Source organism: Ruegeria sp. BHSB056, assembly GCF_059613305.1.
The window spans coordinates 54,045-107,968 of record NZ_JBXWSG010000002.1; the positions used below are offsets into that span (position 1 = coordinate 54,045).

General features: G+C 60.3%; 53 protein-coding genes (1 of these 53 only partly in view). 25 read left to right on the forward strand and 28 right to left on the reverse strand.

Annotated elements, in window-relative coordinates; translation table 11 throughout:
- Positions 1–648: the 3' portion of a saccharopine dehydrogenase family protein gene (locus AC2FND_RS01060; protein ID WP_496767407.1), read on the forward strand. Its footprint begins 495 nt before the window's first position; only the last 648 of its 1,143 coding nucleotides appear in the window; its start codon lies off the left edge, out of view; its stop codon occupies positions 646–648.
- A 94-nt stretch (positions 649–742) separates the two neighbouring features.
- On the opposite strand, the gene AC2FND_RS01065 is transcribed toward AC2FND_RS01060, so the two are convergent.
- From AC2FND_RS01065 to AC2FND_RS01080, 4 genes are all read right to left on the reverse strand, one after another.
- A complete protein-coding gene (locus tag AC2FND_RS01065; RefSeq protein WP_209505063.1) occupies positions 743–946 on the reverse strand; it encodes a DUF1127 domain-containing protein in 204 nt (67 codons plus the stop codon).
- Between the two features lie 37 nt (positions 947–983).
- Entirely contained in the window at positions 984–1,211 is a 228-nt protein-coding gene (locus AC2FND_RS01070; protein ID WP_496767409.1) for a DUF1127 domain-containing protein, read from the reverse strand.
- 246 nt (positions 1,212–1,457) lie between these two features.
- Positions 1,458–1,775, reverse strand: a complete 318-nt coding sequence (locus AC2FND_RS01075) for a DUF3775 domain-containing protein (protein WP_496767411.1) — start codon at positions 1,773–1,775, stop codon at positions 1,458–1,460.
- Between the two features lie 86 nt (positions 1,776–1,861).
- On the reverse strand, positions 1,862–2,635 hold the full coding sequence (locus tag AC2FND_RS01080) for a DUF1365 domain-containing protein (RefSeq protein ID WP_496767413.1): 774 nt from the start codon (positions 2,633–2,635) through the stop codon (positions 1,862–1,864).
- 146 nt (positions 2,636–2,781) lie between these two features.
- On the opposite strand from AC2FND_RS01080, the gene AC2FND_RS01085 reads away from it, so the two are divergent.
- Positions 2,782–3,438: a sigma-70 family RNA polymerase sigma factor gene (locus AC2FND_RS01085; RefSeq protein WP_209598534.1), complete on the forward strand. Its 657-nt coding sequence runs from the start codon at positions 2,782–2,784 to the stop codon at positions 3,436–3,438.
- A 10-nt stretch (positions 3,439–3,448) separates the two neighbouring features.
- Complete coding sequence (locus tag AC2FND_RS01090; RefSeq protein WP_496767415.1) at positions 3,449–4,099, forward strand: ChrR family anti-sigma-E factor; 651 nt, start codon at positions 3,449–3,451, stop codon at positions 4,097–4,099.
- A gap of 63 nt (positions 4,100–4,162) precedes the next feature.
- Here the strand turns inward: AC2FND_RS01090 and AC2FND_RS01095 are convergent, their stop codons facing one another.
- The 6 genes from AC2FND_RS01095 to AC2FND_RS01120 all read right to left on the reverse strand — a co-directional run bounded on the left by AC2FND_RS01095 (position 4,163) and on the right by AC2FND_RS01120 (position 11,464).
- Positions 4,163–5,392, reverse strand: coding sequence for a DNA recombination protein RmuC (locus tag AC2FND_RS01095; protein WP_496767416.1), 1,230 nt, complete (start codon positions 5,390–5,392; stop codon positions 4,163–4,165).
- A 52-nt stretch (positions 5,393–5,444) separates the two neighbouring features.
- Entirely contained in the window at positions 5,445–7,307 is a 1,863-nt protein-coding gene (mutL, locus tag AC2FND_RS01100; RefSeq protein WP_496767418.1) for a DNA mismatch repair endonuclease MutL, read from the reverse strand.
- Positions 7,308–7,568: 261 nt separating this feature from the next.
- Positions 7,569–8,498: a metal ABC transporter permease gene (locus AC2FND_RS01105; RefSeq protein WP_480915131.1), complete on the reverse strand. Its 930-nt coding sequence runs from the start codon at positions 8,496–8,498 to the stop codon at positions 7,569–7,571.
- A complete protein-coding gene (locus tag AC2FND_RS01110; protein WP_496767421.1) occupies positions 8,495–9,700 on the reverse strand; it encodes a metal ABC transporter permease in 1,206 nt (401 codons plus the stop codon). Before AC2FND_RS01110 ends, AC2FND_RS01105 begins: the two co-directional genes overlap by 4 nt.
- Positions 9,701–9,703: 3 nt before the next feature.
- Entirely contained in the window at positions 9,704–10,507 is an 804-nt protein-coding gene (locus AC2FND_RS01115; RefSeq protein ID WP_480560493.1) for a metal ABC transporter ATP-binding protein, read from the reverse strand.
- Positions 10,508–10,510: 3 nt separating this feature from the next.
- The gene (locus AC2FND_RS01120) at positions 10,511–11,464 is read right to left on the reverse strand and encodes a metal ABC transporter solute-binding protein, Zn/Mn family (protein WP_496767423.1); all 954 of its coding nucleotides are present in this window, start codon (positions 11,462–11,464) and stop codon (positions 10,511–10,513) included.
- A 198-nt stretch (positions 11,465–11,662) separates the two neighbouring features.
- Between AC2FND_RS01120 and deoC the strand changes: the two genes are divergently transcribed.
- The 3 genes from deoC to AC2FND_RS01135 are packed head-to-tail and all read left to right on the forward strand — an operon-like array spanning position 11,663 to position 15,887.
- The gene (gene deoC / locus AC2FND_RS01125; RefSeq protein ID WP_496767425.1) at positions 11,663–12,661 is read left to right on the forward strand and encodes a deoxyribose-phosphate aldolase; all 999 of its coding nucleotides are present in this window, start codon (positions 11,663–11,665) and stop codon (positions 12,659–12,661) included.
- Between the two features lie 47 nt (positions 12,662–12,708).
- Positions 12,709–15,042, forward strand: a complete 2,334-nt coding sequence (locus tag AC2FND_RS01130) for an aldehyde dehydrogenase family protein (protein ID WP_496767427.1) — start codon at positions 12,709–12,711, stop codon at positions 15,040–15,042.
- Positions 15,043–15,065: 23 nt separating this feature from the next.
- Positions 15,066–15,887: an SDR family oxidoreductase gene (locus AC2FND_RS01135; RefSeq protein WP_496767429.1), complete on the forward strand. Its 822-nt coding sequence runs from the start codon at positions 15,066–15,068 to the stop codon at positions 15,885–15,887.
- 22 nt (positions 15,888–15,909) lie between these two features.
- Here the strand turns inward: AC2FND_RS01135 and AC2FND_RS01140 are convergent, their stop codons facing one another.
- The 7 genes from AC2FND_RS01140 to AC2FND_RS01170 all read right to left on the reverse strand — a co-directional run bounded on the left by AC2FND_RS01140 (position 15,910) and on the right by AC2FND_RS01170 (position 24,381).
- A complete protein-coding gene (locus tag AC2FND_RS01140) occupies positions 15,910–17,220 on the reverse strand; it encodes a M16 family metallopeptidase (RefSeq protein ID WP_496767431.1) in 1,311 nt (436 codons plus the stop codon).
- Complete coding sequence (locus tag AC2FND_RS01145; protein ID WP_496767432.1) at positions 17,217–18,557, reverse strand: M16 family metallopeptidase; 1,341 nt, start codon at positions 18,555–18,557, stop codon at positions 17,217–17,219. Before AC2FND_RS01145 ends, AC2FND_RS01140 begins: the two co-directional genes overlap by 4 nt.
- A gap of 81 nt (positions 18,558–18,638) precedes the next feature.
- Entirely contained in the window at positions 18,639–19,154 is a 516-nt protein-coding gene (locus tag AC2FND_RS01150) for a DUF3035 domain-containing protein (protein WP_480506498.1), read from the reverse strand.
- Positions 19,155–19,204: 50 nt separating this feature from the next.
- Positions 19,205–19,681 carry a signal peptidase II gene (lspA, locus tag AC2FND_RS01155; protein ID WP_496767435.1) on the reverse strand — a complete coding sequence of 159 codons (477 nt, stop codon included), beginning with the start codon at positions 19,679–19,681 and terminating at the stop codon, positions 19,205–19,207.
- Positions 19,681–21,270: a bifunctional phosphoribosylaminoimidazolecarboxamide formyltransferase/IMP cyclohydrolase gene (purH, locus tag AC2FND_RS01160; RefSeq protein ID WP_496767437.1), complete on the reverse strand. Its 1,590-nt coding sequence runs from the start codon at positions 21,268–21,270 to the stop codon at positions 19,681–19,683. The genes lspA and purH overlap by 1 nt, the downstream gene beginning before the upstream one ends.
- 22 nt (positions 21,271–21,292) lie before the next feature.
- Complete coding sequence (locus AC2FND_RS01165) at positions 21,293–23,032, reverse strand: heparinase II/III family protein (protein ID WP_496767439.1); 1,740 nt, start codon at positions 23,030–23,032, stop codon at positions 21,293–21,295.
- 89 nt (positions 23,033–23,121) lie between these two features.
- Positions 23,122–24,381: an RsmB/NOP family class I SAM-dependent RNA methyltransferase gene (locus AC2FND_RS01170; protein ID WP_496767440.1), complete on the reverse strand. Its 1,260-nt coding sequence runs from the start codon at positions 24,379–24,381 to the stop codon at positions 23,122–23,124.
- An 88-nt stretch (positions 24,382–24,469) separates the two neighbouring features.
- Between AC2FND_RS01170 and AC2FND_RS01175 the strand changes: the two genes are divergently transcribed.
- Entirely contained in the window at positions 24,470–24,652 is a 183-nt protein-coding gene (locus tag AC2FND_RS01175) for a DUF1674 domain-containing protein (protein WP_496767442.1), read from the forward strand.
- Positions 24,653–24,656: 4 nt separating this feature from the next.
- On the opposite strand, the gene AC2FND_RS01180 is transcribed toward AC2FND_RS01175, so the two are convergent.
- A complete protein-coding gene (locus tag AC2FND_RS01180) occupies positions 24,657–25,511 on the reverse strand; it encodes a LysR family transcriptional regulator (RefSeq protein WP_496767443.1) in 855 nt (284 codons plus the stop codon).
- A gap of 99 nt (positions 25,512–25,610) precedes the next feature.
- On the opposite strand from AC2FND_RS01180, the gene tmpA reads away from it, so the two are divergent.
- From tmpA to AC2FND_RS01195, 3 genes are read left to right on the forward strand one after another with little or no spacing between them, the layout of a single operon-like run.
- A complete protein-coding gene (gene tmpA, locus AC2FND_RS01185) occupies positions 25,611–26,747 on the forward strand; it encodes a 2-trimethylaminoethylphosphonate dioxygenase (protein ID WP_496767445.1) in 1,137 nt (378 codons plus the stop codon).
- The gene (tmpB, locus tag AC2FND_RS01190) at positions 26,744–27,334 is read left to right on the forward strand and encodes a (R)-1-hydroxy-2-trimethylaminoethylphosphonate oxygenase (RefSeq protein ID WP_209505087.1); all 591 of its coding nucleotides are present in this window, start codon (positions 26,744–26,746) and stop codon (positions 27,332–27,334) included. Before tmpA ends, tmpB begins: the two co-directional genes overlap by 4 nt.
- Positions 27,331–27,999: an ureidoglycolate lyase gene (locus AC2FND_RS01195; RefSeq protein WP_496767447.1), complete on the forward strand. Its 669-nt coding sequence runs from the start codon at positions 27,331–27,333 to the stop codon at positions 27,997–27,999. Before tmpB ends, AC2FND_RS01195 begins: the two co-directional genes overlap by 4 nt.
- A gap of 86 nt (positions 28,000–28,085) precedes the next feature.
- Here AC2FND_RS01195 and dapB read toward each other — a convergent pair whose 3' ends face one another.
- Positions 28,086–28,895, reverse strand: coding sequence for a 4-hydroxy-tetrahydrodipicolinate reductase (gene dapB, locus AC2FND_RS01200; RefSeq protein ID WP_209505089.1), 810 nt, complete (start codon positions 28,893–28,895; stop codon positions 28,086–28,088).
- Between the two features lie 92 nt (positions 28,896–28,987).
- On the opposite strand from dapB, the gene rbfA reads away from it, so the two are divergent.
- The 7 genes from rbfA (at position 28,988) to AC2FND_RS01235 (ending at position 34,526) form a co-directional block, all read left to right on the forward strand.
- Positions 28,988–29,383 carry a 30S ribosome-binding factor RbfA gene (gene rbfA / locus AC2FND_RS01205; RefSeq protein WP_209505090.1) on the forward strand — a complete coding sequence of 132 codons (396 nt, stop codon included), beginning with the start codon at positions 28,988–28,990 and terminating at the stop codon, positions 29,381–29,383.
- Positions 29,380–30,123 (forward strand): phosphodiester glycosidase family protein, encoded by a 744-nt coding sequence (locus AC2FND_RS01210; protein WP_480547387.1) that lies wholly within the window; start codon positions 29,380–29,382, stop codon positions 30,121–30,123. Before rbfA ends, AC2FND_RS01210 begins: the two co-directional genes overlap by 4 nt.
- Positions 30,124–30,177: 54 nt before the next feature.
- The gene (gene truB / locus AC2FND_RS01215; RefSeq protein ID WP_480487926.1) at positions 30,178–31,083 is read left to right on the forward strand and encodes a tRNA pseudouridine(55) synthase TruB; all 906 of its coding nucleotides are present in this window, start codon (positions 30,178–30,180) and stop codon (positions 31,081–31,083) included.
- A 21-nt stretch (positions 31,084–31,104) separates the two neighbouring features.
- Positions 31,105–31,608: a DUF1643 domain-containing protein gene (locus AC2FND_RS01220; RefSeq protein WP_209598417.1), complete on the forward strand. Its 504-nt coding sequence runs from the start codon at positions 31,105–31,107 to the stop codon at positions 31,606–31,608.
- Between the two features lie 95 nt (positions 31,609–31,703).
- Positions 31,704–32,738, forward strand: a complete 1,035-nt coding sequence (locus AC2FND_RS01225; RefSeq protein WP_496767450.1) for a calcium-binding protein — start codon at positions 31,704–31,706, stop codon at positions 32,736–32,738.
- A gap of 144 nt (positions 32,739–32,882) precedes the next feature.
- On the forward strand, positions 32,883–33,152 hold the full coding sequence (gene rpsO, locus AC2FND_RS01230) for a 30S ribosomal protein S15 (protein ID WP_170329634.1): 270 nt from the start codon (positions 32,883–32,885) through the stop codon (positions 33,150–33,152).
- Positions 33,153–33,350: 198 nt separating this feature from the next.
- Positions 33,351–34,526 carry a S41 family peptidase gene (locus AC2FND_RS01235; protein ID WP_496767452.1) on the forward strand — a complete coding sequence of 392 codons (1,176 nt, stop codon included), beginning with the start codon at positions 33,351–33,353 and terminating at the stop codon, positions 34,524–34,526.
- A 70-nt stretch (positions 34,527–34,596) separates the two neighbouring features.
- Here AC2FND_RS01235 and AC2FND_RS01240 read toward each other — a convergent pair whose 3' ends face one another.
- The gene (locus tag AC2FND_RS01240; RefSeq protein ID WP_496767454.1) at positions 34,597–35,496 is read right to left on the reverse strand and encodes a hypothetical protein; all 900 of its coding nucleotides are present in this window, start codon (positions 35,494–35,496) and stop codon (positions 34,597–34,599) included.
- Positions 35,497–35,657: 161 nt separating this feature from the next.
- A complete protein-coding gene (locus AC2FND_RS01245) occupies positions 35,658–37,370 on the reverse strand; it encodes an adenylate/guanylate cyclase domain-containing protein (RefSeq protein ID WP_496767455.1) in 1,713 nt (570 codons plus the stop codon).
- 331 nt (positions 37,371–37,701) lie between these two features.
- Between AC2FND_RS01245 and pnp the strand changes: the two genes are divergently transcribed.
- Complete coding sequence (gene pnp, locus AC2FND_RS01250; protein WP_209505097.1) at positions 37,702–39,852, forward strand: polyribonucleotide nucleotidyltransferase; 2,151 nt, start codon at positions 37,702–37,704, stop codon at positions 39,850–39,852.
- A gap of 176 nt (positions 39,853–40,028) precedes the next feature.
- A complete protein-coding gene (locus AC2FND_RS01255) occupies positions 40,029–41,033 on the forward strand; it encodes a Hint domain-containing protein (protein ID WP_496767457.1) in 1,005 nt (334 codons plus the stop codon).
- Between the two features lie 12 nt (positions 41,034–41,045).
- Here AC2FND_RS01255 and AC2FND_RS01260 read toward each other — a convergent pair whose 3' ends face one another.
- Positions 41,046–41,681 (reverse strand): DUF1326 domain-containing protein, encoded by a 636-nt coding sequence (locus tag AC2FND_RS01260; RefSeq protein WP_496767458.1) that lies wholly within the window; start codon positions 41,679–41,681, stop codon positions 41,046–41,048.
- 267 nt (positions 41,682–41,948) lie between these two features.
- On the opposite strand from AC2FND_RS01260, the gene AC2FND_RS01265 reads away from it, so the two are divergent.
- Positions 41,949–42,638 (forward strand): outer membrane protein, encoded by a 690-nt coding sequence (locus AC2FND_RS01265; RefSeq protein WP_209505100.1) that lies wholly within the window; start codon positions 41,949–41,951, stop codon positions 42,636–42,638.
- Between the two features lie 130 nt (positions 42,639–42,768).
- On the opposite strand, the gene AC2FND_RS01270 is transcribed toward AC2FND_RS01265, so the two are convergent.
- Positions 42,769–43,419 (reverse strand): peroxiredoxin, encoded by a 651-nt coding sequence (locus AC2FND_RS01270; protein ID WP_209505101.1) that lies wholly within the window; start codon positions 43,417–43,419, stop codon positions 42,769–42,771.
- Between the two features lie 214 nt (positions 43,420–43,633).
- On the opposite strand from AC2FND_RS01270, the gene AC2FND_RS01275 reads away from it, so the two are divergent.
- Complete coding sequence (locus AC2FND_RS01275; RefSeq protein ID WP_496767460.1) at positions 43,634–45,073, forward strand: aldehyde dehydrogenase family protein; 1,440 nt, start codon at positions 43,634–43,636, stop codon at positions 45,071–45,073.
- Positions 45,074–45,134: 61 nt separating this feature from the next.
- Here the strand turns inward: AC2FND_RS01275 and AC2FND_RS01280 are convergent, their stop codons facing one another.
- Positions 45,135–45,569 (reverse strand): glyoxalase superfamily protein, encoded by a 435-nt coding sequence (locus AC2FND_RS01280; protein ID WP_209598427.1) that lies wholly within the window; start codon positions 45,567–45,569, stop codon positions 45,135–45,137.
- A gap of 178 nt (positions 45,570–45,747) precedes the next feature.
- Positions 45,748–46,599 carry a bifunctional helix-turn-helix domain-containing protein/methylated-DNA--[protein]-cysteine S-methyltransferase gene (locus AC2FND_RS01285; RefSeq protein WP_496767463.1) on the reverse strand — a complete coding sequence of 284 codons (852 nt, stop codon included), beginning with the start codon at positions 46,597–46,599 and terminating at the stop codon, positions 45,748–45,750.
- 117 nt (positions 46,600–46,716) lie between these two features.
- Here AC2FND_RS01285 and nth point away from each other — a divergent pair, with 117 nt between their 5' ends.
- Together nth and AC2FND_RS01295 are read left to right on the forward strand one after the other, a co-directional pair.
- Positions 46,717–47,361, forward strand: coding sequence for an endonuclease III (gene nth / locus AC2FND_RS01290; protein WP_209505105.1), 645 nt, complete (start codon positions 46,717–46,719; stop codon positions 47,359–47,361).
- Positions 47,358–48,347: an adenosine kinase gene (locus AC2FND_RS01295; RefSeq protein ID WP_209505106.1), complete on the forward strand. Its 990-nt coding sequence runs from the start codon at positions 47,358–47,360 to the stop codon at positions 48,345–48,347. The genes nth and AC2FND_RS01295 overlap by 4 nt, the downstream gene beginning before the upstream one ends.
- 535 nt (positions 48,348–48,882) lie before the next feature.
- Here the strand turns inward: AC2FND_RS01295 and AC2FND_RS01300 are convergent.
- Positions 48,883–49,374 (reverse strand): RNA pyrophosphohydrolase, encoded by a 492-nt coding sequence (locus tag AC2FND_RS01300; protein ID WP_209505107.1) that lies wholly within the window; start codon positions 49,372–49,374, stop codon positions 48,883–48,885.
- Between the two features lie 137 nt (positions 49,375–49,511).
- On the opposite strand from AC2FND_RS01300, the gene AC2FND_RS01305 reads away from it, so the two are divergent.
- Positions 49,512–51,539: an FAD-dependent oxidoreductase gene (locus AC2FND_RS01305; RefSeq protein ID WP_496767464.1), complete on the forward strand. Its 2,028-nt coding sequence runs from the start codon at positions 49,512–49,514 to the stop codon at positions 51,537–51,539.
- A gap of 20 nt (positions 51,540–51,559) precedes the next feature.
- Here the strand turns inward: AC2FND_RS01305 and AC2FND_RS01310 are convergent, their stop codons facing one another.
- A complete protein-coding gene (locus AC2FND_RS01310) occupies positions 51,560–52,168 on the reverse strand; it encodes a LysE family translocator (RefSeq protein ID WP_496767466.1) in 609 nt (202 codons plus the stop codon).
- A 423-nt stretch (positions 52,169–52,591) separates the two neighbouring features.
- Here AC2FND_RS01310 and AC2FND_RS01315 point away from each other — a divergent pair, with 423 nt between their 5' ends.
- Positions 52,592–53,497 (forward strand): LysR family transcriptional regulator, encoded by a 906-nt coding sequence (locus AC2FND_RS01315; RefSeq protein WP_209505110.1) that lies wholly within the window; start codon positions 52,592–52,594, stop codon positions 53,495–53,497.
- Positions 53,498–53,549: 52 nt separating this feature from the next.
- On the opposite strand, the gene AC2FND_RS01320 is transcribed toward AC2FND_RS01315, so the two are convergent.
- On the reverse strand, positions 53,550–53,924 hold a 375-nt coding region (locus AC2FND_RS01320), incomplete at its 5' end, for a LysR substrate-binding domain-containing protein (protein WP_496767468.1).

Genomic DNA, 53,924 nt, shown 5'->3' on the forward strand with positions numbered 1-53,924 from the left:
TTCAGCTGGTCACCATTGGGTGTGCTCAAGGCGCTTCGGTCACCATCGAAGTCGATCCGCGACTATGCCCCGCTGGACGTTGCCCGCCCGTGGGATGCGATCAGCAGCTATATCGCGCCGCTGCCAACGCCGGAAAGTTTCGAGGTCTATCCCAACCGCGACTCGATCCCGTTCAAGGCGCAGTACCAGTTCGAGGATCACTGGCCCGTCAGGGAATTCGTCCGTGGCACCCTGCGCCTGAACGGTTGGGCGGATGCGTGGTCGGACGTGTTCCGTGAAATCGAAACCCTGTCGGGCCCGGAAGGGGATGCGCGTCTGAAAGAGATGTCCGACCAGTTCTGGGACGAAAACGCCTATGACGAGGGTGAGCCCGACCGCGTGGTGCTGTGTGTTGGACTGAAGGCCGAGAAAGACGGCGTCGAAGTCTGGCACAAGACCTATGTCATGGACGCCTGGGGCGACGAGCGCGGCACAGCAATGGCGCGTCTGGTATCGATCCCGGTTTCACTTGCCGTCGAGGCCGTTATGAACCGCGCCATCCCGGCAGGCGTTCACGCAGCCCCAAGCGACCCAAAACTGGTACAAGGCTGGATGGCCGAGATCGACCGGCTGGCCCAGCACTTGCAGATCGTGGATCATACGGCCTGATCGCACCAAAAAAGCCACTCCAGAGTTTCTGGAATGGCTTTTATTGTTCTTCTTCAGGCATGATAAACTCGTCTGGAATTCCCTGAAGAGAACTTCAGATATAACGTTCGATGGTGTCTTCGACATCGCTGCGGTTGATGCCAAGCTCGGCCAGTTGATGGTCTGTCAGACCGTTCAGATGCTGGGCGGCGCGCACGATATCCGGGCTGATGGCACGAAGGCGCATGGCGCGGTCAAACAGCAACAAGGCGCTGGCGGCCGGGGCCGGTTGATTGGTCGATGGGATAAAGTCAAACATACTGATTACCTCACGCTAGGGTTTCGAAACTTTCGGGTCACTGCTGATACGGTGCGTTGTGATACACGCTGTGATAAGCGCGCCGACGGATCTGGTCGCGGGGAATGCCGATATCCCTCAGCTGAATATCGCTGAGCTTCTCCAGCTGCCGTACAGTTTTTGAGAAGATCTGACGTCGGAAATGTTCAACTTTTGCCTCGGCATATTTGGCAAACAGGCCGTCCAAGAGGCCCTTATGAGTGTCAATTGTTTGTACATCAGTCATTGCTGGTTCCTCCGAAATTTGAATTGCTTGGGTGTGATAGCTTCAAATAAGGGAGGCCACCGTTAAGGTCGCCAGTCGGAAACATTAAGGTTTCTTGAGGTTGCGCGCGCAGGTGTTCACGGCCGGTCTGCCCCGCCTGTTCCCCATTTTTTGGGGTGTCCCCATAGTGGAAAGCGCATTGGCCTCGGTATCCGACGCTGGCGACCAACGCACAGGTCTGTTTTTGGGGTGAGGCCGTCGAGCGGCCTACATCAGATCGTTTTCCACGTCTTCCGCAGATATTCCCAATGCGTCCAAACCATTCTCAAGGTGGTCAGACATGTGCGGTGTTCCGATCAGGTAGTCTGCACATGGGGTCGATGCCTCGGACTTGGCGGTGTCGATGGCCTCGGCCAGATCTTCCGCAAAAAAGCTCTCGCGCCCGATCCACATGATGGCAACCAGCTCGGCCTGCTCGTCTTCGCTCATGCGGTCGATGAACGCCCGCAATTCGCCCTCGGCCCGGTTCAGCTCGCGGCCCATCATGGCGACCTGGGCGACTTTTCTTGCCGAGATTTCCAACATCTCTTCGACTCCTCGTGTTCGCGGTTGTTACGCCATCACAACCACTGGCAGGCGCCTGCGTCTTTGATCTTGAACAAACAGGCTGGTCACTGCCCCACACGCGATACTGGGTGATCAGGCACAGGTTCCTTGCGAAACGGACGGAAGGCAGCTTTTTTCAGCCACAACCTGAAGGCCTGCCATAAGATCAGCGCAAAAGTGCGCCGCGAACCGAATGGGCGACGCAGAAAAGACCAAAGGATCACCCGGCTGGTCAATGGCTGGCGCGGTCCGGTCAGTGTCGCGATCAACCCGCCACCCGCGCGCGTGTAGTCGATCCACACACCAACCCGATCCGGGCTGTAGTCGAAGCGGAACGTATAGCTGCCTTCAATCTTCTGGAAGGGCGAGACATGCATCACCTTTTCGGCCGCCAATCGGTCGGTTGGTTCGATGGTTGAAAAATCCGGCTTATGGCACAGATAACTGTGGCGCGTTCCAAAGGTGTTCGTCACCTCGGCCACCACGGCGTAAAGCTGATCATCGCGGTCAAAGCAAAACCAAAAACTGACGGGATTAAAAACGTGGCCCAGCACCCTTGGCTGGGTCAGCAGCATGACCTGCGCGGGTTGCGGAATGTCCATCTCGGCAAATTGCGCGCGCAGCCAAGCGGCACCATGGCCTTGACCCGGCTCTCCTCCGTGATCGCGAGTTCGCCAGTTGGTGACATTTGTCCGGTCCATTGAAAACAGAAAAGGCGTGGTCAACCGGGCTTCGGGATCAAACAGGATGTAATCGACAGAATACCGGAAGGCGTTTTCGATTGCCCCCTTGCGGCCGTGATAGGTGTGGCCTGCAACATGATCTATCGTTTTTGCCATCCGATGCCTTCTGGTCCTTGCATAACCGCCAGAGCAGTCGCGATTTCTTTTTTGCCGCTGGTGTTCATATTACGAGACTTGGCCGGGAGCGGATCAAAATGTTCCGATAAAGTGATCCGGCTTGGGACATGCGCCGTAATATGGTTATGTTTACCGAGACCAATACAGCGACCTTGGACGGACCAGCGGTTGAAACACCCGCCCCTCAACCTTGGCGCGTCCACAAACGCATCAAGGGTAGGCGGGTGAACGAAATCAACAGCAAGCGCGAGACCAGGGCCGAATGGGTGGACCACGTCAGACGCATCCGGGATGCGCAGGATCAGGCGGCATTTGCCGAGCTGTTCCAGCACTTCGCGCCACGTATCAAGGCGTTCCTGATGAAGTCAGGGGCTGATGCCACCATGGCAGAAGAATGCGCGCAAGAAGTGATGGCGACCTTGTGGCACAAGGCCCACCTGTTCGACCCGACGCGTGCCACCGTGGCCACATGGGTGTTCACCATCGCTCGGAACAAGCGCATTGACGTGCTGCGCAAGCAACGCCGCCCTGAACCCGAAGATCTGGGTTGGGGGCCCGAGGCTGAGCCTGATCAGGATGACGTCATCGCGCTGCAACAGGAAACTGCGCAACTGCGCACCGCCTTGAAAGCGTTGCCGGATGCACAGCGGGACCTGATTGAGAAGGCATATTTCGGCGACCTGAGTCACCGGGAAATTGCGTCACAAACCGGGTTGCCGCTGGGAACGATCAAATCACGCATACGGCTGGCGCTGGACCGCTTGCGCCACGCGATGAACTGAGATGAGTAAGATGAGCAAGTTGATCAAACATCACCTGACAGATGACCTGCTGATGGCCTATGCCGCAGGCGGTCTGCCCGAAGCCTTCGATCTGATGGTCGCCACGCATCTGTCCCTGTGCGACCACTGCCGCGCGCGCGCAGAAAGCTATGACGCCGTTGGCGGACATTTTCTGGACGAGCAGAGTGAGGGTGTCAGCATGAGTGAAACTTCACTGGCGGCCACGATGGCTTTGATCTCCCAAGGTGCTCCGGCGCCCAAGCCCGTTCGCCCGGGATGTGCAGTTCTGCCGGCCCCGTTGCAGGATTACGTGGGCGGAACAGTCAAGGACATCCGCTGGAGGTCGATAGGTATGGGCGTCAAACAGGCGATCCTGCCGACCACCAAAGACGCCACCGCCCGCTTGCTTTTCATTCCGGCCGGTGCTGCCGTGCCGGATCATGGCCACAACGGCATGGAGCTGACAATGGTTCTGCAAGGGGCTTTCTCGGACGAGGTTGACCATTTTGCCCGTGGCGATGTTGAAATCGCTGACGAGGATCTGGAACACACACCTGTCGCGGATATCTCGGAAGACTGCATATGCCTGGCGGTTACGGATGCGCCGCTGAAGTTCAACAAGCTGATGCCGCGCCTGTTTCAACCCTTCCTGCGTATCTAAACGCTTGCTGGCGCAGGCCCATCAGAACCGGCCCGGCGCCGGTTCACTTTTTCAACAGGATGTTCAGCCTTCGTGACGTGCCAGTGGCACAACCTCTGTTTCAGTATCGGGCGCGATTTCTTCGAAGTCGAAATTATCCAGCCGCTGCGCCCGGCGGCCGGCCTTTTCGGCACTGATCTTGATTTCCGAGATATCCTTGGCCGCCTGCCCGAAGTGACGGTCGAGGTTTGAAACGCGGTCGCCCAGACGGTCCACGTCCTTGTGCAGCAATCCTAGTTCTTTGCGGATCGCACCGGCCTGTTCACGCATGCGCGCATCTTTCAGGATCGCCCGCATCGTGTTCAGCGTGGCCATACAGGTGGTGGGCGAGACGATCCAGACCCTTGCGGCAAACCCTTCGCGCACCACTTCGGGCAGGCGGGCGTGCAGCTCGGCATAGATCGCTTCGGACGGGACGAACATCAGGGCACCGTCAGCGGTTTCCCCGTCGAGGATGTATTTCTCGGAAATCGCCTTGATATGCACTTTCACGGCAGCGCCAAAAGCCCGCAGGCATCTTTCAACATCCGCCTTGGTCTGCGCGGCGGCAAGTGCCTCGAAATCCTCAAGCGGGAATTTCGCGTCAATCACGATCGGGCCGGGCGGGTTCGGCAGATGCACCAGGCAATCCGCGCGCCTGCCGTTCGACAAGGTGGCTTGCAGTGAATAGCTGTCCGCGGGCAGCGCCTTGGACACGATATCGTTCAGCTGAATCTCACCAAACATCCCGCGCCGCTGCTTGTTCGACAGGATATCCTGAAGGCTGAGAACATCGCCCGACAGTTTCGTGATATTGTCCTGCGCCTTGTCGATGGCGGCCAGACGTTCCTGCAACTGCGTCAGTGATGTCGCCGTCTGTTTTGACGAACCGTGCAGGGTTTCCTTCATCCGTTCCTGCATCTCGGCCAGCGCGCGGGCCGATTTCATCGCGTTATCCGCCAGCCGGTCATTCATCTGCTGCTGAACCGAGGACAAGCGTGCCTCGACCGTCTGGATCACCTGCACCTGCGCGTTGGCCTGCGTGTCCGAGACATGCTGCAAGCCGCCGCGCAACTGTTCCTGCCCCTGCCCCAGCTGCTGCACATGCTGACCCAGAAGCGCCATCTGCCGCGCCAGCGGTTCCGCCATCCGGGCCGAGCGATTGGCGGCGCGCAACGACAGGAACAGCAGCAGCAGGATCAGCGCAACTGTTCCGCCCACGATAAGAACAACCGGGTCATCCAATGCATATTCTGTTCCTGCAATCTTGATCATGTCGCCTCGGATGTTCTTGTTTTATTCTTACTAACCTGCAGTGGCCAATGGATCAACTGCGCCCGAACAGGCGTTCGATGTCGCTTAGCTTCAGTTCCACATATGTGGGTCGCCCGTGATTGCACTGGCCGGAATGCAGCGTCGCCTCCATCTCGCGCAGCAGGGCGTTCATTTCCTCGGCCCGCATCCGACGACCGGACCGGACCGAGCCGTGGCAGGCAACCCGACTGAGGATCGCCTCGATCCTTGCCTGCACCATCTGGCTTTCGCCCTGATCGGCCAGTTCGTCGAGGATATCAAGGATCATCGCGCGCGCATCGACCTCGCCCAGAATGGCCGGGGTTTCGCGCACGGCAATGGCGCCTCCGCCAAAGGGTTCGATGGTCAGCCCCAAACGGGACAGATCATCACAGACAGCCATCAGGCGGGCGCAGTCACCTTCGGACAACTCAACAATCTCGGGGATCAAAAGCGCCTGTGCCGCGACTCCCGTCTCGGCCATTTGTGTTTTCAGCTTCTCATAGACCAGCCGTTCATGCGCGGCGTGCTGATCAACGATCACCATTCCATCGGCAGTCTGGGCGATGATGTAGTTTTCATGCACCTGCCCGCGCGCAGCACCCAGCGGAAGATTCTGCGCATCGGGCTCCTGACCCTGCGAAGCAGGTGCAACCGGGATCGGATCGACAATGCTGCCGCTGTAATCACGCGCAAGTTCCGCAAAACCCGGAGCCTGCGCGCGGTACGCGGCCTGGCGCGCTGCGGGCGACGGGCGATCCATCTGATAGACCCGCGCTGGTGCGGACTGCGCGGGTTCCGGTCGCATGGCACCCAGGGTCGCATTGGCCACGGTCGTGGACGCGCGATGCCCGGCCTCGGCCAATGCGTGGCGCAGGCTGGACACGATAAGCCCGCGCGCAACGCCGGGATCGCGGAACCGGACCTCGGACTTGGCAGGGTGAACGTTCACGTCAACCAATGTCGGGTCGCAGTCGATGAACAATGCCGCCGCTGGGTGACGGTCCCGGCTGAGGAAATCGAAATAAGCCGCCCGCAAAGCACCGGTCAGCATCTTGTCCCGCACGGGACGCCCGTTGACAAAAAGGTACTGCGCCACCGCAGCGCCACGGGAATAGGTCGGCAGGGCCGCATAGCCAAAAAGCCTAAGACCGTCGCGCGTGGCATCGATCCGCAGCGCATTCTCGGCAAACTCGCGCCCGAGCACACGGGCAAGACGGGCGTGCAGGGCGTCAAACAGGTCGCCATTCTCGCGATCCGCGCGGAAGATCACGCGGCCTTCGCCACCGCCCGAGACATCGCGCAGGGTAAATGTGACGGATGGTTCGGCCATCGCCAGCCGTTTCACCATGTCCGTGATCGCCTGTGCCTCGGCCCGGTCGGTGCGCATGAATTTCAGCCGGGCGGGGGTGGCGAAGAACAGATCGCGCAGCTCGACCACCGTGCCCGCGCGCAGGGCGGCAGGCTTGACCGACCCCGTCTTGCCACCTGCAACATGGATCTGCGCCGCATCCAGACCCGGCGCTCGGCTGGTTATGGTCAAGCGACCGACAGCCCCCAACGAGGGCAGGGCTTCGCCTCGAAATCCGAAGGTGTGGATATTCAGCAGATCCGATCCATCAATCTTTGACGTGGCGTGGCGCGACAGGGCAAGCGGCAAATCTTCGGCCGGGATGCCGCACCCATCGTCGGTCACGCGGATCAGTGTCTTTCCCCCGTCGGCGATTTCGACGGCTATACGCGTAGCCCCGGCATCCAGTGCATTCTCGACCAGTTCCTTGACCGCCGAGGCCGGGCGTTCCACAACTTCACCCGCCGCAATACGGTTGATCGCAGCATCGTCAAGCTGTCTGATCACGGGGCGATTTTCGCTGATATTGGGGTTTGTCTGCGCCATACCCCTAGACCTAGCACAACCGCGCACGATTCTGCCACCGGTTTGAGCATGTCTTCTGATCGGAAAGGGGCGCCCGGATGGCCGTGAATGAATCCCCATTCCGTACTATCCGGGCGTACCAAAGTGAGTGGTGTGTTCAGCTAATCAATAGGCAGCCTCTAGCACGAGACTTCCCAAAAATCTGCTTAAGATTAACCTTAACGGTATCTGGGCAGAGTTTGGCCGATGACGCATGGGCATCTGCGGCAGGAAAATGCCGTCTCAGGCTGATGTCTGAACACCAACACGTGTGCGGCATGGGCCAAACATGGCCGCCAGTGCCAGGATCAGCCCGGACATCGTTGCGATCATCCCCGCCGCACTGACCGCATCCGCTGCACCCAGCCACAGAGGCCCGTAGCCTGCCAGCACGTACCCGGTCACGGCAGAGGTTATAGCGATCACGACACTCCAGCCAATCTGCGCCTCAAGCCGGTTGGTCAGCATCCGCGCGGCTGCCGGAGGGCAGATAAACATCGCGATCACGATGATCGAGCCCACAGCGTCAAAAGCGGCCACCGCCGCGATGGCCGCAGTGATGACGAGCGCCATACCCAGAAGTCCCGTGCGAATACCAATCGTGCGGGCGAAACCTTCGTCAAAGGTGGATATTTTCAGCGGCCGCCAGAACAGCCATGTAAACAGCATCACTCCGACCAGTGTCAGCGCTATACGGGGCAGTTCCGGGGGTAATCCGGCAAGGGCCTGAGCGTCCAGCACCGAGGACCACCCGGTCGCGTCCAGCCAGATCAGGCTTTCGAGATTGCCGTAAAGCGCGTGTTCCACATCCAGATGCACGGTTGACGTATCCGTCTGCTCAAGCAGCAGAACGCCTGCCGCGAACATGGTGGTAAAGACCACGCCCATGGCGGCCCCGGGTTCGATCTGCCCCAGTCGGCGAATGGCCTCGATCAGGACAACAGCCAGAACCGCGGCCCCTGCCGCGCCCAACATCATCGGCCAGGTGGATATGGCCCCTGTCAGCAGAAACGCAACAACGATACCCGGCAGCACCACATGGCTGATCGCATCGCCGATCAGCGCCTGTTTTCGCAACACAAGAAAGTTGCCGGGCAAGGCACAGGCGATGGCCGCACATGTTCCGATCAGCAGCGGCGTCAGAGACAGCGGGACGAATTCTTCACCACTCATGCTGGTATCCCCTGCGGCCCGCCAATCTGGCGGTCGATCTCATCAATCTGGTCCCGTGTCAGAACGGTTTCGATATCGCGCAATCCGTCATAGAGCGCAGCTGTCGCCTCGTGCGCCTGATCGGCGCGCACGATTTCCCATCGCTTTTCATCCCGCAGGGCCTTGGCCGCGCGGGCCTTACCGGTGTCCGTCGCGACGCCATCCGCCCGGACCAACCCGGCACGCCGCAGCAAACGCAGGGTCAGGGGTTCATAGATCTTCTGCCCTTGTGCCAACGCCAGAAGCCCCTGACGAACATGCACCCGGCGCTGAAACCGCAGATGCCGCAGCACCGCCGCCAGAACGCCGCGCATCGGGGCGAAGAAGAGGGAGGCGAGGAAAAAGGCAAAGCTGACCAGCACGATAATCGGGCCGGTTGGAAGATTGGGCGCGGATGCGGATATGGCAGCGCCGATATATCCGGCCAGACCACCGGCCAACCCGGCCAACAGAACAACGCGTTCCGAGCGGTCAGACCAGAACCGGGCGGTCACCGCCGGAATGATCAGCAAAGCCACAATCAGGATCAGGCCGACGATTTTCAGGCCGACCACGGTCACGGCCATGACCAGCCCCATCATGGCCAGGTCGATACGATGCACTGGCAACCCGCGCGCAGCTGCATATTCGGGGTCGAATGCGACAAGGGTCATCGGACGGCGGATGATCAGCACCAGAGCCAAGGTCAAGGCGCCACCAAGTGCGATGATCACCGCATCGGCCCACAGCATTCCAGCGGTCGAACCCAACAGGAAACCTTCCAGCCCGGCCTGACGGCCAACCCCCATGGTTTGGATGACCGTCAGCAGCACGATCCCAAAGCCGAAGAACACAGACAGGACCGCACCGATCGCGGCGTCCTCGGCCAGTCGGGTGTGCCGTGTCAGCCAGTTCATGCACAACAGACCAACCCAGGCTGAAATGGCGGACCCCACCAACAGGCCCGGCAGGTTGCGCCCGTCCCCACCCAGCGCGACCAGCACCATGAAAGCGATACAGACGCCCGGCAGGGTTGCATGGCTGATTGCGTCGCTGACAAGGGCGCGCTTGCGCAGAAACAGGAAGGTCCCTGTCACGCCCGCCGACACGCCAAGCAATGTCGCACCGATGGCAACCAGCGTGGCGTTATAGCCAAGCTGAAGGGTCAGAGCATCCCAAAGCATGAACTATCCCAGCGCGCGTGAAATCTGATCGATCTGGGCCGTTGCCAACCTGCCACCATAGGCCGATTGCAGCGTTTCCGCCGTGAAGGCCTCGGCCACCGGCCCTTCGGCCACCTTGCGAGTGTTGATCAGGAAAACGTGGTCGAAATAGTCGGTCACGGTGGCCAGATCATGATGCACGACAACGACTGTCTTACCGGCCTCTTTCAGGGATTTCAGCACCGCGATGATGGCTTTTTCGGTAGCAGCGTCGACACCGGCAAACGGCTCGTCCAGCAGGTACAGATCAGCATCCTGAGCCAGAGCACGCGCCAGAAACACACGCTGTTGCTGGCCACCGGACAGCTGGCCTATCTGGCGATCCGCGAAATCGCGCATTCCGACACGGTTCAGGCAATCCATCGCACGGGCCTTGTGGCGCGCGCGCAAGCGGCCCAACAGGCCCAGTTCACGCGACAAACCCATCAGAACCACGTCGATCACACGTGTCGGGAAATCCCAGTCCACGCTGGCACGCTGGGGAACATAGGCAACACGTGCGCGTTGCGAATTCAGCGGCTGACCAAATACGGTCACCTGCCCCGACAATGGCGTAACGATGCCCAGCGCCGCCTTGAGCAGCGTTGACTTTCCAGCACCGTTCGGCCCGATAATGGCGGTCATCGCGCCGGGCGTTACCGTCATATCAACCGAAAAGACCGCTGGCTTCTGCCCGTAGGAAACCGTCAGACCCCGCACAGCCAGAGGGCTGTCATCCAGATTATGTTCCTGGATCGTCACACCTTCGTTGCTGATCAGCCCCAGCATCTTTCAGAACCCCGCTGACAGTTTGCCGTCCATGCCGCGATCGGGAACTTCTCCGCCCAATGCGCCTGCGATGACGGTGATATTGTGATCCAGCATCCCGATGTAAGTGCCTTCGTAGGTGCCATCCTCGCCCATGGCGTCCGAGAACAACTCGCCCCCGACCTTCACCTCGTGCCCTTTGGCTGCGGCCCCTTCGATCAGCGCGCGGATCGATCGGTCAGAAACCGAGCTTTCGACGAAGACCGCCGTGATCCGGCGATCAACCAACAGGTCAACCAACTCTCCGATCCGGTTCAGGCCCGCCTCGGATTGGGTCGAGATGCCCTGAATGCCCAGAACCTCGAACCCGAAACTTTCGCCGAAATAGCCAAAGGCGTCGTGGGCAGTGACCAGAACCTTGTTGTGATCCGGTACCGAAGACAAGGTTTCCTCGGCATAGGCCGTCAGACGGTCTATCTCCGCCAGATGGGCTTGTGCATTGGCGGCAAAAACCTCGGCTGCTTCGGGGCGTGCCTCGGTCAGCGCACGCTGCACTTCCACAACAACTTCGCGCCACAGCGCGGGTGTCATCCAGACATGCGGATCATACTTGTCGGCATAATCATCATGCGCACGCAGCATGGACTTATCTACGCCCTCTGCAACCGCAATGACGGTCCGTTTCCGCTCGAGATCATGAAAGAAGTCTTCCATTTGCGCTTCGAGATACAGGCCGTGCCACAGAACCAGATCTGCCCGAGTCATCGCCACGATATCGCTGCGCGTCTGGCGATAGGCATGGGGATCAACGCCGGGGCCCATAAGCCCTCTGACCTCAACCAGATCACCGCCGACCTGACGCGCCGCATCTGCAATCATGCCCGTCGTGGCCACCACTTTCAGCGGTGCCCCGGCAAAAGCCATAGCTGGCACCGAAAGGGCCAGAGCCAATAGTGCAAGGCAATGCCGACGAATCATTTCCAACCTCGATTTGGATACGTGTTGGATCAAATATGAGAACCATTCGCAACTAAGTCAACGCTAATGAGAATTATTCGCAAGAAAACCTCGATTATTTGTCCAAATGGTCAAAAATATTCGATCGTTGCGCCGGAACACCTTCCATTCCCGGCTCACCCGTGCGATTTTGTCGCAAACCTCCCAAAGGACGTAACCATGGATACGCAGAGCTCAGAAAGCCCCGTGCGCACCGCGCATCTGCCGCAAGTGACCGAACCCCGGAACCCCGGAATGGAACTGGATCTGGACTGGGTGCGCGCCGTTCAGGCCAATACTTCCGCGATCGAACGCCGTGCGGCCACATTGCCGGGCCGCCGTTCGGTCAAGAAGGAATATCAGGCTGCGTGGCTGCTGAAAGCCATCACGATGATCGACCTGACCACGCTGTCGGGCGACGATACAGTGGGCCGGGTGCGCCGTCTGTGTGCAAAGGCCCGTCAGCCGGTTGCACCTTCGGTCCTTCAGGCGCTGGCCATGCCACCGATCACGACCGGGGCGGTTTGCGTCTATCACGACATGATCGAAACCGCTGTAGACGCCCTGAAAGGCACTGGAATTCCGGTCGCTGCCGTGTCCACCGGCTTTCCCGCCGGACTGTCCCCGTTCCATCTGCGCGTGGCCGAGATCGAGGAAAGCGTGAAAGCCGGGGCCGAGGAAATCGACATCGTAATCTCGCGCCGTCATGTGCTGTCGGGGGACTGGCAGGCCCTGTATGATGAGATGAAGGCGTTCCGCGTGGCTTGTGGCGATGCCCATGTCAAAGCCATTCTTGCGACCGGAGAACTGGGCAGCCTGCGCAATGTCGCGCGCGCCTCGCTGGTGTGCATGATGGCCGGGGCGGATTTCATCAAGACCTCGACCGGCAAGGAAAGCGTCAACGCCACCCTGCCCGTGTCGCTGGTGATGATCCGTGCGATCCGCGATTACTATGACCGCACTGGATATCGGGTCGGCTACAAGCCTGCGGGTGGTATTTCGAAAGCCAAGGACGCGCTGGTTTATCTGTCGCTGATCAAGGACGAACTGGGCAACCGCTGGCTGGAACCGGATCTGTTCCGCTTTGGCGCCTCATCGTTGCTGGGCGATATCGAACGGCAGTTGGAACACTATGTCACCGGGGCTTACTCGGCTGGTTACAGGCATTCGATGGGCTGAGCCCGTGGGTATGTCTGGACAGTGAGTATTTGGGAAAAGATGAAGTCATGACAGTCAAAGAGATTTTTGAGACCATGGAATACGGCCCCGCCCCCGAAAGCGCCGCCGAGGCACTGGCCTGGCTGGTCGATCAAGGCGACAAGTTCGGACACTATATCGATGGTGCTTTCACCAAGCCGGGCAAAGGGTTTGACAGCCGCAACCCTGCGACCGGGGAGGTTCTGGCCAAGCTGACGCAGGCCAAGCAGGCCGACGTGGACGCCGCGGTTGCCGCCGCGCGCAAGGCTCAGCCGAAATGGGGGAAACTGGGCGGCACGGGCCGTGCGCGGTATCTCTATGCAATTGCGCGACTGCTGCAAAAGCATTCGCGTCTGTTTGCGGTGCTGGAAAGCCTCGACAACGGCAAACCGATCCGGGAATCGCGTGACATCGATATTCCGCTGGCGCAGCGGCATTTCTATTATCACGCCGGCATGGCGCAGCTGATGGAAAGCGAGTTGCCCGACGTCGAAGCGCTGGGTGTGTGCGGCCAGATCATCCCGTGGAACTTCCCCCTGCTGATGTTGGCGTGGAAGATCGCGCCTGCGCTGGCAATGGGAAATACGGTGGTTCTGAAACCCGCTGAATATACCTCGCTGACGGCGCTGTTATTTGCCGATATCTGCACACAGGCCGGTCTGCCGAAAGGTGTCGTCAACATCGTCACCGGAGACGGTGCCGTGGGCGAGATGATCGTGGCCTCGGACGTGGACAAGATTGCCTTTACCGGCTCGACTGTTGTGGGCCGCCGCATCCGTGAGGCCACTGCCGGATCTGGTAAGGAACTGACATTGGAGTTGGGCGGCAAATCCGCGTACATCGTCTTTGATGACGCCGATATCGACTCGGCCATCGAAGGGCTGGTGGATGCGATCTGGTTTAATCAGGGTCAGGTCTGTTGTGCGGGCTCGCGCCTGCTGGTGCAGGAAGGTATCGCCGACCGTTTCTACGACAAGCTGCGCGCCCGGATGGACACGCTGCGCGTGGGCAATCCGCTGGACAAATGTATCGACGTGGGCGCGGTTGTGGACCCGGTTCAGTTGCAGACCATCAAAGGAATGGTCGAAAGCAACACAGCGGGCCATGTGTATCAAGCTGCCTGCGATCTTCCCGCAAACGGCTGCTACTACCCGCCGACACTGATCTCGGGGCTCGAGACCTCGGACCCGTTGATGCAGGAGGAAATCTTCGGCCCGGTGCTGGTGTCTTCGACTTTCCGCACACCAGAAGAGGCCGTCGAGCTGGCCAACAACACCCGGTATGGTCTGGCGGCGACCGTCTGGACCGAGAATGTGAACCTTGCGCTGGATATCGCGCCCAAGCTGGTTGCGGGCGTCGTCTGGGTGAATGCCACCAATCTGTTTGACGCTGCTGCCGGGTTCGGTGGGGTCCGCGAAAGCGGCTTTGGCCGCGAAGGTGGTTGGGAAGGGCTGACCGCCTATACCAGACCCAAGGGTAAGGCCAAGCCGCTGGCAAAGGTCGAGGCAGCCATGGGCGAAGGGGCACCGGTCGACCCGATTGACCGCACTGCCAAGTTGTATGTCGGCGGCAAGCAGGCGCGGCCCGATGGTGGTTATTCGAAACCGGTTTGGGGCAAGTCCGGCCTGCTGGGCCATGTGGGTCTTGCCAACCGCAAGGACGTGCGCAACGCGGTCGAGGCTGCGGCAGGTGCCAAAAGCTGGTCCAGAACCACCGGCCATCTGCGGGCTCAGATCCTCTATTACATCGGCGAAAACCTCTCGGCCCGCGCTGATGAGTTCGCGGCGCGGATCGACGCCATGACCGGACGGAAAGAAGGCGCGAAAGAGGTCGAAGCCTCAATCCAGCGCCTGTTCACCGCTGCTGCCTGGGCCGACAAATATGACGGTCAGGTGCATGGCGTTCCGATCCGGGGCGTGGCCATCGCCATGAAGGAACCCGTTGGCGTGATCGGCGCGCTTTGCGCGGACGAGACGCCGCTGCTGGGTCTGGTGTCGGCCATGGCACCTGCGATTGCGATGGGCAACCGGACGGTTCTGGTGGCTTCCGAGCCCTACCCGCTGGCGGCGACGGATTTCTACCAGATCCTTGAGACTTCGGACGTCCCTGCCGGTGTGGTCAACATCCTGACGGGCAGCCATGCGGAACTGGCGAAACCGCTGGCCTCGCATCTGAATGTCGACGCGGTCTGGTCGTTTTCGTCCACCGACCTGTCGAAAGAGATCGAGGTCGTTTCAGCCGGGAACCTGAAACGGACCTGGGTCAATAACGCGACGGCATTTGATTGGAGCATGGACCATTCCCGCCGCTTCCTGCAAGCTGCGACCGAAGTGAAAAACATCTGGGTGCCCTACGGCGAGTAGGGCTCCCTGCCAAGGGAGCCTACATGGATTTAACCGGCGATTTTTCAGGAAAAACCGTCATCATCATTGGCGGAACCAGCGGTATCAATCGCGGCATTGCCGAGGCTTTTGCAGCCTCGGGCGCCAAACTGGCCGTGGCCAGCCGGTCGCGGGAAAAGGTCGATGACACCATCGCCGCGCTGAAAGCCGCAGGCGCACAGGATGCGATTGGGGCTGCGTTTGATGTGCGTGATGCCGACGCTGTGGCGGCGGGACTGAAGCAATTCCATGACGCCTTTGGGGATTTCGATGTGCTGATCTCGGGCGCGGCGGGCAACTTCCCGGCGCTGGCGTCCGAGATGTCGGTCAACGCGTTCAAGACCGTGATCGATATCGACCTGATGGGCACGATCCACGTGATGAAGGGGGCGTATCCGTTCCTCAAACGCCCCGGTGCCAGCATCATCAATATCTCGGCCCCGCAATCTTATCTGCCTTATGAGGGTCAAGCCCATGTCTGCGCCGCCAAGGCGGGGGTGGATCAGATCACCCGCACGCTGTCGATGGAATGGGGTGTCGAAGGGATCAGGGTGAATTCGGTTGTGCCGGGGTTCATCGAAGGCACTGAAGGTGCGAAACGCCTTGCGCCCACCAAAAACGCCCACGAAGAACTGCGCCGCGACGTGCCGTTGGGCCGCTGGGGCCAGCCGCAGGACGTGGCCAATGCCTGCCTGTTCCTCAGCTCGGATCTGGCCAGTTATATCAGCGGCACGGTTCTGGCCGTGGACGGGGCACTCTATCAGCGCGGATCGGGCAAGTTCGGGCAGATGATGGGCGATATGCTGCGGAGTATGAAAAAGGGGTGAGCCGCAACTCACCCCTTGCAGTTCAGTTGGTAGTTTCCAGCCCAACCGGCTTTCCAACGACAGTGAAATGCAGGCCGTCCGGATCCAACAGTTCGGATGCAACGCGGTTCACGTCTTCCAGTGTGACCGCGTTCACCTTGTCATTGCGGGTGGCGATATAATCGATGGGCAATCCTTCCATCTGCATCCCCACCATGATCCCGGCAATCTGCCCGTTGCCATCAAAGCGCAGCGGATAAGCGCCAGTCAGATAGGTCTTGGCATCGTCCAGTTCCTTCTGCGTCACCCCTTCGGTGGCAGCATGCGCCCATTCGTTGCGAATAACCTCTATCGCCTCGGCAATGCGGTCATTGGCCGATGACACCGACCCCAGGTAAACCGAGGCCAGATCCTTGGGCACAAGATAGGTTCCAACCCCATAGGTCAGGCCACGCTTTTCACGCACCTCCTGCATCAGACGGCTTTCGAACCCGCCACCGCCAAGGATGTGGTTCAGGATATAGGCGGCAAAGAAATCAGGATCGTCCCGATCTATTCCGGCATGGCCAAACAGCGCGACGGATTGCGGGGTGTCAAACTCGACAACACTGATCCCACCGGGAATGGTCACGTTGGCCTTGCCCGGGATGGGCTTGCCCGTTTCCGGCAGGTCGGCGAGCAATTTGTCAAGCAATGCGCCCAGTTCCTCGGCCGTGATATCGCCGACAGCCCCCACATAAAGACGATCCTTGGCAAAAACGCTTTCATACGCCGTTACCACGTCATCCCGCGTCAAGGCCGAGACGCTTTCGATCGTGCCCTTGCCTTCCGATCCGTAAGGGTGATCGCCATAGGCCATCTGGGCAAAGTTGCGGCCTGCAATCTCGTTCGGGTCGGTCTGATCTGATCGCAGCCCGGACAGGATTTGCGCGCGCACACGGTCAACCGCGTCCTGATCAAAGCGCGGTTCGTGAATCGTCTCACGCAGCAGGTCGGCAACCTCATCCCGGTTTTCGGTCAAAAATCGTGCGGAAATCGAAACCGTGTCGTCACCGGCGTTATAGCGGAACGATGCGGCCAGAGCCTCAAGCTCGCGCGCATAGGTTCGCGCGTCCATTTCACCGGAACCTTCCTCGATCAGCCCACTCATCAGATAGACCGCGCCGCGCCTGTCCGGGTCGTCCAGCGACGTACCGCCACGGAAGCGCAGCTCAAGCGCGGTGAAAGGGATCGAGTGATCCTCGACCAGCCATGCGGTGATCCCGCCGGGCGAGGTCACTTCTTCAATCTCGATCTCGGCCAAAGCGGGCAGAGCAACCAGACAGGCAATCAGCGTTGCGAGAAACCGTTTCATTGCGTCACCTCATCATCGCGCATCAGCCAGCCGGTGACCGACGCCTCGGGTTGCAGAACGTCACGGGCGGCGGCGATGATTTCGTCTCCGGTCACGGCCTGAAGGATATCGGGCCATGCCTGCACGTCCTGTATTGTCAGGCCGCTGGTCAGGGCGCGGCCATAGCGGTTGCCGATCCCGTCCACATTGTCGCGCGCATAGGTCTGCGCGGCCCGCAACTGCATCTTGATACGGTTCAGATTGTCCTCGTCGACACCTTCGGCAATGAAATCGGCCACGGCCTGATCCATGGCATCTTCGGCCTCTTGCAGGGAAACCCCTTCGGCGGGAACCACCAACAGGTCGAATGTTGTGTCATCCAGTGACACGTCACGATAGAACGCCCCGGTATAAACAGCCATTTTCTGATCGAATTGCAGCTTTTCGTTCAGATACGAGGTCGTGCTGCCCCCCAGAAGTTCCGCCAACAGAAACAGGGCTGCCGCCTTTTCCTGATCGCCCGGATCGCGTTCCGGCGCCAGATAACTGCGCTGGACATAGGGTTGCGCCACGCGAGGGTCCTTGAATGTCAGACGGCGTTCGGAGTTTTGCGGGGGTTCTTGCGACCGGATCCGTTCCGGCAATTCCGCATTGGCCGGAATCACACCGTAATACTGATCGGCCAGAGTGCGGACCTCGGCAGGATCAACGTCTCCGGTGACAACCAGAATGGCGTTATTGGGCGCATAGTGGGTCTGGTAGAAAGACAGTGCGTCTTCCAGTTCCAGTTCTTCCATCTCGTGCTTCCAGCCGATGATCGGCACGCCATAACGGTGATTGAGGTATTGTGCCGCGCTCATCTGTTCGCCGAACAGGGCGCGCGGGTTGTTCTCGGTGCGCTGGTTGCGTTCCTCAAGGATCACATCGCGCTCGGTCACGATGTCCTCTTCGCTCAGGCGAATGTTCCGCATCCGGTCCGATTCCATGCGCATCATCAGCTCAAGCCGGTCGGCGGCAACGCGCTGGAAATAGGCAGTGTAATCATACGAAGTGAATGCGTTGTCGTTACCGCCATTGGCCGCAACGGTGGCCGAGAATTCACCCGGCGCCAAAGTATTTGTGCCCTTGAACAGCAGGTGTTCCAGAAAATGCGCGACACCCGACGATCCGATCGGCTCATCCGCCGATCCCGCGCGGTACCAGACCATATGCTGCACGACAGGCGCGCGGTGATCTTCGACCACGACGACATCCATGCCGTTGTCCAAAGTGAATGTGGTGACCGCTTCTTTCCCGCCCCCGGCAAAAGCCGGGGTGGTGGCGATCAGGGCAGCCGACAAGGCCAGGGCCCGAACCATGGGGCATCCTCCGTTTCGTTTCTGTCATTCAAACTACGGTGGTGCGGCCCGGGTTCAAGCCCGATGACGGAAAGTTAAGAATTATTCATTCGGGGGCGAGGTCGGGGTCTCGACCCCGGCCCGGCGGGCGGCATCGGTTTCCGAGAACGGATCGATCGACTGGCGTTCGTAGACCTGACTATAGCGGTCGACAGGGAACAGGCGCAGACCGGTCCAGCGGCCCCGGCGTTTGCGGAATGCGGCATCCTCGGCTTCGACCACCTGCCGTGTATCGGGTGACACGCCATAACGGCTGGACGCCGTCACAAGCGCCGCATCCGACGACGGCACACCAGCGTTGGGATTCAGGGCGGCGGCATTACCACCCAGCGCGACTACCGCATCGGCGTTGGGGGTCGGGTCTGTCAGATTCCCACCACCCGGCGTGGGTGCCGGCAGGAACGCGTAATCCTGAGGCTGGGTCAGCGGCTTGACCGGCAATACCGAAAATTCATCAGGACCCTGTCCCGGAGGCGCCAGATCCCGCAGTCCGGGATTCGAACATGCCGCAACCGCAGCGGCAACTGTCAGAACAAATATGGCGCGCGGCATCCGCATTGGTGTCTCCAGCCTGTTTCTGGCGCTTTTATCGCAAATCATTCCGCGCGTCACGAGGGCTTTTTGCCGTCAAACAAAACCAGCCCCAGCGCTCCGGCGAATATGAACACATCCGCCAAGTTGAACACAAACGGGTTGTTGATGCCACAGCAGGACATGTTCAGGAAATCCAAAACAAACCCATAAAGGAGCCGGTCGACCACGTTCGCAAGCGCTCCGCCGATCAACAGACCGCCACAGAGCAACATGAATTTTGAACGCATCGAACGACCAAGCCAAACAAGAACACCGATGCAGATCGCCACGGATACACCGATCAAAAACCAGCGCGCGGCCTCAGAGTCGCCCTGAAACAGGCCGAAATTGATGCCCCGATTCTCGCCGTATCGGAACACCAGCAGCGGCGGCAGAATATCGATACCGCCGGGCCGTTCAGCTACGCGCAGGACGTGAACGACCAGATATTTGCTGATCTGGTCGATCGCGAAGGCGGCCAAGGCCGCCCAGAGAAGCAGGCGTGACCGCATCAGTGACGGAAATGACGCATGCCGGTGAAGACCATCGCCAGACCGGCCTCATCGGCTGCGGCGATCACTTCATCGTCGCGCATGGACCCGCCCGGCTGAATGACGCAGGTCGCGCCCGCTTCGGCGGCTTCCATCAACCCGTCGGGGAAGGGGAAAAACGCATCCGATGCCACGGCAGAACCGATGGTCAGCGGCTGCGGCAAGCCCAGCGTTTCAGCCATACGTTCGGCTTTCTTGGCCGCGATCAGGGCCGAATCCACACGGCTCATCTGCCCCGCGCCAACACCCACAGTTGCGCCATCCTTGACGTAGACGATGGCGTTGGATTTGACGTGCTTGGCCACTTTCCACGCGAACAACAGGTCACGCATCTGCGCGTCGGTCGGGGCTTTCTTGGTCACGACCTTGAGGTCGTCCATGCCGACAAAGCCGTTATCCTTGTCCTGCACCAACAGCCCGCCGGCCACCTGACGGACGGTCTTGCTACCTTCGGTTACATCCGGCAGCGCCTCGGTCGTCAGCAGGCGCAGGTTTTTCTTGGCGGCAAAAATCGCCTTGGCCTCGTCCGAGGCACCGGGGGCGATCACAACCTCGGTGAAGATGCCCGTAATCTCTTGCGCTGTTTCTGCATCCAGCGGCTGGTTCAGCGCAACAATGCCACCAAAGGCCGAAGTACGGTCGCAGTCAAATGCCGCCTTGTACGCCTCAAGAAGGGTTGAACCTGTGGCTACACCGCAAGGATTGGCGTGCTTGATGATGGCGCAAGCCGCGCCTTTCGCCGGATCAAACTCGGCCACCAGCTCAAAGGCCGCGTCCGTGTCGTTGATGTTGTTATAGCTCAGTTCCTTGCCCTGATGCTGTACGGCGGTGGCGACGCCGGGGCGGTTGGTGCCGTCCGTGTAGAACGCTGCCTGCTGGTGGCTGTTTTCACCATACCGCAGGGTCTGCTTCAACTCGCCAGCAAATGCGCGGCGCGTTGGGGCCTCCAGTTGCAGCGCATCGGCCATCCAGTTCGACACGGCAGCGTCATAGGCCGCTGTTCGGGCATAGGCCTTTTGCGCCAGCCACTGGCGGAAGCCATAGGATGTCTTGCCATAGTTTTCTTCCAGCTGATCCAGCAGGGAGGAATAATCCTCGACATCCACCACCACGTTCACAAAGGTATGGTTTTTTGAGGCCGCGCGGATCATCGCCGGGCCGCCGATGTCGATATTCTCGATACATTCGTCATAGCCCGCGCCCTTGGCGACGGTTGCCTCGAACGGGTAGAGGTTTACGACCAGCAGGTCGATGGCGCCGATGCCATGTTCCTCCATCGCCGCAACATGGGTGTCATTGTCACGCAGCGCCAGCAACGCGCCATGCACCATCGGGTGCAGCGTTTTGACCCGGCCATCCATCATCTCGGGGAAGCCGGTGATTTCGCTGACATCGCGAACCTCAAGCCCTGCATCGCGCAGCGCCTTGGCGGTGCCGCCGGTCGACAACAGTTCGATCCCGCGCTCGGACAGCGCCTTGCCCAGCTCGATCAGCCCGGTCTTGTCGGAAACGGAAAGCAACGCGCGGCGCACGGGGTGAAGGTCAGTCATGGGTCCAAAGGTCCTTTTGGCGTCAGTCAAACTTGGGCTCGTCCCGGTGCGTATCGCGCACGGCATAGGCTGTATCCTGCGCCTTGCTCAGCGTCCACCGGATGCGCGTCGCATACTCCATTGCGCGGCCAGATAGAACGATCTGTTTTGTCGCGCGTGGCTTTAAACGGCCTTTTTCAAGATAAACACTTGGTTCTACGGATAATTTTCCCACGCCGTCATGGCGGAAAACCCAGATCTCGCCGCTTTTGAGCGCCATCGACACTGCCGCCCCGCCCAGATCCAGCGCCGCGTCAACGTCAGGATGCAGATGAAAACGGATGTCATAGCCAACGCCCTTGAGGCCCGAGGCGTCCATCGCCCTGTCGAACTGACGCTTGGCCTTGTCGGTTGCGGTCAGCAGAATATCCTCGACCGTCAGCTCACGCCCGTCAAAGCGCAATTCGAATGTGCGCGCGTGGGTCAGCCCGAAGACTTTGACATATCCGTCATGCCCAGCCATGAAACGGATGCCTTCGAACGCATCTTCAAAATCGACCGGAACGTCCCGCGGCGCATCGACCAGCGCCTGACTTTCGCGGCCCGGCAACGGGTTGGCCAACCGCGCGCTCGAGAACCCGTCCAGACAGAGGGTTGAGTGAGATGGGGTCGCACGCCCGGCACGGCGCCAATCCAGCCCGAAACTGGCCCCCGATCCACAATTCACGATCAAAGGGCGACGCCCCGAGGTCAGCTCGAACGCCAGCGTGGATGCGTGCGCGTTGAATGAGGCCGCTCCGGACGGCGGCGCGCTGGCATCCACGATCACCGTGGTGCGTGCTGCGGACAGGCGGGCATAGCCCATTGGCAGTTCGGTCGCCGCCTTGTGCTTGACGCCGCTTTGCGCAAGCGCCTGTTCCAGCCGCCCTTCGACCCCGCGCCCACCACCGTGAAACCGCGCCAGCGCGCCATCCGCATGGCGCAGACTGCGCAAGGTCGGTGCGATCCGCTTGATCGCCTTGGCCTGCGCGACAGGTGTGCCGCGTCCAAGATCGCTGAGCGCCGCCGACGTCCAGCTGAGCAGCATGAACACTTCAAGCAGCTCTTCCGGGTTGCGTGTCGGAATACCGCCCTGCGCATCCACCTGACGGTCACATTCACCAGCCAAAGCCCGCAGGGCCGGATCGGCCATCTGCTCCAACCCCTCCAGCGCCAACCCGGCTTGCACAAGACCGGCCAGCGCCTCGAAACGCGGCAACCCGGGCGTCGCAGCTTGCCAGCGTTTGGACAGGAACCATGTTTGTTGCGCCAAAGACCGAAAGAACAGTTTGCTTTGCTTCTCATCTGCCCCGCGCAGCAGAAAGAGTGCATGGTTGATCCAGCGCATCACACGCCGCCCGGTCAGGTCAGGCACCCAGCCCGGGCCCTGCCCGCGGCCATGCGCCTCGATCCAGCCCCAGACCCAGCGCTGCGCTTTTTCCCGTGCGCGCATATCACCGACAGCGGCCAGATCATCCAGCCATGCAAAACCATGGCGTTCCTCATCAAAGCCGGCGCTGGGGGCAACGACATCCCACAACGCGGTATCGTCTGCCTCGACCAGATAGCCGGCGAACAAGAGATTCCCCGCAACCAGCTGCCGCCCGCGCGCAAACGAACCAACGGTGCGCGGCTGAGGTTGCGCAACAAACCCCGTGGCGGCCTTTTGCCGTTGGCTGAGACGCGCATAGAAACGGTTCTGAAACCGCATCCACCGACTGGCCATGGTGTCCGAATTTGACATGCGCGTGTTACTCTGCCCCTTGCGCTCTGCTGGCGCTTGAGACCCAACGATAGACCGCGCCGATCGTCAAGTCATCGAAAAGCGTGCGCTCAGGCGGATTTGTTCAGGCAGGCGATATAGAACCCGTCCATACCCCCGCGATCAGGCCAGTGGTCGGGCCGCAGTCGCAGGCCGCCTTCCTCGCTGATCCAGTTGTCTTTGATGCCGGAGAGCTTCAGTGCCTCGCGATCAACACGCATGTCCGAATACATGCCCAGCGCGTCTTCGATCTGAACCTCGCCCTCATCCGGCAAAAGCGAACAGGTGCAATAGACCAGCCGCCCGCCGGGTTTCAGCAGCGTCCATGCGTGGGCCAACATCTGCGCCTGCAATTCGATCAATCCGCCAAATTCCGAGCCATCCTTGGCAAACGGCAAGTCAGGATGCCTGCGGATCGTACCCGTGGCCGAGCAGGGCGCGTCCAGCAAAATTGCGTCGTACTGACCCTGATGGTCCAGCGCGTCACCCACGATGACCTCTGCCAGCAACCCGGTCCGGGCGAGGTTTTCGCGCACGCGTTCGGTGCGCGCCGCGGATACATCCAGCGCCGTCACATCGGCCCCTGCCGCAGCAAGTTGCATGGTTTTACCGCCCGGAGCCGCGCAAAGGTCCAACACCTTCTCGCCCGCCTTCGGTGCCAGAACACGCACCGGCAGCGCGGCTGCCGCGTCCTGCACCCACCAACCCCCATCCTTGTATCCCGGCAAGGCCGAGACCTGACCCGCATCCTGAATGCGCACAGACCCGGTGGGCAGTTTTTCGCCCGGAGGGCCTTCTGCCCCCGGCTTCAGGGTAAGGTCCAGTGGTGCGCCCGCGAAATGCGCCTGTTCCATTCCGGCAACCGCTTCGGCACCCCACGCCGCGATCAGGGGGTCCCGCAGCCACTCCGGCAGGCGCGGGACACGCATTTTCGGCCATGCCTCGGGACCCTCGGACGCCACCTTGCGCAAAACGGCATTCACCAGCCCTTTCAGACGCCCGTGCTTGCGCGAGCGGCTGATGATTTCAACCATGGAGTTCACCACCCCATGCGCGGCTTCCCCGTTGCACAGCTCGACCGCGCCCAACCTCAGCGCGTTGTGTACGGTCAGGGCGGGTGTTCGGTTCAGGTGGTTGTCCAGCAGACGGTCGGCCCGTTCCAGCCCACGCAGGGTTTCGGATGCCAGCCGCTGCGCGCGCGCGCGATCCTCTGGCCCCAACCGATCCAAAGCACCCGCGGCTAGGCATTCAGACAACAGGCGGCCTTCGCCCAGAACCTGATCCAATAGATAGATTGCGCTGCGCCGTGCTGCTGTCGCGCTGTTTGTCATGGTACCGCCTTCATGTGACCTGTGCCCGCATTGCCATTGGCGGACGCGGGCGTATATCAAGGCTATGCACGGAAAGGAACCCGATGTCATGAGTGACAACCGCAAAGACCTGCCCCCCGCCGCCCAACGCGCGCTGGCCGAAGCGGAAGAACGCCGCCAAAAAGCCCAGGCCGAGGCCAGGGAAATGCCCAAGGAACTGGGAGGGCGCGATGGGCTGGACCCCGCCCGTTACGGCGATTGGGAAAAGAAAGGCATCGCCATCGATTTCTAGGCCCTCAGTCGCGCAGGGCCTTCAGAAAATCATCGATCAGGGCGCGCTGTTTTCTGGACTGCACCCGATCTTCGGGCCATGTCAGCCAATACCCGTCCTTGGTTTGCAGCTCTGGCAGCTCTAACCTGCGCAACCGGCCATCCCTTAGATCACCGGACGCCAGCGGAACCGAGCCCAGCACGATCCCCATCCCGCGCCTTGCCGCCGAAACGGCATGTTCCATCGAATCGAAACTGACATGTGATGGCGCGACGTCCCCGTGCCCGTATTTACGGTTCCACTCGCGCCAGCCAGGACGCTCGCCGCGCAGATCGATCAGGGGGGCACCCCAATCAACGCCCGGCGCGGCCATCGGCACCAGCACCTCTTGCGCGATCAATGCCGCGTCGCGCCCGGCCCACACGCCGCGACCATAGCGGATTTGCAGCCAGGTGCGTTCCTCGTCCAGCGATGACCGGCGCGCAACCGAGTCGGTCATCACCCGCACCTCGGGGCGCAGGTCCCTGAACACAGGCAGGGCTGGCACAACGAGGGCGTGAATGTTTGACGACAACCCGGCGACCCTGAGTTCGCGCGGCGATTTTCCAAACAGATCCTCAGTGTTGCGTTCCAACGCCAGCAGGCTGTCCTGCACCAACGGCAGATAGCTTTCACCTTCGACCGTCAGCGACACGCCGCGCGCCTCGCGCACAAACAGAGACCGGCCCAGCCACGCCTCAAGATTGCCGATCCTTTGGCTGACAGCGGCCTGCGTCAACCCGAACTCTTTCGCAGCGGCCGAGAACCCGCCCAGACGCCCGGCGGCTTCGAACACGCGCAACCAATCCAACGGCGGTAATCCGGTCTTGTTTTTAGCCATTAGTTTTTCCAAGCCTCAGCCGAAATAAGGATTAATTGTCGTAATGCCACGAACGGCGTATCAGCTCAACCAAAGCTCGCGCCGAACAGGAGACCCCCAATGCTGCGCACCGCCACCCACGACACCTCGATTGTTACAGTCGCGTTTGACACCGAGGCCAAGGCCCGTTTCCACGCCATCTGGCTGCGCGACAACGCGCTGGACGCTGATACCCGCGCGCCGGGCAATGGTCAGCGCCTGATCACCATCGGCGATATTCCCACCGACATCTCGGTCAGTTCAGCCGAGGTGGTCGCAGGTGACCTGCAAGTCACGTTCCAGCCCGAGGGCAAAACCGTTACCTTCCCGGCGGATTGGTTGGCCGAAAACAGCTACGACCGCGATCATGACATTGCGCTGGGTCGCATCGCCCCAGGCATCACGACCTGGGAGAGTGGTATCGGCGCGCCCAGCGGGGATTGGAACGAGGTCCATGCCAGCCCAGCGGCCAAGCGCAACTGGCTGGCCGCTGTGGCCGAGTTCGGCTTTGCCAAGCTGACCGGCGGCCCGACCGAGCCTGAATCGCTGCTGAAGGTCGCTGACCTGTTCGGCTATGTCCGCGAAACCAATTATGGCCCCTATTTCGAGGTGCGGACCGAGGTGAACCCGACAAACCTTGCCTATACCGGGCTTGGCCTTCAGGCGCATACCGACAACCCCTATCGCGACCCGGTGCCGACCTTGCAAATCCTCTATTGTCTGGAAAACTCGGCTGAAGGCGGGGAGTCCATCGTTGTTGACGGCTTCCGCGCTATCGAAAAACTGCGTGACGCAAACCCCGAAGGTTTTGCCCTGCTGGCCGGATATCCGGCGCGGTTCGAGTACAAGGGCTCGGACGGGGTCTGTCTGCGGTCGCGCCGCCCGATGATCGAGTTGTCACCGGATGGCGAGCTGATCGGCATCCGCTTCAACAACCGCTCTTCTGCCCCTTTCGTGGACGTGCCGTTTGACAAGATGGAGGCTTATTACGCCGCCTATCGCCAATTGGGGGATATCATCGACGATCCGGCGATGGGCGTTTCCTTCAAACTGGAACCGGGGGAAAGCTTTATCGTCGACAACACCCGCGTCCTGCACGCGCGGCTTGGCTATTCCGGGGCCGGGTCGCGCTGGTTGCAGGGATGTTACGCCGACAAGGACGGGTTGCTGTCCACACTGGCGGCGATGGAGATGGCGCAGCCGGAGGCGGCAGAATGAAGCCTGATTTCTCGACCCTGAACCGGGACAATATCGTTGCTTTCATCGGGAGCATTTTCGAACGCCGCGGCGGTGAAGAGTATCTGGGCGAGCCTGTCACCATGGCCCAGCACATGCTGCAAGGCGCAACCATTGCCGAGCAGAACGGGATGCCCGAGGAAATCATCGTGGGCGCCTTGCTGCACGACATCGGCCATTTCACATCCGAGTTTGGCACCTACCACCCCGACGACACCGAAGACCGTCATCATGAGGACGCGGGCGCCGAGGTGCTGGAGCAGTTCTTCCCCTCGGTCATCACCGATTGCTGCCGCTATCACGTGGCGGCCAAGCGGTATCTGTGTGCCACCAAACCCGAGTATTTCAATCGCCTGTCCGCGGCGTCGGTTCACACGTTGGAACTGCAAGGTGGCCCGATGAGCGCCGAAGAAGTTGCCGCGTTCGAGGCCAACCCGAACCTGAAAGAGATCATTCAGGTCCGCTATCTGGATGAGGCCGGCAAACGCGCGGATATGGAAACCCCGGATTTTGCACATTTTGCGCCGATGGTGCAGCGTATGGTCGACAAGCACATGGAGGCCGCATGAACGCCCCGGAATACATCTTTGAAGCCAGCACCAAACCCTCGCTACCCTGGCACGAGGTTCCCCTGATCCGCGCGACGGACGCCTCGGTCAAAGGTTATGGGTGTCTGGTCGATGATCCCGAAGGGTTCGAGATCGAGATCACCCGCTGGCCACAGCAGGGCTGGCGGCCGATTGACGAAGGCACCGGCGATGAAGGCGGCTGGGTCGAAGGCACCTTTCGCGGTGAGTGGAAGGGTGACGTGCTTTACGGCGAGAACGAAGCGGTCAATGGCCACTATGTCCTCGGCTGGTCCACCGATCCGCAGCAGGCACAGACAAGCCACCAAACAGCGCCCCGCGATCAGGTGCTGCTGTGGCACATGAACTATCACCCGGATGGCGGGCAGATGTTCTGGCCGCTCGACAAAAAGCCCTTCATCATTCCTGCCGCGTTGCCCGGCGACAACCTGACACCAGAAAAGGTGGTGGCGTTCTGGTGCGACGGTTCGCGCGGGCTGTATATCCATCCCGGTATCTGGCACGAGGGGATATTTCCGATAGAAGACAACCAGCGGTTCCTCGACCGGCAGGGTGCAGTGCACGCGCGGGTCAGCGCTGATATCGGTCAGGAATTTGGCGTCTACCTCGCCTGCCCGCTGCGCGCCGACAAGATCAGGGCTTTGTAAGATAAGCGCTGCTTGTTGTTGCGGTGCTTACTTGGAGCACCGCATTCATTCTATTTGTTGTTTTGACCGCGCACGTTTAGCAGCGCTTACAACCCCAACACATCCACCATGTCATACTGACCCGGTGCCTTGCCCTGCCCCCAAAGGGCCGCTTTCAGCGCGCCGCGGGCAAAGATGGCGCGGTCTGTGGCCAGATGGCGCAGGACGATGCGTTCTCCGGGGGCGGCGAACAGGACATCATGTTCCCCCACGATGTCGCCGCCGCGAATAGCGTGAAAACCGATATCTCCACGCTTGCGCGCGCCAGTGATGCCATCGCGGCCCCGGTCGGACACGTCCGACAACTCAACGCCGCGCCCTTCGGCTGCGGCCTCGCCCAGCATCAGCGCCGTGCCCGAAGGTGCATCGACCTTGTGATGGTGATGACCTTCGATGATCTCGATATCGAAATCCTCATCCAGCGCGGCTGCGACCTTTTTGGTCAATTGCACCAGAAGGTTGACGCCAAGGCTCATGTTTCCGGCCCGCACGATTACCGCATGGCGCGACGCGGGTTCCAGTGCTGCGATCTGTTCGTCGGACATGCCGGTGGTGCCGATCACATGCACACAGCGCGCCTGCGCCGCCAGCGCAGCGAATTCCAGTGTCGCCTCGGGCGCGGTGAAGTCGATCACTGCCTGCGCCTGCGCAAAGGCCTCCAGCGGATCGTCGGTGACGGTGACGCCCAGTGCCTGCCCGCCCATGGCCTCGCCCACATCCTGACCGATCCAGTCATGGTCCTTGCGTTCGACCACGCCGACCAGACGAGCCTGATCGCTGTCCGTCACGGTCTTGATCAGCATCTGCCCCATACGGCCCGAAGCCCCTGTGATGACGATCCCCGGAATATGGGTCATTGCGCTGGTCCTTTTCGTTAAGTCGGCTCAAAGCCTCCTACCCGGTTCGCGCCCGCTTGGCAAAGCCCTGCTTTGCGCTTAGATCGGGGTTTATGGCAAAGAACAAATTCCACGATGGCCCCGGCCCGTCCCAACGGCAGCTGCGTGTCGGCGAACTGATCCGCCGCACCCTGTCCGAAGTTCTGGCGCGCGGAGATGTCCACGACCCCGACCTGAATCGCATGTCGATCACCGTGGGTGAGGTGCGCACCTCGCCCGATCTGAAGATCGCCACCGCCTATGTGCTGCCCCTTGGCGGCAGAGGGCAGGAGGACGTGATCGAACTTCTGGCCCGCAACAAGGGTGAGCTGCGGCGCATGGTCGGCAAGAAAGTCGGCCTGAAATTCGCGCCCGATCTGCGCTTTCGGCTGGATGACACGTTTGACCGTCTGGACGACACCCGCCGCATGTTCGAACAGGACGCGGTGCGCCGCGATCTGGACGAGTGATCCGCACGTTTGTCACATTGGCGACGCTTCTTTGGGCCGCGCAGGCAGGCGCGGTCACTTGTGAAAAGCTGACCCACGAGGACAAACGTTATACGGTTTGCAACGTCGATGCAGCCAATGAAGATCTGAGGCTTTTTCTGAACGGCGAAGACGGTCAGGTATTGGGGCATTTTTCGTCGGTCAACGAAGTGCTGGCCCCGGAAGGCGAACGGCTGGCCTTTGCGATGAACGCGGGCATGTATCACGACGACCGTTCACCCGTTGGCCATTATGTCGAGGACGGCCAGGAGCAGATGCGTGTGATCACCAACCCCGGCCCCGGCAACTTCGGTTTGCTGCCCAATGGCGTGTTCTGCATCCGCGAAGGCCGGGCGGATGTGTTTGAAACGCTTGAATACGTGGATCAGGCGCCCACCTGCCGCTTTGCCACCCAATCCGGTCCCATGCTGGTGATCGACGGAGAACTGCACCCGCGCTTCCTGCCTGATTCGACCTCGCTTTATGTTCGAAATGGGGTCGGCACCAGTTCCGATGGTACACGGGCGGTGTTTGCGATCTCGGAAGATTATGTCACCTTCCACGAGTTCGGACGTTTGTTCCGCGATGTGCTTGGCACGCCAAACGCGCTGTTTTTCGACGGCAACATCTCGCGAATGTATGAGCGGGCCAGCAACCGCTCGGATCTGGGATTCTCGCTGGGGCCGATTGTCGGCGTCGTCGAAGAAACGCCCGCAAATTGACAGCGGCAGAGTGATCCGTTAACTCGCGCGCCTTAGCAAGATTCAAGGTGCATGATGGGACGCAAACGCAAGGGTCGCGACATTTCCGGCTGGCTGGTGGTGGACAAGCCCGCGGGCATGACCTCGACCGCCGTGGTCAACAAGGTGCGTTGGGCGATGGATGCCAAAAAGGCGGGCCATGCGGGCACGCTGGATCCCGAGGCGACCGGCGTTCTGGCAATTGCCTTGGGCGAGGCGACCAAGACCGTTCCCTATATCACCGATGCCTTGAAAGCCTATACCTTTACCGTGCGACTGGGGCAGGCCACCAACACGGACGATGCCGAGGGCGAAGTGATCGCGCAAAGCGATGCGCGCCCCTCGGATGACGATATCAAACAGGCGCTGACCCCGTTTCTGGGCGATATCATGCAGGTGCCGCCCAAATTCTCGGCGGTGAAGATCGACGGCCAACGCGCCTATAAACTGGCCCGTGATGGGGAGGATGTGGAGCTGAACGCTCGCCCCCTCTGGGTCGAGGAACTGATCCTTGTCGACCGCCCCGACGAAGATCACGTGGTGCTGGAGATGACCTGCGGCAAAGGCGGCTATGTGCGGTCTATCGCCCGCGATCTGGGCGAGGCGCTGGGGTGCCACGGCCACGTCAAGGAACTGCGCCGCATCTGGTCCGGCCCCTTCGAGGCCGAGGACGGGTTAAGCATCGAGCAGATCGACGAGATGGCGAAAACAACCGCCCTGGACGAGTATCTGCACCCACTGGAAACCGGCCTGTCCGACCTACCCGAGCTGAAATGCACCGCCGAGGGGGCAACCCGTCTGCGCAATGGCAATCCGGGCATGGTGCTGGCCTCAGACATTGAATACGGCGACGAGGCCTGGGCATCGTTCGACGGCAAGGCCGTGGCCGTGGGCATCTATAAATCCGGTGAATTGCACCCCAGCCGGGTGTTCGTCGACTGAGAGTCGTGTTAGGCGAAGGGCATGATCACCCGTTCCCACACCAAGGGCGACGCGCCCTCGACCGCCATATATTCCGATTGCGAGAAATACCGCTATAGCCTGACCCGCATCTGGGACCCTGAAGGGCGCAAGGCATTATTTGTGATGCTGAACCCGTCAACCGCGACCGAGGTGCAGAACGATCCGACGGTGGAACGCTGTGAACGGCGCGCACGCGCGTTGGGGTTCGGGGCGTTTCAGGTCACGAACATCTTTGCGTGGCGCGACACCGACCCGCGCAAGATGCGGGCTGCCGCCGATCCGGTCGGGCCCGAGAATGACGCGGCCATTCTGGACGGCGTGCAATGGGCCGATCAGGTCATCGCGGCCTGGGGCACGCATGGCGCGCATCTGGAACGCGGCCCTGCGGTGGAAACCCTGTTGCGCGGCACCGGCCAATCGCTGTTCCATCTGGGCCTGACCAAGGACGGTCACCCCAAACATCCACTTTATATCGCCTATACCCAGCAGCCTGAACTCTGGTGACAAAGGGTTAACCATTTCAAAGGTTTACCTTTGACCTGGTGACGGGCGACATGGGATATTCCACCCTCGGAGCATCATGCTTTCGGAGGGGTTCCATGTTTCTGGCCGGATTGCTTGGACTGGCCGCCATCGGCGGCGCTGCTTACGCGATGAGCGATTTTCTGATCGAAGAGGACGACACGCCGGATGAAAACCCGGAAGGTGAACCATCGGGCGAGGTTGATACCGGTGAATTTCTGGTCATCGGAGAGGGCGTCGAAGACCCGGAAAACGCTAACACCGAACCCTCGCCGGACAGTAGCGAGGCGCCCTTCACCGGGACTGTGATCTCGGAATTTGAAGGCGATCTCGTGATTGCTGGCGGCGATGGTTCGGACGTGATTACCGGGCAGGACGGTGTCGATCAGATCAACGGCTACGGCGGGGACGACACGATAAACGGTGCCAAGGGCAACGACGTTCTGCACGGGGGCGACGGCGCAGATCAGATATCGGGCGGGCAGGGTAATGACGTCCTGCACGGAGAGGCGGATGACGACCTTTTGTTCGGTGAGGACGGGGATGACGCCCTTTACGGTCACTTTGGGGACGACACTCTGGATGGCGGCGCGGGTGAGGACGAGCTGTTTGGCGGTCAGGGCGACGACAGGCTGGACGGCGGCGCAGGGGATGATGCGTTGCAGGGCGGGTTCGGGGATGATGTTCTGAACGGGGGCGAAGGTGAGGATACTGTCTTTGGCGGGGATGGAGACGACTTTGTTTTCGGGATCGAAGAGGGTGCCGCCGAAAGGGATTTCCTGAACGGCGGTGTGGGTGACGATACCATTCTGGCAGGCGGCAAAGACGTGGTAACGGGCGGAGACGGGGCTGATGACATCGTGCTGAACCCAGGTGATGATCAGGTGACCGTAATGGGATTTCAACCCGGCGAAGACAAGCTGCTGGTGACGTGGGAGGATGAGACCGACCCGGCAATCGAGGTTGAGGCCGACGCCGAAAACGCCAACCTGACAAGGGTTTTCATAGATGGCCAGGAAGTTGCGCAGGTATATGGTGCCGAAGGAATGACAGCGGCTGACATTCAGCTGATCACCGAAGCGCAGCTGGCACAATACGGGCAGATGGTCTGAGCCCGCAGAAACCCTTTGCCATTTGGGTCAAATGCGCTTATACGCGCCCATCCGCATCGGAATCGGTGCGGTTTTCTCCATGGGCCTGTGCTGGACGACATCCCGGCCTGCGCCATCAACTCTAACCTTTTAAAGGAGACCCCGATGTCGATCACTGCCGCTGAAAAAGCACGCGTCATGCAAGAATTCGCAACCAAAGAAGGCGACACCGGTTCGCCTGAAGTACAGGTTGCTATCCTGACCTCGCGCATCAACACCCTGACCGAGCACTTCAAGACCCACAAGAAAGACAACCACGGTCGTCGTGGTCTGCTGAAAATGGTTGCTCAGCGCCGTAAGCTGCTGGACTACCTGAAGGGCAAGGAAGAGGCGCGTTACCAGGACCTGATCAAAAAGCTGGGCATCCGCCGCTAAACGTATTTGTTACGTTTTGTACCGGTTCTGAACCCCGGTTTGTAAGATTTGTACGCCCGCCCAATTGGCGGGCGTTTTTCTTATGTGGACGAATATCAAATATACCGACCGACCAACGCTGCGGGTGCTAAACTCATTCTCTGTTGGCAGGGTGCGCCCAATCTGGACATTGACGAACGGCCATGCGCATCGTGAGACATGTCGCTCACGGAAGACCTAAACCAAATTTTAGAAACTGTCTTGTCGACCGATCCCAGCTTTCAGCAGATCGAATATGCGGTGATAGACAATTGCATTAGTGAAACCCGGCGATACGCCTTGGAGGGCTCCACCGAAGCCTTCCTGATGTCCGCGATGCGTCTATTGGCACTTCCCGACAATGGGCACACACGGCTGATCCCGAACGATGCGATCACCGTGCTTCCGCTGAGGTTCGTGAGCGTAGGGCGTTCTGTGCAACTCGTCGGCGCGTTTCCAGAGATAACTGCACCGCGAGGAGAACTGATTGCGGTCAACGGCACAGCTTTGAGCCAGATTGAAGCCAAGGTGGAACAGTTTCTTGCGGGAACGTGCCAAAGGAAGCGAGTCATCGGACCTATTCTTTTGGCTTGGCCGTACGCCTTGGCACGTTTGGGTATTTCGTCAAACGGCGGAACGACCGAGTATCGTGTTCAGGACGAAAATGGGCAGATAACCAATCTGAAAGTGGCGATTGGAAACACCGTTCCTGGATCCATGCTCTACCCGAGAAACGAGCACGGCAAGGATGATCCAACTTGGGTGCCCAAGACTTTTGTGGAGATAAAGGATTGGCAAGATCTTGGGCTATCAATAGCGTTACCGAGCTTTTTTGCTCCGAACGAAACAACGCTGCACAAAGCCGTCTCAGCCGCAGTGGAATACGTGCGCGCCTGTCCGAACAGAACGCTTTTGATTGACGTTCGCGGAAACACCGGCGGCGATTTTCTTCTGACGATGCCTTTGATAGACGCGATCTCGCAAAGCGCAAGTAAGCAGGTTGTTGTACTTGTCGATAAATTCACGTTTTCAGCGGCGATAGTGTTTGTGGCCATCCTCAAACATCGTTTGGGAAACAGGCTCAAACTTATCGGGGAAGAAATGGGTGACGGGTTGATGTTCTTTGCCGAGGGCGGGTTGCTCGAGTTGCCGACCAGCGGAGCGGTTGTTCGATACTCATCAGCTTTTCACGATTGGAAGAATGGAACATCTGACAAAACCACGCCGCCTGAAATCGCGCGGAAGATCGTTCCCGTAGGGGCACTGAAATTGGATTTGGAATGGGTCGCAAATTGTGCAGATGAGGATGCGGACGGCACGTTCTATCAACGAATTCTCAGCAGCGTGAGCACTTAGACAAACGGCCGAGACGGCATCGCGGCTCCCATCCGCGACGCCGCTCGGCATGGCTTTTGCTGTCTTCGGGTCAGATTGCCTGCCACTTTTTGTAGGTATCGACCGCCAAGGCGGTGTCGATCACGAACATCGCAACTGCGGTTACCATCGCCAGCATCGACACCCAGAACGACCCGCTTGCCGAGGCGACGGCCAGTGTCATGCCGCCGACGCAGGTGGCAATCGCGGCGGCTTTTTCAAGGCCGCTCATGTCGGTCAGAACGATGCCCGCAAGTTTGGTGAACCCGACGGACGCCTTGGCGACGCCCAGCATGGCCTTCATCATGGCCAGATCGCTGCCCGCCGTTCCGGCCTTGGCGATTGCGCCGGCATGGCGGCTGATCGGGCCGCTGCATTTGACGGCAATCCCGGCCCCGGCCCGCGTGACCGTCTTGGTTCCGAGCGCCTGATAAACCCCCAGCGCGGCCATGGCCATCGTGATGATATCGGCAAACGCCTTGGCGGCGGCCCCGATAAAGGTGTTCAGCGCGGCTTTCTTGCGCTTTTTCCTGCTGTTGCCCAGCGGTGCCCCCAAAAGCGGCGTGTCCCCCTGCATCAGGATCAGGCTGTCCGCGGTTTCCTGCACCGAGAACGGCGCGGCATCGACGGGAACCGTGGCGGCTTCGGCCTCGGGTATCGGGTCGGGGGACAGGAACCGCGCCTTGATCTGCGCCTGTTGGTCGGCCGGAAGCGCGCGGATATCGGCCCCTTCGTCTGAGGCATAAAGCTCTTCCCATGCGCTTTCCATGATCGCGGCCACGTCCGCCGCGCTTGGTTCGGTGGCCGGGGCTGTCATCAGTGGCATCTTGGGGCCTGCATCAAGGTCGATGTCCTCGACCGCGTCCTCGGGGAGCTTGTCGAGCATCTCGATAAATGACTCGTCGAACACATCAGGGTTGAATGAAATACCAGAGGCGGAATGAAGCTTCATGGGTAAACCTACTTTCATTAACTTTGACACAATAAGCCTGCACAATAGACGAGTTTTGAAATCTCTCTGTGGTGAACATCACACTTGAACAACCGGTCGCCGCCAACCGGGGGGCGCGGCGTTTCGTGGCCGCAGCAGAACGTGTGTCTTTAGATCAGCCGTTATTCGGGAAGACCGGCCTTTTTCCACCCTTCGCGCCAGCTTTCCGCACAGGCCGGAACGGTAAAGACCGGCAGGCTGGTCTGATCCGAGGAAGCGGTGATATCGGGGCGCAATGCTTGCAGGTCGCTTATCGCCGCCTGCGCCGCTGCGGCATCAGACATCTGACCCAAGGCGGCAATAAGCATCAGGTGGCTCATGACAAATCCTGACCGAACGGCCAGAGCGTCACGCGCTGCGGCGGCGGCCTCGTCATACCGGCGCAGTTGAAAAAGCGCACTTGCCCGGGCGATATGCGCCGCATGGCGCATCGGGTCTTTCGGGCTGAGTTCAATGGCATGTGTTGCGTGTTCCAATGCCTCGTCCGACCGGTTCAACATGCACAGGTTGATAGAGGCGAGCATGTGAACACTTGCAGCATTGGGGTTTTCGGCCAGAGCCTGTTTGAACGCCGCCCGCGCGCGCGGCAAGTCGCGGGCCAGCATCGAGATTGAATGCGCCGCATAAGCCATGGCAATGCCGTCGGCGCGGTCGCTCATGAGAACGCGTTCTGCCGCGCTGATGGCGGCCCTGGGCCCTTCGCCGATGGGATCGAGCCCCTGCACAAGGCGTTGAATATGCAGCCATGCCAGCAGCCCTGCGGCTGCGGCGTAATCCGGGTCGCGGTCCAGCGCCAGCGTTGTCAGCCGGATGGCTTCGCGATTGGCGTCATCTGTCAGCAGATGAAAATGCGACTGCGCCTGAAGATAGAGTTCATAGGCTTCGAGGTTTTCGGTCGGCTTGGCGCGGGACCGGTTCGTTTCAGCGTGGCGCAGCGAAGGCTCGATCGCGGTGACGACCTCTTGCGTGACCTTGTCCTGAAGCTCGAAGATATCGTCCAGCACCCCGTCAAAGCGATCGGCCCACAGGTGGCTGCCATTTTCCGCATCGATCAACTGCCCGGTGATCCGGACACGCTGTCCCGCGCGGCGGACGGACCCTTCCAACACATACCGAACCCCAAGCGTCAGGCCGACCTGGCGGATATCCGTCGTTTTTCCCTTGAAGATGAAGGACGAGTTGCGGGCCACGACCATCAGCCAGCGAAAGCGCGACAGTTCCGTGATGATGTCCTCGGTTATACCGTCGGCAAAGAACTCTTGCTCGGGGTCGCCGGACATGTTGTCGAAGGGCAGGACGGCGATCCCCGGGCGTGTGTCGGCGGGTGTTGCAAGATTGGCGGTTGAGCCCTTTGGCCAACACCACACACCAACGCGGCGCGTGATGTTCTTTAGCTCGGCCTGCCCGCCGCCGCCGAACAGACCCGCATCACCCCGGTCAAGGCTGTGATGCGCCGTGTCCGAGATCAGGATCTGGTCGGGTTTGGCCAGAGCCTCGAGCCGGGCAGCGACATTGATGCCATCACCGAAGATGTCTTCGCCTTCCGCAATGACCTCACCCGTGTGAATACCGATGCGCGGCCGCAGCCCTTCGGGCTTGTCGCAGGATTGCAGGGCAATCGCAAAATCCGACGCGTCGGACGTTGACTGGAATTCAGCGATCCAGCCATCCCCCATGCTTTTGATCAATGTGCCGTTGTGGGATTTCAGCAGGGCAGTGCGCGTGTCGTCACGGAACGATTTCAGTGCTGCAAGTGTACCCTCCCGGTCCTGATCCATAAGCGCAGAGTACCCGACAACGTCAGCCGCCAGCACTGTCGTAAGCCGTCTTTTCATTCGCACCCCCCGATGAAAGTTAGGTTAGCGCAGTGATCCGGTTCTGTCAGGCCATTTCCCGGACAGGGGCAATGGCACGCCGCACACCATCATGCGGCCCTTGTGCCTTGTGTCGCGCTGCGAGGGGTCAGGGCCTGCCTCAGCATGATCCGGCCAGCTTTTTCGGTTTCGCTTTCCTTCCAACGCATTCTCATGTATGCGCGCGGTATCTGAGACGTTGTGCCCTGACCCCGGCACTCGAACGGAAGATAAATGGGGTCGGCGGCAATGGGGCCGCCATGCAAAACCGGAGACCCGCAGGGGCGGGAGTGCTCCGTTCTAGGATACGCATATGTTTGATGTAACGAAGAAATCGATGCAGTGGGGCGAGGAGACGCTGACACTGGAAACCGGCAAGGTTGCCCGTCAGGCCGACGGCACCGTGATTGCCACGCTGGGCGAAACCAGCGTCATGGCCAACGTGACCTTTGCCAAGAGCCAAAAACCCGGTCAGGACTTTTTCCCGCTGACCGTACATTACCAAGAGAAATATTACGCCGCCGGTAAGGTTCCGGGTGGCTTTTTCAAGCGCGAGGCGCGTCCGACCGAGAAAGAGACGCTTACCGCGCGTCTGATCGACCGTCCGATCCGCCCGCTGTTCGTTGACGGTTTCAAAAACGAAGTGCTGGTGATGTGCACCGTGCTGAGCCACGATCTGGTCAATGATCCCGACATCGTTGCAATGATCGCCGCCTCGGCTGCGCTGACCATTTCCGGCGCGCCGTTCATGGGCCCGATCGCCGGTGCCCGCGTTGGTTTCGTGGATGGCGAATACGTCCTGAACCCGACCGTGGATGACATGCAGGACCTGCGCCTGAACCCTGAACAGCGTCTGGATCTGGTTGTTGCCGGTACCAAAGACGCCGTGATGATGGTGGAATCGGAAGCCTATGAGCTGTCCGAGGCCGAAATGCTGGGTGCCGTGACCTTTGCGCATGCACAGATCCAACCGGTCATCGACCTGATCATTTCGCTGGCCGAAGACGCCGCGAAAGAGCCGTTTGAATTCGTCGCACCCGATTACTCGGAGCTTTACGCCGCTGTTTCGGCTGCCGGTGAAGAGCAGATGCGCGCCGCGTTCGCGATCACCGACAAGCAGGAGCGCACCGCCGCTGTTGCCGCTGCCCGTGAAGCGATCAAGGAAGCGCTGACCGAGGAACAGCTGGAAGACGCCAACCTTGGCTCGGCGATGAAAAAGCTGGAAGCCGGTATTCTGCGCGGTGACGTCGTCAAGGGCGGCAAGCGCATCGACGGTCGTTCGACCACCGATGTGCGTGCCATCGAAGCCGAAACCTCTCTGCTGCCGCGCACACACGGCTCTGCCCTGTTCACCCGCGGTGAAACTCAGGCGCTGGCCGTGACTACGCTGGGCACCGGCGACGATGAGCAGTTCATCGATGCGCTGCACGGCAACTTCAAATCGAACTTCCTGCTGCATTACAACTTCCCCCCCTATTCGGTTGGTGAAGTGGGCCGCGTGGGTTCGCCCGGCCGTCGCGAGATCGGTCACGGCAAGCTGGCATGGCGCGCGCTGCAGGCGGTTCTGCCTGCGCCGACCGACTTCCCCTATACCATCCGCGTGGTGTCCGAGATCACTGAGTCCAACGGCTCCAGCTCGATGGCGTCTGTCTGCGGCGGGTCGTTGTCGATGATGGATGCGGGTGTTCCGCTGAAAGCTCCGGTTGCCGGTGTGGCCATGGGTCTGATCCTGGAAGATGACGGGTCTTACGCAGTTCTGACCGACATCCTGGGTGACGAAGACCACCTGGGCGATATGGACTTCAAGGTTGCGGGTACTGCAAACGGCATCACCTCGCTTCAGATGGACATCAAGGTCGCGGGCATCACGCCTCAGATCATGGAAACCGCCCTGGCACAGGCCAAGGACGGCCGGATGCACATCCTGGGCGAGATGGGCAAAGCCCTGTCCGAGACCAACGAGTTCTCGGTCCACGCGCCGCGCATCGAGACCATGAACATCCCGACCGACAAGATCCGTGAAGTGATCGGTTCGGGCGGCAAGGTCATCCGCGAGATCGTCGAGGTTTCGGGTGCCAAGGTCGACATCAACGACGATGGCGTCATCAAGATCGCATCGCCCGATGGGGAATCGATCAAGAAAGCCTATGACATGATCTGGTCGATCGTGGCCGAGCCGGAAGAAGGTCAGGTCTATACCGGCAAGGTGGTCAAGATCGTCGATTTCGGTGCCTTCGTGAACTTCTTTGGCAAGCGCGACGGTCTGGTCCACGTGTCCCAGATCGAAAACCGCCGCCTGAACCATCCGTCGGATGTTCTGAAGGAAGGTCAGGAAGTGAAGGTCAAGCTGCTGGGCTTTGACGATCGCGGCAAGGTTCGCCTGTCGATGAAAGTGGTCGATCAGGAAACCGGCGAAGAGATCGTTCCCGAGAAGAAAGAAAAGAAAGAGGAAAGCGCAGAGTAATCTGCCGACCCTCTGATTGAATGCGAAAAGCCCCGGTTTCGACCGGGGCTTTTTTTGTCCGTGCGGTCAAGAACACCGGGCGTCCCGTGGCTTGGTAAATCAATTATTAACACTTCATGCGTGTATTTACTCAACCATAAGGATGATCATGTTACATTCAGGGATGCTTTTCGACCGTGGCCTCGATTACCGTTTTCGAAATCAGCGCAGACCCCTACAGCAATAAAAGCGTCGATATAACCGCCGCTTATTTCGTTGACATCACCGACAATGACGCCCTGTTGCAGGATCCCGACCCTGACAGCGCGCAGCTTGACCTGTCGGCCCTGCCCGGTTTTTCCGGGACAAGCCAGAATTTCAGCGCCTTCGAAAGCTATTCGGGAACGGTGAACGGGGCGCCTGTCACCTTCATTCTGGTACAGTTCTCGAACCCGCGCTACATCATCGTCACCTCGGGTCAGGCGCAGTTGAACGATACGATCACGGGGACCAGCTTTGGCGGGACGGCAGCGCCAACCACGTATCAGACCTTGCCGTCTTTCGTGTGTTTCACCGCCGGGTCCCTGATCCGGACGCCCGTCGGGCTGCGCCGGGTCGAGACGCTGAACCCCGGCGACCCGGTTGTCACCGCCAAGGGCCATACCCGCCCGGTGCGCTGGATCGGCAGGCGTCGCTTGTCAGCGCAGGAGTTGCAGCAGGACCCTCATCTCTGCCCGGTACGGATCATGGCGGGGTGTTTCGGGACAAACAGCCCAAGCCGTGATCTGGTCGTCTCGCCACAGCACAGGATCGCCGTCACCTCGGCGATGATGGAACTGATGCATTGCGAGACCGCGATGCTGGCCCCGGCCAAGGGGTTGATCAACGGGCGGACAATCGTTCAGGAGCTGCCCGCGCAAGGGGTCGAGTATGTCCATATCCTATTTGACCGGCATGAGCTGGTAAACGTCGAAGGCATCTGGTCCGAATCCTTCTATCCCGGTGACACGACACTGGGCGCGATGGCACCCGCCACACGGCGCGAGCTGTTCACCCTGTTCCCGGATCTGGCCTGCGGTGCTGATGGCTATGGATCAACCGCGTTGCCGGTGCTGAAACCCTTTGAGGTTCGGGTGCTGAAGGCGGATCTGACGCTGCCCTGCTGGTCATCGGTCCCGAACACATCTGCGCACGCCGCCTGACAGGGGTGCCGATCAGTGGGTAACCCCGCCGGGCCCATGTTTCAGAAGATGCCACTGGCCATAGCTGTCCTTCAGGTCCAGCTCTATCGCGGCATCAGAGCGGGTCGAGGCACTGCCAATCTCGGCAATGGAAAACTCGATCCCGCCCGGGATATCGATGCGGACCCGATGCGCGCCGCCACCATGCGGGGCCTGAATCGGCTGTCCGGTGGATTTCAGAACATCACCAACGGTAACGCTGGCCGTGCGTTCTTCGAGGTCCATCTCGAACTCGATCGGCAGGTAGAGCGTGTCATGAACCGTCTCGCACATCGCCCTGAACACATACCAATGCGTCGCCATCTCTTCGGTTTCTTCACCGTGAAAGACCTTTTCCAGCGCGTCGCGCTGTGCCGGGGTTGCTGCGGGATCAACGATCACCTGCATCTCGCCGCCGCCTTCAAAGATCGGCCCCGGCCAGGCATAGATCAGCGCGGCTTTGGTCCCGCTGAGGTCGGTGTCGCCGAAATGCCCTTTGGTCACCTCCAGCACTTCGAACCCCCGGCAATCGCCATGGGTCGGCAACTCTTCGAACTGGCAGGGGCAAGAATAGCCGCAGTTGCAGTTCCCGAAACTCTCTCCTTCAACATACCAATCTGTAAAAGCCATGGTCTTCTCCCGCTAAGTACAGTCCGAAAGCCCGAGGTGATTGGTCGTATGCCTGAGTTTTGCCCCCCGCGCACTCTATCACAAATTGCCCGGAACCAGAACCTGAGGGCCATGAGACGGCAGATGAACGGTCCTGCCCAGCCCCGGATCTATTCATTCACGCGCGTCCAAAAACCTGTGAAACGAAGTGATAGCCCCGCGCCTTTCCTTTCCGTCAAGCCCGCCCACATCGAGGCCAAGCAGAGTTTTGGAGCAACGGAGACAATCATGTTCAAGCGCATTTTACTTACCTCAACGGCCCTTGCCGCCAGCGCGACGGCGCTTGCCGCGCAAAGCCTGGGCGACGGCACCTATGTTCAGGGCTTTGTCGGGTACAGCCAGTTGCAGGACAGCGATTTCGCAGGCACGATCGGCGGCGCGCCGCAGTCGGTCGACACGGAGTTCGACGCAGGGTTCGGTCTGGGCGTGGCCATCGGCAAGGAGATCCCGCAATGGTCCAATGACAGGTTCGGCACGCGTATTGAGCTGGAGCTGTCTTACCGCGACAGCGACGTGGATGGTGTGAACTTCTCGGGCAACGGGCCGGGGGCCGAGGGCAATATCTCGGGCGATGTCACGCAGACCTCATTGTTTGCCAATGTGCTGTTCGATTTCAAACAGGCGGGTGCGCTGACGCCCTATGCCGGGTTTGGTCTGGGGGCCACCTATTCGGATCTGGATTTTGCCTATGGGCCCGGTGTGGCGCTGGATGACAGCGACACCGCCTTTGCCGCGCAGCTGATCGCCGGTGTGGCTTACGAGATCAACCCGTCAACCGCCTTTACCGTCGACGCCCGCTATGCCCGCGCCTTTGACGTCTCGTCGCGGCGGCTGGCCCCGAACGGCGCGTTGACCGGCATCGTCGAAGACGATCTGGATACGTTCAGTGTCAATTTCGGGCTTCGGTACAAGTTCTGAGGTCCAGGGGCAGGTCTCCCTTCGGTTACCCTGCCCCCGCCTGCTTCATCTGGCCCCAAATATCCTCGGGGGGAAATCGTGCCGGCAGGCACGATGGGGGGCAGACAGCCCCCCTGACCCGGCACCCGCCTTAAGACGGCGCTTTGGTCTTGCGCAGATAGGGAAAGATCGTCTCGAACGCGCCGAATTTGGCCTTGGCGTCTTCGTTCGACACTGAGGGCGGGATGATCACGTCTTCACCCGGCACCCAGTTGGCAGGCGTTGCGACACCCTTCGACGACATCTGCAACCCGTCCAGCGCGCGCAGGATTTCCGCAAAGTTGCGGCCCACGGTCATCGGATAGGTCATCGACAGTTTCAGCTGCTTGTCAGGGCCGATGATAAAGACCGACCGCACGGTGGCGCTGTCCGCCGGGGTGCGACCATCAGGCAGGTAGGCTTCGGCGGGCAGCATATCGAAGGCTTTCGACACCGCCAGCCCCTCATCAGCGATGATCGGGAACCCGGGATTGGCCTTGCCGTATTCCTCGATATCCTTCTTCCACTTCTTGTGGTCTTCGACACCGTCAACCGAAACGCCGATCACCTTGGTGTTGCGCGCGGCCCATTCGTCGTTCAGCTGCGCGACGGCCGAGAATTCGGTGGTGCAGACAGGCGTGAAATCCTTGGGGTGCGAGAACAGAATGGCCCAGCTGTCGCCAATCCAGTCGTGAAACTGAATGGTGCCCTGATCTGTTTCTGCGGTGAAGTTCGGGACCGTATCGTTGATGCGCAAACCCATGGGGTATCTCCTTTCCAGTATTAACCTGAGTCGATTGCCCGCAACCTAATCACTTTGCCCATGGGTTAAAACTTGCATCGTGGTCGCGGCCTGGAAATTCACCGGTTTCACTGGAAAAATAATTTGATCAAATTATCTATTGCCCCCTGTTCGCTTGGGTGACAGAGTGTCGGCGAACAGCCGGATTCTAGCTGGACCGACAGGAGGGCTCAGGATGATCGAAAAGCGGAACTTCTATATCAATGGTCAATGGATCGCGCCGTCGCAACCCAATGATTTCGAGGTCATCAACCCCTCGACCGAGGAGCCGTGCGCGGTGATCTCACTGGGTGGGCAGGCCGACACGGATGCGGCAGTTGCCGCCGCCAAGGCCGCCCTGCCGGGCTGGATGGCAACGCCGGTGGAGACCCGCATCGCGCTGGTCGAGAAGCTGATCGACATCTACCAGACCCGCGCGGAAGATCTGGCGCAGGCCATGTCGCTGGAAATGGGCGCGCCGATTGACATGTCGCGCAGCCAGCAGGTTGGTGCAGGCACATGGCATTTGCAGAACTTCATCCGCGCGGCCAAGGCGTTTCAGTTTGAACGCCCTCTGGGGGATGACGCCCCGAATGACCGGATCATCTATGAGGCGGTTGGCGTGGCCGCATTGATCACGCCCTGGAACTGGCCGATGAACCAGGTCACGCTCAAGGTCGGTGCAGCGGCGATTGCGGGCTGCACGATGGTTCTGAAACCCTCCGAGCAAAGCCCGCTGAACGCGATGATTTTTGCCGAGATGATGGACGAGGCAGGGTTCCCGCCCGGTGTCTTCAATCTGGTAAACGGCGATGGCGCGGGCGTTGGCTCGCAGCTGTCGGGTCATCCCGACGTAGATATGGTCAGCTTTACCGGCTCGACCCGTGCGGGTACGGCGATTTCGAAGAACGCGGCGGAAACGCTCAAGAAAGTGCATCTGGAGCTGGGTGGCAAAGGCGCCAATGTGGTCTTTGCCGATGCCGATGAAAAGGCTGTCAAACGCGGCGTGCTGCACATGATGAACAACACCGGCCAGAGCTGTAACGCCCCCAGCCGGATGCTGGTGCAGCGCCCGATCTATGATCAGGCTGTTGAGATCGCCGCCGAGGTCGCCAGCAAGGTCACGGTGGGCAGCGCCGCAGAAGAGGGCCGTCATATCGGACCCGTCGTGAATGAGGTTCAGTGGACCAAGATTCAGGACCTGATCCAGAAAGGTATCGACGAAGGGGCGCGGCTGGTCGCGGGCGGCACCGGACGCCCCGAGGGGCTGAACAAGGGCTATTATGTCCGCCCCACGGTCTTTGCCGATGCCAACAACCAGATGACCATCGCGCGCGAGGAAATCTTTGGCCCGGTTCTGACCATGATCCCCTTCGACACCGAGGAAGAGGCTGTCGAGATCGCCAATGACACACCTTATGGCCTGACCAATTATGTGCAGACGCAGGACAAGGCGCGCGCCAACCGCATGGCGCGGGTTCTGCGGTCGGGCATGGTCGAGATGAACGGCCAGTCGCGCAGCGCGGGCTCTCCGTTTGGTGGGATGAAGCAATCCGGCAACGGGCGCGAAGGTGGCGTTTGGGGGCTGGAGGACTTTCTGGAAGTCAAATCCGTCGGCGGCTGGGCGGCTGAATAATACACCCAGCGCAATGCGAGATGAGAGGGCGAGGCAACGCGGTTGCCTCGCCCGTGTTATGTCAGACAGGCCGCACCACTAGCTGGGGTTCCCCGTCGGACGTATGGCGACGGGAACGACCGTCCCAACCAATCTCTCCGGTCACGCGCTGGCGATAGGCCGAGAAACTGTCGAACCGGACCACATCGACGGGCGTGTCGAACTGCAGGGTCACCCGGCGGTGCGCACCGTCCCCCAGCATGGTCAGACCACGAATTTCCGCCGTGAACGGCTGGCCCAGGTAGCGACCTTCGACCCGGTCCCCCACACGCAAACGCATCCGGTTGCCCGCCACCGCGTGCAATGTGTTCCAGTCGCGCATCCCATGTTGATGCGCCACCAGTTCCAGGGCCTGACCGTGCGACAGCTGAACGCCGGTGTCGCGCAGTTTCCGTCGCAGGCGTTTGGCCTGCTCTTTCAGCTCCTCCAGCGGAGCGATGTCTTGTGACAGTGTCATGTTTTGCCTCGTTTCCTTGAACGGGCGCGAGTTTAGGACGGGGTTCGCATTACCATCCGCGCGCCGGGAAAGGGCAACAGATGTTTTTTTCAACCGGGTTTCACCAAAGCCAATGGCCGCGAACGGCAGGGGACCCAAACCTGCCGTGCTTTTTGGCAGCGGTCGGGCCTGCTGTCAATCAGGCGTCGGCCTGTGCCGCCTCATAGGCCAGCATGGCCCGTTTGACCGGCAGACCCCAGTGATAGCCGCCCAACCCCCCGGATTTGCGCAGGGCGCGGTGACACGGGATCAGCCAGCTGACCGGGTTGCGCCCGACCGCCGTCCCCACGGCGCGCACGGCCTGTGGCGAACCCACGCGCTGCGCGATCTCGGAATAGGTGGTGACCTGCCCCGACGGGATGTGCATCAGTGCTTCCCATACCTTGATCTGCAAGGGCGAGCCGATCAGGTAGAGCGGTGTCGGCTCTGACCGGTCGCTGGCCGTGCCGAATGCGCTGAGAACCCAGGGTCGCAGGCGCATCGGATCTTCGACATAATCCGCGTTGGGCCAGCGCGAGATCATATCCTCCATCGCCGCCTTCTCTCCGGTTTCAGCCCCGAAGGCGATGCCGCAGATGCCCTTGTCGGTGCCCATGACCAGCGCGGGGCCAAAGGGGCATTCGAACCAGCCCCAGTAGATCGTCAGACCCGCGCCCCTGCGGGCATATTCGCCGGGGCTCATGGACTCCCATTTCAGGAACAGATCATGCAGGCGGCCACTGCCGGACAGGCCTACGTTATGGGCGGTTTCAAGCGTGGTGAACCGTTCGTGCAGCAGCGCCTTGGCATGGCCCAGCGTCAGGTATTGCTGATACCGTTTTGGCGACACTCCGGTCCAACGCGAGAACAGGCGCTGGAAATGGGCCGGGCTCATATCCATCTGGCGGGCCAACTCATCAAGGCTCAGGCCCTCGCCGCCCTGATCGATCAGCTCGATTGCCCGGCGCATGACGTTGTAGTGGTATCCGCTTTCGGGGGTCTGGACGTTCATGGTTGCACCTCGTTGTCTGGCACAAACCATAGCGCGCGCGACACGCTGCCGCGACCCGGAACTTGCGCATTGGCTTTGGGCTTGTGTCGCGGCCCCTCGGGCGGCATTAAGGCCCGGATGGCAAAGCAACTCGACTATCATACGATCCGCGAGATCTTTACGCGCTTTCAGGAGGCCGACCCCGAACCCAAGGGTGAGCTTGAGCATGTGAATGTCTACACGCTGGTCGTGGCCGTGGCGCTGTCGGCGCAGGCAACCGATGCGGGGGTCAACAAGGCCACGCGCGAGTTGTTCAAGATCGCCGATACGCCGCAAAAGATGCTGGATCTGGGCGAAGAGGGCCTGATCGAGCATATCAAGACCATCGGCCTGTTCCGCCAGAAGGCCAAGAACGTCATCAAGCTGAGCCGTATTCTGGTCGAAGACTATGGCGGTGAAGTTCCAAATTCCCGTGCAGCGCTGCAATCGCTGCCGGGTGTCGGGCGCAAGACCGCCAACGTTGTGCTGAACATGTGGTGGCGGCAGCCGGCGCAGGCTGTGGACACGCATATCTTTCGCGTCGGCAACCGCACCGGCATCTGCCCCGGCAAGGACGTGGACGCGGTCGAGCGCGCCATCGAAGACAATATCCCCGCCGATTTTCAACTCCATGCGCATCACTGGCTGATCCTGCATGGCCGGTACCATTGCAAGGCGCGCAAGCCGCAATGCCCGACCTGCATCATCCGTGATCTCTGTCAATTCGAGGACAAGACATTATGAAAACCTACCAGCTGACCGGTATCGGAAATGCCGTTGTCGACGTGATCTCGCAGGCCGATGACAGTTTCCTGGAACTGATGGGCATTGAAAAAGGCATCATGCAACTGATCGAGCAGGAGCGCGGCGAGCTTCTGTATGCCTCGATGGAGCGCCGGGTGCAGACGCCGGGCGGGTCCGTTGCCAACACGATTGCGGGCGCAGGTGCGCTGGGGCTGGATGCGGCCTTTATCGGGCGGGTGCATGACGACGCGCTGGGCCGGTTCTATGCGGATGCGATGAACGAAGATGGCGTCGATTTCGTGAACCCGCCGGTTCCGGGCGGGGAATTGCCGACCTCGCGCTCGATGATCTTTGTCTCGCCCGATGGCGAGCGGTCGATGAACACCTATCTGGGCATCTCTTCGGAACTGTCGTCGCATGATGTGCCCGATGAGGTCGCCGGAAGCAGCCAGATCATGTTCCTTGAGGGCTATCTGTTTGACAAGGAAAAGGGAAAGGCCGCATTTCTTGAGGCCGCGCGCGCCTGCCACAAGGGCGGCGGCAAGACCGGGATCGCCATTTCCGACCCGTTCTGCGTGGAACGGCACCGGGTCGATTTCCTGCTGCTGATCGAGAACGAGCTGGAATTTGTCATCGGCAACGAGGCCGAGATCAAATCGCTGTTTGAAACCGACGATCTGGAAGAGGCGCTGATCAAGACCGCCGAGATTTGCCCGCTGGTGGTTTGCACACGCTCGGGTGATGGCGTGACCGTCCTGAACGGAGGCGCACGCATCGACGTGCCGGTCAAGAAGATCGTCCCCGTAGACGCAACCGGCGCAGGCGACCAGTTCGCCGCAGGGTTCCTGTATGGAATGGCCACCGGGCGCGACTACGAGACCTGCGCCAGAATCGGGAACGTCTGCGCTCGCGAGGTCATCAGCCATATCGGCCCGAGACCCGAGGCGGATATGATCGAACTTCTGAGGAACGAAGGGCTGGTTTGAGTCCGAAGTTACCGGAGAAAGTACTGCACCCTCCGTTCGCTTGACATGCGTCCGTCATCTGGCAAGTTAAATAGTATTATTGTGGAGGGTAATTCTTTGAGAAAACTTCTTGCAGGAATAGCAACAGCAATCTTGACTACAGTGACCCCGACCTTCGCTCAGGAAATTACAGCTGGTTCCCGAATTACTGTGACTTCAGACTGGCACTCACAGAACGGTGGGCCATACAGCCCAAATATCGTGTCTTGCAAATCGAACAGCGGCTTGTGCCTTCGAGACACCAATACTTCTCCTGCAAACAATCCTATGACAAAAACTAAGAGTGGCTTGCAGGTCGTCTTCAAGGATTTTGGGGTTGTCTATTTGTTCAGACCGGGTGGAAAGGGCACTTTTCACGATATGTCCGGCAAGCAGACTGGAAAATTCAAGTGGACACAGTGACGACTTGACTACTGGATGGTTCGCTCCATTGCGCAACTTTGATGAATGCCAGCTAAGTCCGCCTAGCAGATCAATCTGAAAAACATCCAAGCGATCAGAATTCGCTTAGATAATCGGAAAAAGCCTCGACCACGCGCTTATACACATCGCGCTTGAAGGGCACGATTTCGGCGATCAGCCGGTCGGGCTTCTGCCATTTCCAGCGGGTAAATTCCGGGTGGTCGGTTTCGATGTTGATCTGATCGTCGGCGCCGGTGAAGCGCAGCAGGAACCATTTCTGTTCCTGCCCGCGATAGCGGCCTTTCCAGATGTGGGGCACGATGTCATGGGGCAGATCATAGGGCAGCCAGCCCTCGGTTTCGGCGATGACTTCGACCAGATCAGCCGTGACCCCGGTTTCTTCCCACAGCTCGCGCAGGGCTGCGTCGCGGGGATCTTCGCCCTTGTCCACACCGCCCTGCGGCATTTGCCAGGCGTCCGCGTGGCGGTCGTTGCGCTGGCCCACGAAGATCTTGCCCTCGGCATTCATCAGCATCAGCCCGACGCAGGGGCGATAGGGCAGTTTGGCGATTTCTTCGGGGGTCATGCGCGGCCTCATCGGGTTGTTCCGCCCACCTCTAGCAATCACCGGCGCCACAGCAAAGAGGGTGACGTGGGGTTTCGCGTGACAAAGTTTACGCGAACGTCAATCTATCACGCAAATTCAGGAGGGAGAGTTCCGCCATGACTGCGTACCCGAATATGCTGGCCCCGCTGGATCTGGGCTTTACCACGTTGAAAAACCGCGTGTTGATGGGCTCGATGCATACGGGGCTTGAGGAGACCGGCGACTGGAACCGGGTGGCCGAGTTCTATGCCGACCGGGCGCGGGGCGGCGTGGCGCTGATGGTGACGGGCGGGATTGGTCCGAACCTTGAAGGCTCGGTCCTGCCGGGAGCTTCGATGATGGTGAGCGACAAGGATGTGGCGCACCATTCCATCGTGACGCAGCGCGTCCATGAAGCGGGCGGCAAGATTGCAATGCAGATCCTGCATGCGGGGCGCTATGCCTACGGGCCGAAATGCGTGGCCCCCAGCCCGGTGAAATCGCCGATCTCTCCGTTCCCGCCCACTGAGCTGGATGAAGAGGGCATCGAGAAGCAGATCAGCGATATCGTCAACGCCGCCGTACTGGCGCAAAAGGCGGGCTATGACGGGGTCGAGATCATGGGGTCGGAGGGGTACTTCCTGAACCAGTTCCTTGTGACCCATACCAACAAGCGCACCGACCGCTGGGGCGGATCTTATGAGAACCGGATGCGTCTGCCGATCGAAGTTGTGCGCCGCACGCGCGAGGCGGTGGGCACCGATTTCATCATCATCTACCGGCTGTCGATGATCGATCTGGTCCCCAACGGCTCGACCCATGACGAGGTGGTGCAACTGGCGCAGGAGATCGAAAAGGCCGGGGCCACGATCATCAACACCGGGATCGGCTGGCACGAGGCGCGGATTCCCACGATTGCCACCAGCGTACCGCGCGCGGCCTTTGCCTGGGTGACCAAGAAGCTGATGGGCAAGGTGGGGATACCGGTGATCACCTCGAACCGGATCAACACGCCCGAGGTGGCCGAAGAGGTTCTGTCGACCGGTTGCGCCGACATGGTCTCGCTGGCCCGTCCGATGCTGGCGGATGCGGATTTCGTGGCCAAGGCGATTGCGGGTGAGGCCGCAAAGATCGCACCTTGCATTGCCTGCAATCAGGCCTGTCTGGATCACACGTTCAGCGGCAAGCTGACCTCGTGCCTCGTGAACCCGCGCGCCTGTCATGAGACCGAACTGGTGATTGAACCGGCCAAAACGCGCAAATCCATTGCCATTGTGGGGGCAGGCCCTGCCGGTCTGTCGACCGCAATGATCGCGGCCCAGCGCGGCCACGATGTTACCCTGTTCGACCGCGCTGATGAGGTCGGCGGGCAGCTGAACATGGCCAAGCAGGTGCCGGGGAAAGAAGAATTCTGGGGACTGGTCGACTGGTACCGCACCATGATGGATGATCTGGGCGTGAAAGTGGAACTGAACCGCGAGGTAGGCGCAGATGACCTGACCGGCTTTGACGAGGTGGTCATCGCCACCGGTGTCAGCCCGCGTGATCCGCAGATACCGGGGCAGGATCGGGACAACGTGCTGAGTTACATCGACGTGCTGCGCGGCAAGGCCGAGGTTGGCAAGTCTGCTGCCGTGATCGGGGCCGGTGGCATCGGCTTTGATGTGTCCGAGTTCCTGCTGGAAGAGGGTCACAGCGCCACGACCGACCTGCCGCTGTGGATGAAGGAATGGGGCGTGACGGACCCGGCTGAGCACCGTGCAGGGTTGGCGCCAGAGGGGCCGCAACCCAGCGCCCCCGCACGGCAGGTCACCCTATTGCAGCGCAAGAAGCAGGCACATGGCAAAGGTCTTGGCAAAACCACCGGCTGGATTCACCGGGCAACGCTGAAGATGAAGAACGTCAGTTTCGTGGGCGGCGTGAATTATGAACGCATCGACGATGACGGACTGCATGTCAGCTTTGGCGAAGAGCGCGCAGACCCGACGGTGATCGCGGCCGATACCATCGTGTTGTGTGCCGGTCAGGTGTCCGAACGGTCACTGGCGGACGCGCTGATCGAGCGGGGCATCACCCCCCATGTGATCGGGGGTGCGGATGTCGCCGCCGAGCTGGACGCCAAGCGCGCGATCAATCAGGGCACGCGGCTGGCGGCGAAGTTCTGATCGCCCCGGTTTAGCGTTTCCTAGTCGGACAGCGCGAGTTTTGCACCCAGTGCGCCAAAGGCCGTTGCAAAACTCCGCCTGATCCACTTCATCACCGTTGGACGGCGGATCACATAGTCGCGGGCCAGTGCTGCGCAGCCCCCGTATCCGACGAAGACAACAAAGGTCATGCCCATAAAGGCCAGTGCCAGCTGGATCAGCGCACCCCCTGCGTTCGCCGTGTCGGCTGGCAGGAACTGCGGCAGAAACGCCAGAAAGAACAGCGACAGCTTGGGGTTCAGCACGTTGATGAGCGTTCCGGTGATGGCAATCTTGAAACTGCTTTTCGCGGTCTTGTCGGCGGTGACATCCAAGGCGCCGCCACTCCTGAGGATGCCCCACGCCATGTAGAAAAGGTAAATGACACCAAGGTATTTCACGAGCTGAAACGCCACGGCACTGGCGTGCAGCAATGCGGCAAGCCCGACGATACTGGCCACGGCAGCGGGAACGATTCCCACTGTGCATCCGACCGCGGCGGCAACGCTGGCCCGGAAACCGCGGCCCAGGCCAACGGCCAGTGTGTAGATGACACCGGTGCCTGGCAGCAGCACGACGATCATGGATGTGATGAAGAATTCCAGTGACATTCAAACCCCCTGCCAATGCCCGCAGGGTCGCGAACATCCGCGAAGATGTAAATAGCGATCGGTCCGGGAGCACGGATGCGGCCCGGTGTCGCCGCTGGGCGGGGTGGCGAAACTTGGCTTTGAAAAGGGTTTTCAGGGTACCGTGCCCCCGGCCAAAACACCGGGACAGGCCGACGACGATGAAAACGGATTTCCTGACCCCCTCTGTTGTCACAAAAATGCCATTCTAAGATGAACAGAAACGCGTAATTGCGCGGAAAATGCAGTATCGCAGGCGTCGGGGCCGGTTTGGAAACCACTGTTTCTGCGTTTCTCATACGCAAACGATCCGATTCAAATCCCTGATATTATCCCATGTATGCCCCGATTCCGCCCAGATTCAGAGCGATAGTCGGGTTGGAAATCAAGATCTGGGGAACGAGAATGGACCGACTGACCGAAATGGAAGCCTTCGCCAATGTGGTGGACCAGGGTGGCTTCACCGATGCGGCCAAGAAGATGGGCATCTCCAAATCGGCCGTGTCCAAACACGTCTCGAGCCTCGAAGCGCGTCTGGGAGCCCGGCTGCTGAATCGCACCACGCGCAGGGTGTCGCCGACAGAAATCGGCCTGGCCTATTATGACCGCGCGCGTCGCGTTCTGAATGATGCGGGTGAAGCGGATTCGCTGGTCACATCGATGCAATCGGCCCCGTCCGGACTGCTGCGCATCAGCGTTGCCACGGATTTCGGCGTCAATCATCTGTCGCCTGTCCTGTCCGATTTCCTGGCCGTTTACCCCGACATCACCGTGAACATGGTTCTGAACAACCGCTATGTCGAACTGATTTCCGAAGGATTTGACGTGGCCGTGCGCATCGGTGAGCTGGAAGACAGCACGTTGCGCGCCCGCAAGCTGACCGAAACGGTCAAACGCATGGTCGCCGCGCCCAGCTATATCGAACGGTTCGGGCGCCCGCAGAAGATCGACGATCTGAACGAACACAAGTTGCTGCACTATTCCAGCCAGTCGTCAGGCAATGTCTGGAAACTGACCGCACCGTCTGGCGAGAAGCGTCAGGTGCGCACCGCGGGTTGGCTGAGCGTGAATGACGGCCAGTCGCTGCTGAACGCAGCCATCTCGGGGCTGGGGATCGCGTATCTGCCCAGCTATCTTTATGCCGAAGCGTTGAAATCGGGGCGGGTTGTCGATGCCATGCCGTCCCTGCCGGACGAGGTACAGGGCATTTACGCCGTTTATCCGCCCGGCCGCTTCACACAACCCAAAGTACGGGCCTTCATCGATTTTCTGGTCGATGCATTCGAGGACAAAAGCCCGATGGATTGGTAGTTTCTCCCTGAAGACCAACCTCTGGCCCGCATGTCAAAGTGCGGGCCTTTTTTTATGAACCGATCACCGTCAGGCCGATGGATCGCGCGGAAGAGCGCAGGCTTTCCGTCAATACGTTCTGACCCGGCGGCGGCGTTTCGGCGTTGCGCGCCAGCAATGCGATATCGCGATTGGCATTGGGAATGGACAGCGGGCGCAGCCGTACTTCGTCGCGGTAAATGCCCTGTCTGCGGGCAAACAGATCCGGCAGTACCGCAACCCCAACCCCCGAGGCCGCCATCAAGACAATGGAATCAAGCGTTGTGCCTTCATATTCATCCGAAACCACACCACCGCATTCGGCTGCCAGCGCATAGACGATGCGCGACAGGCGGTGGCTTTGGTCAAGGGTCAGGAACAGCCGGTTCTGCAAGTCGGCAGCTCTGAC

Excerpts from the sequence above, each read along its gene's own strand:
- AC2FND_RS01065 (WP_209505063.1), bottom strand. The coding sequence starts at position 946 with ATGTTTGACTTTATCCCATCGACCAATCAACCGGCCCCGGCCGCCAGC.
- AC2FND_RS01070 (WP_496767409.1), bottom strand. The coding sequence starts at position 1,211 with ATGACTGATGTACAAACAATTGACACTCATAAGGGCCTCTTGGACGGC.
- AC2FND_RS01075 (WP_496767411.1), bottom strand. The coding sequence starts at position 1,775 with ATGTTGGAAATCTCGGCAAGAAAAGTCGCCCAGGTCGCCATGATGGGC.
- AC2FND_RS01080 (WP_496767413.1), bottom strand. The coding sequence starts at position 2,635 with ATGGCAAAAACGATAGATCATGTTGCAGGCCACACCTATCACGGCCGC.
- AC2FND_RS01085 (WP_209598534.1), top strand. The coding sequence starts at position 2,782 with ATGTTTACCGAGACCAATACAGCGACCTTGGACGGACCAGCGGTTGAA.
- AC2FND_RS01090 (WP_496767415.1), top strand. The coding sequence starts at position 3,449 with ATGAGCAAGTTGATCAAACATCACCTGACAGATGACCTGCTGATGGCC.
- AC2FND_RS01095 (WP_496767416.1), bottom strand. The coding sequence starts at position 5,392 with ATGATCAAGATTGCAGGAACAGAATATGCATTGGATGACCCGGTTGTT.
- mutL (WP_496767418.1), bottom strand. The coding sequence starts at position 7,307 with ATGGCGCAGACAAACCCCAATATCAGCGAAAATCGCCCCGTGATCAGA.
- AC2FND_RS01105 (WP_480915131.1), bottom strand. The coding sequence starts at position 8,498 with ATGAGTGGTGAAGAATTCGTCCCGCTGTCTCTGACGCCGCTGCTGATC.
- AC2FND_RS01110 (WP_496767421.1), bottom strand. The coding sequence starts at position 9,700 with ATGCTTTGGGATGCTCTGACCCTTCAGCTTGGCTATAACGCCACGCTG.
- AC2FND_RS01115 (WP_480560493.1), bottom strand. The coding sequence starts at position 10,507 with ATGCTGGGGCTGATCAGCAACGAAGGTGTGACGATCCAGGAACATAAT.
- AC2FND_RS01120 (WP_496767423.1), bottom strand. The coding sequence starts at position 11,464 with ATGATTCGTCGGCATTGCCTTGCACTATTGGCTCTGGCCCTTTCGGTG.
- deoC (WP_496767425.1), top strand. The coding sequence starts at position 11,663 with ATGGATACGCAGAGCTCAGAAAGCCCCGTGCGCACCGCGCATCTGCCG.
- AC2FND_RS01130 (WP_496767427.1), top strand. The coding sequence starts at position 12,709 with ATGACAGTCAAAGAGATTTTTGAGACCATGGAATACGGCCCCGCCCCC.
- AC2FND_RS01135 (WP_496767429.1), top strand. The coding sequence starts at position 15,066 with ATGGATTTAACCGGCGATTTTTCAGGAAAAACCGTCATCATCATTGGC.
- AC2FND_RS01140 (WP_496767431.1), bottom strand. The coding sequence starts at position 17,220 with ATGAAACGGTTTCTCGCAACGCTGATTGCCTGTCTGGTTGCTCTGCCC.
- AC2FND_RS01145 (WP_496767432.1), bottom strand. The coding sequence starts at position 18,557 with ATGGTTCGGGCCCTGGCCTTGTCGGCTGCCCTGATCGCCACCACCCCG.
- AC2FND_RS01150 (WP_480506498.1), bottom strand. The coding sequence starts at position 19,154 with ATGCGGATGCCGCGCGCCATATTTGTTCTGACAGTTGCCGCTGCGGTT.
- lspA (WP_496767435.1), bottom strand. The coding sequence starts at position 19,681 with ATGCGGTCACGCCTGCTTCTCTGGGCGGCCTTGGCCGCCTTCGCGATC.
- purH (WP_496767437.1), bottom strand. The coding sequence starts at position 21,270 with ATGACTGACCTTCACCCCGTGCGCCGCGCGTTGCTTTCCGTTTCCGAC.
- AC2FND_RS01165 (WP_496767439.1), bottom strand. The coding sequence starts at position 23,032 with ATGTCAAATTCGGACACCATGGCCAGTCGGTGGATGCGGTTTCAGAAC.
- AC2FND_RS01170 (WP_496767440.1), bottom strand. The coding sequence starts at position 24,381 with ATGACAAACAGCGCGACAGCAGCACGGCGCAGCGCAATCTATCTATTG.
- AC2FND_RS01175 (WP_496767442.1), top strand. The coding sequence starts at position 24,470 with ATGAGTGACAACCGCAAAGACCTGCCCCCCGCCGCCCAACGCGCGCTG.
- AC2FND_RS01180 (WP_496767443.1), bottom strand. The coding sequence starts at position 25,511 with ATGGCTAAAAACAAGACCGGATTACCGCCGTTGGATTGGTTGCGCGTG.
- tmpA (WP_496767445.1), top strand. The coding sequence starts at position 25,611 with ATGCTGCGCACCGCCACCCACGACACCTCGATTGTTACAGTCGCGTTT.
- tmpB (WP_209505087.1), top strand. The coding sequence starts at position 26,744 with ATGAAGCCTGATTTCTCGACCCTGAACCGGGACAATATCGTTGCTTTC.
- AC2FND_RS01195 (WP_496767447.1), top strand. The coding sequence starts at position 27,331 with ATGAACGCCCCGGAATACATCTTTGAAGCCAGCACCAAACCCTCGCTA.
- dapB (WP_209505089.1), bottom strand. The coding sequence starts at position 28,895 with ATGACCCATATTCCGGGGATCGTCATCACAGGGGCTTCGGGCCGTATG.
- rbfA (WP_209505090.1), top strand. The coding sequence starts at position 28,988 with ATGGCAAAGAACAAATTCCACGATGGCCCCGGCCCGTCCCAACGGCAG.
- truB (WP_480487926.1), top strand. The coding sequence starts at position 30,178 with ATGGGACGCAAACGCAAGGGTCGCGACATTTCCGGCTGGCTGGTGGTG.
- AC2FND_RS01220 (WP_209598417.1), top strand. The coding sequence starts at position 31,105 with ATGATCACCCGTTCCCACACCAAGGGCGACGCGCCCTCGACCGCCATA.
- AC2FND_RS01225 (WP_496767450.1), top strand. The coding sequence starts at position 31,704 with ATGTTTCTGGCCGGATTGCTTGGACTGGCCGCCATCGGCGGCGCTGCT.
- rpsO (WP_170329634.1), top strand. The coding sequence starts at position 32,883 with ATGTCGATCACTGCCGCTGAAAAAGCACGCGTCATGCAAGAATTCGCA.
- AC2FND_RS01235 (WP_496767452.1), top strand. The coding sequence starts at position 33,351 with ATGTCGCTCACGGAAGACCTAAACCAAATTTTAGAAACTGTCTTGTCG.
- AC2FND_RS01240 (WP_496767454.1), bottom strand. The coding sequence starts at position 35,496 with ATGAAGCTTCATTCCGCCTCTGGTATTTCATTCAACCCTGATGTGTTC.
- AC2FND_RS01245 (WP_496767455.1), bottom strand. The coding sequence starts at position 37,370 with ATGAAAAGACGGCTTACGACAGTGCTGGCGGCTGACGTTGTCGGGTAC.
- pnp (WP_209505097.1), top strand. The coding sequence starts at position 37,702 with ATGTTTGATGTAACGAAGAAATCGATGCAGTGGGGCGAGGAGACGCTG.
- AC2FND_RS01260 (WP_496767458.1), bottom strand. The coding sequence starts at position 41,681 with ATGGCTTTTACAGATTGGTATGTTGAAGGAGAGAGTTTCGGGAACTGC.
- AC2FND_RS01265 (WP_209505100.1), top strand. The coding sequence starts at position 41,949 with ATGTTCAAGCGCATTTTACTTACCTCAACGGCCCTTGCCGCCAGCGCG.
- AC2FND_RS01270 (WP_209505101.1), bottom strand. The coding sequence starts at position 43,419 with ATGGGTTTGCGCATCAACGATACGGTCCCGAACTTCACCGCAGAAACA.
- AC2FND_RS01275 (WP_496767460.1), top strand. The coding sequence starts at position 43,634 with ATGATCGAAAAGCGGAACTTCTATATCAATGGTCAATGGATCGCGCCG.
- AC2FND_RS01280 (WP_209598427.1), bottom strand. The coding sequence starts at position 45,569 with ATGACACTGTCACAAGACATCGCTCCGCTGGAGGAGCTGAAAGAGCAG.
- AC2FND_RS01285 (WP_496767463.1), bottom strand. The coding sequence starts at position 46,599 with ATGAACGTCCAGACCCCCGAAAGCGGATACCACTACAACGTCATGCGC.
- nth (WP_209505105.1), top strand. The coding sequence starts at position 46,717 with ATGGCAAAGCAACTCGACTATCATACGATCCGCGAGATCTTTACGCGC.
- AC2FND_RS01295 (WP_209505106.1), top strand. The coding sequence starts at position 47,358 with ATGAAAACCTACCAGCTGACCGGTATCGGAAATGCCGTTGTCGACGTG.
- AC2FND_RS01300 (WP_209505107.1), bottom strand. The coding sequence starts at position 49,374 with ATGACCCCCGAAGAAATCGCCAAACTGCCCTATCGCCCCTGCGTCGGG.
- AC2FND_RS01305 (WP_496767464.1), top strand. The coding sequence starts at position 49,512 with ATGACTGCGTACCCGAATATGCTGGCCCCGCTGGATCTGGGCTTTACC.
- AC2FND_RS01310 (WP_496767466.1), bottom strand. The coding sequence starts at position 52,168 with ATGTCACTGGAATTCTTCATCACATCCATGATCGTCGTGCTGCTGCCA.
- AC2FND_RS01315 (WP_209505110.1), top strand. The coding sequence starts at position 52,592 with ATGGACCGACTGACCGAAATGGAAGCCTTCGCCAATGTGGTGGACCAG.